The sequence below is a fragment of the Thauera linaloolentis 47Lol = DSM 12138 genome (genome assembly GCF_000310205.1).
Classification (GTDB): Bacteria; Pseudomonadota; Gammaproteobacteria; order Burkholderiales; family Rhodocyclaceae; genus Thauera; species Thauera linaloolentis.
In genome coordinates this window covers 56,671-102,518 of record NZ_AMXE01000005.1, presented here as the reverse complement: position 1 = coordinate 102,518, position 45,848 = coordinate 56,671, and the positions used below count along the sequence as shown (strand labels likewise).

Below are 45,848 nucleotides of genomic sequence, written 5' to 3'. Positions count from 1 at the left end.
CAATCGGGCATCGGCCGCGAGATGGGGCGCGCGGTGTTCGACCAGTACACCGAGATCAAGTCGGTGCTGATGGCGCTGTGATCCACCGCCGGCCCGCAGCCCGGGCCGGCGGCGGGCAGTTCAGTGCGCGTGGGCCGGGAAGAACAGCGCCAGCCAGGCGGCGAGGTTGAGTTCGGCCTCTTCGCGGATCGGGGCGATTTCGTCGGGCGTGATGTCGAGCAGCTTCCAGACGCAGGGATCGACACACGCGCCGGTGTGCGCGCTCGAAGCGTCGAGCGCGTCGGCCTCGACGATGCAGCGTGCGAGATTGAGCGTGGCCGCGTCGCCGGCATGCTCCCCGCCCAGCCGCGGCAGGGTCTGGGTGCCGATCGCGCCGGCGAAGGTGGCGGGCACCCGCCACTGATCCATCAGCGCGGCGCCCACTTCGGCGAAGTCGCAGCCGATGATGCGCCGTTCGGCCAGATGCAGGGCCTCGCCCGTCTGCGCCGTGCTCTGGCGGGCCGTGTCCGCCAGTACGGGCGTGGTCTGGAACATGACCAGGTGGCCGATGTCGGCCAGCAGGCCGATGACGAACATCCGTTCCGCCCCCGGGCGCCCGGTGTGCTGCGTGATGGCGCGGGAGGCTAGGGCGCACAGCACGCTGTCGCGCCAGAAGCGCTTCATGTCCAGCTGCGCCGGGCGGATGCCGGTGAACACCGCGTGCAACGACATTGCCAGCACCAGATCGTGTACCTGCTGCAGGCCCAGGATCTGCACGGCGTGCACGATGTTGTCGATCTCGCCGCGGTGACCATACATCGCGCTGTTGACCAGCCGCAGCACGCGCGCGGTGAGCGCGGGGTCGGCCGAGACCAGGCGCGCGACCTCGAACGCGGAGCCGGTGGGCGATTCCAGCTGCTCGCGGATGCGGTCGTAGACGGTCGGCAGCGACGCGAGGACTTCGATCTGGCTGGCCAGTTCCTGTGCTGAATGCATGGGATGCTCCGTGAGGCGAACTGCGATTATCGGCGATTGCAGCGGATGCCGGAACGCCCGCGGCGCGAATGCGGATGGCCTGCCGCGGCCGCTTGCCCGACGATGCCGCCATCCGCCGCGCATGGAAGAGGCAGGCCGGCGCTCGCGGCAAGCCGTGCATGGGTGCAAAATTCCGTTTTCTGCGCCGTGGCCATCGCGGCGCGGCATGGCGGCATGGGCCGGATCTGCCGCTGTTTCCGAAGAGGGCTCGCCGATGAGAATCCTGAGCTGGAACATTCAATGGGGGCGCGGGGCCGATGGCCGCGTGGACCTGGCGCGCACGATCGCGGCGATCCGCGCGGCGGGTGGCTTCGACCTGATCTGCCTGCAGGAAGTAGCGTGCAATTTCGAGGGGCTGCCGGGCGGCGCGGTCGGCGACGAAGTGATGGCGCTGGCGGCGGCCTTCCCCGACCATGCGGCGGTGTTCGGCGCGGCGCTGGACGTCCCCGGCGGCCGGGGCGGGCGGGCGCTGTTCGGCAATCTGCTGCTGTCGCGCCTGCCGGTGGGCCAGGTGTTCCGCCACATGCTGCCTGCGCCGGCGGACGCCAGCGCGCCGTCGATGCAGCGGGTGTGCGTGGAGGCGGTGGTGATGGCGGCGGGCGGGCCGATCCGCGTGCTGACGACGCACCTGGAGTATTACTCGCAGCGTCAGCGCCGGGCGCAGATAGCGGCCTTGCGGGGCTTGCAGGCGGAGGCCGCGGGGCAGGCCGCGGCGCCGGCGCCGGCCAAGGGCTCGAACTCCAGCTTTGCCGCCTGGCCGCGTCCGGCCTCGGCCATCGTGTGCGGCGATTTCAACTGCGAGCCAGGCTCGGACGAGCATGCCTCGATGCAGGCGCCGATCGGCGCGGAGGTGCCGGCGTGGCGCGATGCGTGGATGGTCTGCAGGCCAGGGGTGCCCCATCCGCCGAGCGTGGGCCTGCATGGCGCGGATTGGCCCGAGCGCGCGTTCTGCTGCGATTTCTTCTTCGTCAGCGCCGACCTGGCGCCGCGCGTGCGTGCGGTCGAGGTCCTGGCCGACACCCCGGCCTCCGACCACCAGCCGGTGGTGCTGGAGCTGCTGGACTAGCGCCGCCGTCCCGCTGGCATTGGCGCGGTGCGGGCCTAACCCGGCGGCCCCTGCGGCTCGACCAGGTCGCGGTAGGCATGCCAGGTGGCGTGGCCGATGATGGGCATCATGACCACCAGGCCGACGTGGAAGGTGAGAAAGCCGAGCAGCGTCAGCGACACGATCAGCACCGCCCACACCAGCATCGTCCCGGGGTTGCGCAGCAGCGCGGAAAAGCTGGCCAGCATCGAGCTGATGGCGTCCTGGTTGCGGTCGAGCATCAGCGGGACGGCGACCACGCTGGCGGCGAAGGCGATGAAGGCGAAGACCAGGCCGACCCCGAAGTAGGCCGCGAGGAATTCCAGGTTCTCGAGGCTCAGCACCTGGCCGATGAAGTCCGACAGGTCGGGCATCTCGCCGGTATAGAACAGGGCGAACACGATCAGCGAGGCACGCGCCCACACGAGGAAGACGATGCCGAGCACGACCGCGAACACGCCAATGTTGCCGGCGTTGCGCCGCCATACCGTGAGTGTCGGCAGCAACTCGCAGGCCTCGCCGCGCTGCCTGCGGCGGCTGATCTCGTACAGGCCCATCGCGAGGAAGGGGCCGAGGATAAGAAAGCCGGAGGTCAGCGCGAAGACGTACTCGTAGGCGTGGCGAAAGGCGACCGTGAGCAGCAGGCCCATGCCGGTGAAGCAGAAGCCGTAGAACAGGCTCGGGATCGCGCAGGCTTTCAGGTCGCCCGCGCCGAGCGCGATCCAGCGCAGCGGTGCGCCGAGGGGGACGTCGCGTACGCCCGGGAAGGGCGGGGCAGGGTCGGGTTGGCCCGGCCCGCTTACGGGTGGTGGGTCGTTCTGCTGCGCCATGTTTCTCTCCTGTCGGGGCTCATCGTGGCAGCGGAACGGGGGCGCATGTGTTTGTTGTCTGTTTACAGCCCCCGCAGCAAAGCGTCGACCAGGGCTTCCGGTGCTTCCTGCATCATCGCGTGGCCGGCGCCGGCAAGCACGATCATACGCGCGCTGCAGCCTTCTTTTTCAAGCGAATCGAATAGGGGTTTTACCGAATCGGCCGGCGTCATGCGGTCGGCCCCGCCGCTGATGACGAGAGTCGGGCAGCGCACCCGGGCCGCCGCCGCCAGCCCGTCCTGCCACGCATTACAGGCGCTCAGGTCGCTGGCGAGCACGCGCGCGCCCTGCTGCTGCATGCGGCGCAGGTTGGTGGCTTCGAATTCGGCGCGGCGCGCGTCGCCCAGGATTTCCGCCGGGGCGAACGAGAACTTGTTGATGAGCGCGAATGCTTGTTCGGGGTCGTCGCGGGCCGCGTCGAGCAGGAAAGGGGAGACCGGCATCGGCACGCTGGCGCCGATCAGGGCGAGGCGGTCGATACGCGCTGGCGCCTTGCCCGCGGCGGCGAGGGCGACCAGGGAGCCCATGCTGTGGCCGCACAGCCTGATGCGCTCGTGGCCCAGCGCGTCGGCGAGGGCGAGGATCCAGCCTGCCATGGCGTCGACGTCGGGCAGCGGGCCGCCGCCGGAGCCGCCGTGTCCGGGCAGGTCGGGCATCAGGACGCGTTCGCCGCGCGTGGCGAGCCCGGCCGCGATTTCATCCCATACGGCGTGGTCGTGGCCGGCGCCATGGACGAGCAGCCAGGGGGGCGCGTCCGTGTGCTGGGGCGGGGTGTTGTCGAAGAGGGCGACAGGCTGGCCGCGGAGTTCGATTTCTTTCATCGGCGGTATCGGAAGGCGGGGTGGTCGGGGCTGCCGGGGGCGGGCGCGGCTTCAGGCGCGCTCGTCCGGTTCCAGCAGGTGTTCGATAGCGGTGATGCGGTCCTTGAGGGCGAGCTTGCGCTTCTTGAGCCGGCGCAGCATCAGTTCGTCGCCCAGCGGGAGCTGGGCCAGGCGGGTGATGGCATCGTCCAGGTCCTGGTGTTCGGTACGCAATTCATCGAGCCTGCGGTTCAGGCTGGTGACATCTTCGAAGGTTTCGTCGCTCATGATCGGTCCGCGGAGAGGGCACCCGTGGAAAGCGGGAGCGTGGTGGAAGGCTTGGCTGCGAGTGTGCCGATGGTATGCGCGGGGCCCGGTGCTGACAACCGCGGCGGACGGGTGCGCCGCCATCGGAGGGTGCGATTCCTTATCATTCGCCTGTCACGAACGGAATGGGAGCGAAGCGCAGTGAACAAGGCATTTGTAAAGGAAAGCGATGGCGATGACGACGACGAGGATGTCGCGCCCTCGCTGCGCCTGCCGGCGGGCAGCAAGAACTACATGACGCGGCGCGGCTACGACGGACTGCGCGCCGAACTGGACCAGCTCGTGCGCATCGAGCGGCCGAAGCTGGTGGAGACCGTGGCCTGGGCGGCGGGCAATGGCGACCGTTCGGAGAACGGCGACTACATTTATGGAAAGAAGCGGCTGCGCGAGATCGATCGCCGCATCCGCTTCCTGATCAAGCGCATCGAGAGTGCCGAGGTGGTCGATCCCGAGCGGCAGCAGGACCTGGAGCAGGTATTTTTCGGCGCCACGGTGAGCTTTTGCGATCTGGATACCGAGGACGAGCAGACCTGGCAGATCGTCGGCGTGGATGAAGCCGACGCGGCGCAGGGCCGCATCAGCTGGATTTCGCCGCTGGCGCGCGCGGTGCTGAAGGCACGCGTGGGGGACGTGGTGCGTTTCCAGAGCCCGGCCGGCATGCGCGAGATCGAAGTGGTGGAAATCCGCTACATCTGAGCCTCGCGTTTGATGCGGCAGTGCAATATTTCTCGATAAACAGGCTAAAGATCTGCGGCGCCGTACCGAAAACTGCTACACACGTTGTCCGTGTGTCGCCGCGTTCGGCCGGGTGTGCCTGCGCAGCGGCTTGGTTTCAAGGAAGTCCAGCGAGGAAGTGCAGATGTCGCTCAAGAATCTTTCGGTATCCCAACGATTCACCCTGATCATCGTCGCCGCCCTGTGCGGCCTGCTGTTGCTTGCGGCGCTGGGGCTGAGCGCGGTGCGCAGTGCGATGGAAGATGGCAACCGGAAATCCGTGCGCAACCTGGTCGAAAGCGTGTATGGCGTCGTCGCCCACTACGAGGGGCTCGAACGCGCGGGCCGGATGAGCCGGGCGGAAGCGCAGGCGGCCGCGGTGGAAGCCTTGCAGTCGGTACGCTACAACGGCAGCGATTATTACTATGTCTGGGGGCTGGACGGCGTTGCGGTGATGCTCCCGCCGCGCCCCGAACTGCAGGGCCAGAACCTGCTGGGCAAGATGCAGTACGGCGATGGCCGCGATCTGATCGGCGATCTCGTCGGCGTGCTCCGCTCCGCGCAGGAAGGCTATCTGATGACGGAGTTTCCGCATCCCGGATCGACCAAGCCGGTGCCCAAGCTGCAGTTCGTGAAGAAGCTCGATAACTGGGGCTGGATGGTCGGTTCGGGCATCTATGTGGACGATGTCGACAAGCAGTTCATGTCGGGCGCGCTGCGCTTCGGCGCCGTCGTCGCCGGGTTGCTGGCGGTGCTGGTGGTGTTCGCCTGGCGTGTGGCGTACAGCGTCACCAGCCAGTTGGGCGGCGAGCCGGCGTACGCGGCGCAGATCATGCAGCAGGTGGCCGATGGCGATCTGAGCGTGGACGTCAAGGTCAAGGGCGGGGCGGGCAGCCTGCTCTCCGCCCTTGCCAGCATGGTCGATCGGCTGCGCGACGTGATGCGCGGCATTGGACGGGATGCGGAAGAAGTGGCGGGCAGTTCGCGCGAGATCTCGAACGTGTCGCGTTCGGTGTTCCAGGCGACCGAGAACCAGACCAGCGCCACCGCCGCGATTGCCGCGGCAATCGAGGAAATGACCGTGAGCATCGGCCAGATCAGCGAAAACGCGCTCGGCGCGGAGCGCAACTCGGCGCGTTCGAGCGAACTGGCCGGGCAGGGCATGGCCAAGGCCGAGCATGCAGCCGGCGAGATGCATGCGATCGCCGGCACGGTCGGCGAGGCCGCGGGCAAGATCCAGCATCTGGTGAGCCGGGCCAACGAGGTCGGCACGATCGCCAGCGTGATCAAGGAGATTGCGTCGCAGACCAACCTGCTGGCGCTGAACGCGGCGATCGAAGCCGCGCGGGCCGGCGAGCAGGGGCGGGGCTTCGCCGTGGTGGCCGACGAAGTGCGCAAGCTGGCCGAGCGCACCAGCACGGCCACGGTGCAGATCGAGGAAGTCATCGCCGGCATCCAGGCCGAGACCGAAGGGACGGTCGATGCCATGGCACGCGTGTCCACGCAGGTGGAGAGCGGCGTGGGCCTGGTGATGGATGCGAGCACATCCCTGCGCACGATCAGCGAAGGAACGGTCGAGGCCCTGGCGCAGATCCACAGCGTGGCCGAAGCCACCAGCGAACAGAGTGCGGCGGCGACGGCGATCGCACAGGAGGTCGAGCAGATTGCGCAGATGGTCGAGGGGACGAGCGAATCGATGCGTTCGGCCCTGACGGCCGTGGAACAGCTCGAAAAACTGTCGGGAGTCCTGCACCAGGTGGTGGCGCGTTTCCGCGTCTGATGCGCGCCACGAGGCTGATCCCCGGCCGGCATTGTTTTCAGGGGAAAAATTTGATTTTCTGAGTAAGAAGGCAGACCGGCATACGCCCACAATGCAGCAGCGGGTATGGCGGCACGATGGCGTGCCATGTGCGTCGAACCTTTAGAGAGAGAGTAAGGACATGTCACTCAAGTCGATGCCGGTTGCGCACCGGTTGGTGCTGGTGCTGGCGATTGCGCTCGTAGGCCTGATCGTGCTTGCGGCGGATTCGCTTTACGAGGGGCGCGCCACGATGGAGGCGGGCTATGATCGCGCGGTCCGGGGGCATGTCGAGGTGGCGCACGGCATCGTCGCGCATTTCCACGGCCTCGAACAGTCGGGGGCGATGAGCCGCGACCGGGCCCAGGCCGCGGCAGTGGCAGCACTCAGGGGGCTGCGCTACGAGGGCAGCGAGTACTTCTGGATCAACGACAGCGCCACGCGCATCGTCCTGCACCCGATCCGGCCCGAGCTGGAGGGCCGGAACATGGGCGAGGAGCGGGACGCCGACGGCAAGTACCTGTTCCGTGAGTTCTCGCGCGTGGCGAACGAGTCTGGCGAAGGCGGCGTCGATTACATGTGGCCGCGTCCGGGGTCGGATGCGCCGCAGCCGAAGATGTCCTACGTGAAGATGTTCAAGCCGTGGGACTGGATCGTGGGCACCGGGGTCTATGTCGACGACATCGACCGCGAGTTCTACGCTTCGGCGCTGCGCTTCGGCGGCATCGTCGGGGGCGTGCTGGTGCTGCTGACCGTCGTCGCCTGGCGCGTGGTGCGCAGTGTGACGACCCAGCTCGGCGGCGAGCCCGCCTATGCGGCCGGGATCATGCACCGGGTGGCCGACGGCGACCTGCGCGTCGAGGTGAAGGTGGCGGGCGAGGCCGACAGCCTGCTGGGCACCTTGTCGGCGATGCTGGACAAGCTGCGCAACATGATGGGCGAGATTTCGCAGAGCGCGCGGCAGGTGGCCGGCAATTCGCACGAAATCCTCGAAGTGACGCGCTCGGTGTCGAAGTCGTCCGAGAGCCAGACCGATGCGACGGCGGCCATTGCCGCGGCGGTCGAGGAAATGACCGTGAGCATCGGCCAGATCACCGAGAGCGCGATGGGCGCCGAGCGCAATTCGTCCCATTCGGCCGAGCTGGCGGACCAGGGGGCGGTGAAGGCGGAGCATGCCGCGGGCGAGATGCGGGCGATTGCCGATACCGTGGATGAGGCCACCGGAAGGATCCAGCACCTGGTCAAGCGCGCGGACGAGGTCGGCGCGATCGCCGGCGTGATCAAGGAGATCGCGGCGCAGACCAACCTGCTGGCGCTCAATGCCGCCATCGAGGCCGCACGCGCCGGCGAGCAGGGCCGCGGCTTTGCCGTGGTGGCTGACGAGGTGCGCAAGCTGGCGGAGCGCACCAGCACCGCGACGGTGCAGATCGAGCAGGACATCGCCGGCATCCAGACCGAGACGCAGGGTACGGTGGATGCCATGTCGCGCGTATCGACGCAGGTGGGAAGCGGCATGACGCTGGTGCTCGACGTCACGACCTCGCTGCGCGAGATCGCCAGCGGGGCGGCAGAGGCCCTGCAGCAGACCCGCAGCGTGGCCGAGGCGACGGCCGAGCAGCGCGCGGCGGCAACTTCGGTTGCGCAGGAGGTCGAGCAGATCGCGCAGATGGTCGAGGGCACCAACGTTTCGATGCATTCGGCGGTGTCGGCCGTGGAGCAGCTCGAAAAGCTGTCGCTCGACCTGAGCGAGATGGTGGCGCGGTTCCGGGTCTGAGGTGTCGCACGCGCCGGGCGGGCAGGCTTGAAATCCGGCCTGTCCGCCCCCAACTGGGGCTGCGTTCGAACAACCCAGACGGAGCCTTAGAACATGTCCGAAGCTCAAACCGCCGCCTCCCAGACGCTGAACTTCCAGGCCGAGGTGAAGCAACTGCTTCATCTGATGATCCACTCGCTGTATTCCAACCGCGAGATCTTCCTGCGCGAGCTGGTCTCGAACGCGTCGGACGCATGCGACAAGCTGCGCTTCGAGGCGCTCGACGATGGCGCGCTGTACGAAGCCGATTCCGAACTGAAGATCCGCATCGGCTTCGACGCCGAGGCCAAGACCATCACCATCGCCGACAACGGCATCGGCATGAGCCGCGACGAGGCCGTTGCCCATCTCGGCACCATCGCCAAGTCGGGCACGCGCGAATTCTTCGGCCAGCTCACCGGCGACCAGAAGAAGGATGCCAACCTGATCGGCCAGTTCGGCGTCGGCTTCTATTCCGCTTTCCTCGTCGCCGATCGCGTGACCGTCCTGACCCGCCGCGCCGGCCTGCCCGCGGGTGAAGGGGTGAGGTGGGAATGCTCGATGGCCGGCGACGAAGCCGGCGCCTACACGGTCGGGCAGGTCGACAAGCCCGGCCGCGGCACCGAGATCACGCTGCACCTGCGCGAGGGCCAGGAAGACCTGCTGTCGTCGTGGAAGCTGAAGAGCCTGGTGCGCAAGTATTCCGATCACATCGTGCAGCCGATCGTGATGAAGAAGGAGGAATGGAACGAGGAGCAGAGCAAGCAGGTCCTGACCGACGAGGACGAGACCGTCAACCAGGCCAATGCGCTGTGGACGCGCCCGAAGAGCGACATCACCGACGACGAGTACACGGCTTTCTACAAGCACGTCGCGCACGACTTCGACGAGCCGCTGGCGTGGACCCACTCGCGCGTCGAGGGCCGCCACGAGTACACCAATCTGCTGTACGTGCCGAAGAACGCGCCCTTCGACCTGTGGGACCGCAATGCCCGCCACGGCATCAAGCTGTATGTGAAGCGCGTGTTCATCATGGACGATGCCGAGAAGCTGATGCCGACCTACCTGCGTTTCGTGCGCGGCGTGGTCGATTCGGCGGATCTGCCGCTCAACGTGTCGCGCGAGATCCTGCAGGAGTCGAAGGACATCGACACCATCCGCTCGGGCTGCACGAAGAAGGTGCTGTCCATGCTCGAAGGCCTCGCCAACAGCGACGAGGCAGCGGATAGGGAAAAGTACGCCACGTTCTGGAAAGCCTTCGGCAAGGTGCTGAAGGAGGGCGTGGGCGAGGATTTCGCCAACAAGGAGAAGGTCGCCGGCCTGCTGCGCTTCGCCTCGACCCAGCTCGATACCGCCGACGAGGTGGTGTCGCTCGCCGATTACATCGGCCGCATGAAGGAAGGCCAGGACAAGATCTACTACGTCACCGCCGAATCCTTCAACGCCGCGAAGAACAGCCCGCATCTCGAAGTGTTCCGCAAGAAGGGCATCGAAGTGCTGCTGCTGTCGGACCGCGTCGATGAGTGGGTGACGGGCAACCTGACCGAGTTCGACGGCAAGCCGCTGGTGTCGGTCGCCAAGGGCGGCCTCGACCTGGGGGCGCTTGAAGACGAGGCCGAGAAGAAGGAGGCCGAGAAGGCCGCCGACGAGTACAAGGAGCTGCTCGACAAGATGAAGGCGAGCTTGGGCGAGCGCGTCAAGGATGTGAAGGTGACGCTGCGCCTGACCGATTCGCCGGCCTGCCTGGTCGCCGACGAGCACGATCTGGGCATGAATCTGGCCCGCATCCTGAAGGCGGCGGGGCAGGACGCGCCGGTGTCGAAGCCGATCCTCGAGATCAACCCCGGCCATCCGGCGGTGCTGCGCCTGAAGTACGAAGACAAGAACTTCGACGACTGGGCCGCGGTGCTGTTCGATCAGGCGCTGCTGGCCGAGGGTGGCACGCTCGACGATCCGGCAACCTTCGTCAAGCGCATCAACCAGTTGATGATGGCGATGAGCGGGAACTGATGCACCGGTCGGCCACCGTGCCGGCCTGGTGTTCGTGGCAGTGAAAGGAAAGCGGCGGGGCGGATGCCCCGCCGCTTTTTTGCGTCGACCGGCGGGCGTTGCGGGGAGTTGCCGCGTATCAGGCCGGCTCCATGCCGTTGCGGCGCTTGGCTTCGTCGGCTGCGGGCGAAGTGAGGAAGGCGAGCAGCTCGCGCACGGCATCCGGCTGGGTGCAGGCGAGGGGCACGCCGGCGGAAAAAGTGGTCAGGATCTGGATTTCGGGCGGCAGCGGGCCGAGTACGTCGATGCCTGCCAGGTGCATCAGCTCGCTCAACTGCTGGAAGCCGAGTTCCACCTCGCCCTTGGCGACCAGCGAGCCGACCGGCACGCCCGGCGGGGCCTGCACGATGCGCCCGGCGATATCTCCGGCGATGCCCCAATCCTGGAACAGCCTGGCCAGCGCCACGCCGCTGGGGCCGGTCGAATAGCTGAGCGTGCGCGCGGCCAGCACGGCATCGCGCAATGCCGTTTCCGAGCCGATGTCGGGGTGGGCTGCGCCCGCGCGGACGGCGACGGCGATGCCGGATTCGGCCAGGTCGGCGCGGCTGCCGGCACGCACATGGCCCGATGCGATCAGCTTGTCGATCGCGTTCGAGGCCAGCACCACGAGGTCGAAGGCTTCTCCGGATTCGACCCGCTTCGCGGCATCGACGCCGCCGATCGATTCGACGTCTACACGGTGGGGGGAAACCTGGTGAAAGGCGTCCGCCAGGTCGGAGAGGATCTGGCGGGTGGCCATGGAAGAGATGACTTTGATCTGGGCTGCCATGCAGCGATCTCCGGAAAGTACGGTGTTCTGGAATGCCCGCCGGGCGGGCGGTCGGGATTAGACCACAACTCGCGCGCCTGCCCGGCGACGGGGGGCTGCTGCAATCCGGGTAAACGATGCTTGCCCGGGCCAGCGCGGAGCGGAAAACTGACGACAAATAAAAAAAAGATATAGAGTGATACATAAGATTCATTTCCGCCCCGGTGATGACGCCGGAGCGGCCTCCCGGAACGGAACATGAGCGAGTTCATTCTCGAAACGAACGGCCTGACGAAGGAGTTCAAGGGCTTCGTGGCCGTCTCGAATGTCGACCTGAAAGTGCAGCGGGGGCACATTCATGCCTTGATCGGCCCCAATGGCGCAGGCAAGACCACGGTCTTCAATCTGCTGACCAAGTTCCTGCCGCCAACGTCGGGGAGCATCCTGTTCGAGGGCCAGGACATCACCCGCGAGGCACCGGTCGTCACCGCGCGGCGCGGCATGGTCCGCTCCTTCCAGATTTCGGCGACCTTTCCCAACCTGACGGTGCTCGAGAACGTGCGCATCGGCCTGCAGCGCACGCTGGGCACCGAATTCCATTTCTGGCGCTCGAAGAAGTCGCTGGACGTGCTCAACGGGCGCGCGATGGAACTGCTCGAATCGGTGGATCTGGCCGGCTTCGCCGACACGGTCACGGTCGAGATGCCCTACGGCCGCAAGCGTGCGCTGGAGATCGCCACCACGCTGGCGCTCGATCCGAAGATGATGCTGCTCGACGAGCCCACGCAGGGCATGGGCAGCGAGGACATCGCGCGCGTGGTGGAGCTGATCCGCAAGGTGTCGGCGAACCGGACCATCCTGATGGTCGAGCACAACCTGTCGGTGGTCGCCAACCTGTGCGACCGCATCACCGTGCTGACGCGTGGCAGCATCCTCGCCGAAGGTCCGTATGCCGAGGTGTCGAAAAATCCCAAGGTGCTCGAGGCCTATGTCGGTTCCGACGACATCAACGACGCCCACCACTGATCCGTTGCGAACGCAGACATGACCAGCGCTTTCCATCCTCATCCCGAAATGCTGCGGATCCACGATCTGCATGCCTTCTATGGCGAATCGCACATCCTTCACGGCATCGACCTGCAGGTGGCGCGCGGCGAATGCGTGACCCTGCTCGGGCGCAACGGCTCCGGCCGGTCGACGACGCTGAAATCCATCCTCGGCCTGGTCGGGCGGCGCAGTGGCTCGATCATGGTCAATGGCAAGGAGGCCATCGCCGAGCCGACGCACCGCATGGCGCGCTACGGCGTGGGCTACGTGCCGGAGGAGCGGGCCATCTTCGCTTCGCTGTCGTGCGAGGAAAACCTGCTGCTGCCGCCGCAGGTGGCCAGTGGCGGCATGTCCCTGGACGAGATCTACCGCATGTTTCCGAACCTGCTCGAACGGCGCCACAGCCCGGGCACCAAGCTGTCGGGCGGCGAGCAGCAGATGCTGGCGATGGCACGCGTGCTGCGCACCGGCGCCAAGCTGCTGCTGCTCGACGAAATCACCGAGGGCCTGGCGCCGGTCATCGTCAAGAAGCTGGGCGAGATCATCGTCGAACTCAAGTCCCGCGGTTTCACCATCGTGCTGGTCGAGCAGAATTTCCGCTTCGCCGCGCCGCTGGCCGATCGCCACTACGTGCTGGAGCACGGGGAAATCATCGCCACCATCTCCGCCGACGAATTGCCCGGACGCATGGACTGGCTGCACCAGACGCTGGGGGTTTGAGCGGCGTTCCGCCGCCCGGCTCCGCGTATCACCACTCGAGAAAGAAGAGGACGGGAGACTACGATGCACATGAAGAAGCTGACGACGCTGGCCTGCACGGCCGCCCTTGCGACGCTGTCGGGGGCGGCAAGCGCGCAGATTTCCGGCAACACGGTGAAGATCGGCGTGCTGACCGACATGTCCGGTACCTATTCGGACGTGGCGGGGCCGGGAACGGTGATCGCCACGCAGATGGCGATCGACGATTTCATCGCCGAGGCCAAGCCGGCATTCAAGGTCGAGATGGTTTCCGCCGACCACCAGAACAAGGCCGACATCGCATCGAACAAGGCGCGCGAGTGGTTCGAGCGCGAAGGCGTCGATACCGCCACCGAACTGGTGACGACGTCCACCGCGCTGGCGGTGATGAAGATCGGCAAGGAGATGAACAAGGTGGTGCTGATGAACGGCCCCGCGTCGACGCCGATCACCAACGAGCAGTGCAACGACGTCAGCGTGCACTACACCTACGATACCTATGCGCTGGCCAACGGCACCGCCAAGGCGGTGACGCAGCAGGGCGGCAAGACCTGGTTCTTCCTGACCGCCGACTATGCCTTCGGCCAGGCGCTGGAGAAGGACTCCTCCGCGGTCGTCGTCGCCAACGGCGGCAAGGTGCTGGGCTCGGTGCGCCATCCGTTCCCGGCGTCCGACTTCTCGTCCTTCCTGCTGCAGGCGCAGGCGTCGGGTGCGCAGATCATCGGTCTGGCCAACGCCGGTGCCGACACCACCAACGCGATCAAGCAGGCGGCCGAATTCGGCGTCACGCCCAAGCAGCAGCTCGCCGGCCTGCTGATGTTCATCTCGGACGTGCATTCGCTGGGGCTGAAGAACGCGCAGACGATGTACCTGACCACCGGCTTCTACTGGGATCTCGACGACGAGACGCGTGCGTGGTCGAAGCGCTTCTTCGACAAGCACAAGCGCATGCCGACGATGGTCCAGGCAGGCCAGTATTCGTCGATCCTGCACTATCTGCGCGCGATCAACGCGATTGGCACGGATGACACGGCCAAAGTCATGGCGCAGATGAAAAAGACGCCGATCAAGGATTTCTTCGCCAAGAATGGCCGCATCCGCGAGGACGGCCGCATGGTGCACGACATGTATCTGGCGCAGGTGAAGACGCCGGAAGAATCGAAGGGGCCGTGGGACTACTACCACATCCGCGCCACGATCCCGGCGGAAGAGGCCTTCCAGCCCTTGTCCGAATCGCGCTGCCCGCTGGTGAAGAAGTGACCTGATCGCGGCACGGACCGCACTTCACTGCGCACCGGGGCGGGCAGGCCCGTCCCGGTGCGGGAGTCTCGTATGGAAATATTCGGTGTCCCCAGCGCGCTGCTCGGCAGCCAGTTGCTGGTCGGGCTGATCAACGGCTCGTTCTACGCCGTCCTCAGCCTCGGCCTGGCGATCATCTTCGGGCTGCTCAACATCATCAACTTCGCCCACGGGGCGCAGTACATGATGGGGGCTTTCGTCGCCTGGATCGCGCTGACCAAGTTCGGCGTCAATTACTGGGTGGCGCTGTTGCTGTCGCCGCTCATCATCGGCGCCGTGGGCGTGGTGCTCGAACGCACGATGCTGCGCAAGCTGTACAAGCTGGACCATCTCTACGGGCTGCTGCTCACCTTCGGCCTGGCGCTGATCTTCGAAGGGCTGTTCCGCGACCAGTACGGCATTTCCGGCCAGTCCTATCCCGTGCCCGACTTGCTGCAAGGCGGCGTCAACCTGGGCTTCATGTTCCTGCCCATCTATCGCGGCTGGGTCGTGGTGGCGGCGCTGACGGTGTGCTTCGGCACCTGGTTCATCATCGAAAAGACCAAGCTCGGCGCTTATCTGCGCGCCGGCACCGAGAATCCGCAGATCGTCCAGGCGCTCGGCATCAACGTGCCCTTGCTGATCACCTTCACCTACGGTTTCGGCGTCGCGCTCGCCGCCTTCGCCGGTGTGCTGGCGGCGCCGATCTACCAGGTGAGCCCGCTGATGGGGTCGAACCTGATCATCGTGGTGTTCGCCGTGGTGGTGATCGGCGGCATGGGGTCGATCATGGGATCCATCCTGACCGGCCTCGGGCTGGGCCTGATCGAGGGCCTGACGCGGGTGTTCTACCCCGAGGCGTCGGCGGTGGTGGTGTTCGTGATCATGGTGCTCGTGCTGCTGGTGCGGCCGGCCGGCCTGTTCGGCAAGGCCTGAGCGAATCGATGGGGAAAGACGCATGAACAACACGAATTCGATGTTTGCCCGGGCCATGCCGCTGTTGCTCGGCGCGCTGTTCGTGATCGGGCTGGTGGCGCCGTTCGCGGTGTATCCCACCTTTCTGATGAAGATCCTGTGCTTCGGGCTGTTCGCCTGCGCGTTCAATCTGCTGCTGGGCTTCGTCGGGCTGTTGTCCTTCGGCCACGCGGCCTTTCTCGGCACCGCCGGGTACATCTGCGGCATGCTGGTGCGCGACGCAGGCGTCACGCCCGAGGTCGGCATCGTCGGCGGCACGCTGGCCGCGGGGGCGCTGGGCTGGGTGTTCGGTGTGCTGGCCATCCGGCGTACCGGCATCTACTTCGCGATGATCACGCTCGCGCTGTCGCAGATGGTGTATTTCATCGTGCTGCAGTGGAAGGCGACCGGCGGCGAGGACGGCCTGCAGGGGGTGCCGCGCGGCCACCTGTTCGGTGTCATCGACCTGTCGAACAACCTCGCGATGTACTACCTGGTGTTCGCGGTGTTCTGCATCGGCTTCGCGATCATCTACCGCACCATCCATTCGCCTTTCGGCCAGATCCTGAAGGCGATCCGCGAGAACGAGCCGCGCGCGATCTCGCTGGGCTACGACGTGGCGAAGTTCAAGCTGCTGGCCTTCGTGCTGTCGGCCTCGCTCGCCGGTCTGGCGGGGGCGACCAAGACGCTGGTGTTCCAGCTCGCATCGCTGACCGACGTGCATTGGCACATGTCGGGCGAGGTCGTGCTGATGACGCTGCTCGGCGGCCTGGGCACCATCCTCGGCCCGCTCGTCGGCGCCGCCACCATCGTGTCGCTGCAAAGCGAGCTGGCCGACACGGTGGGGTCCTGGGTCACCGTCATCATGGGCGTGATCTTCGTCATCTGCGTGCTGCTGTTCCGCCGCGGCATCGTCGGCGAGCTGCAGGCGCTCATCCAGAGGGCGGGCATCCGTTGAGCGCTTTTTCCGCCGGGGTCCATTCCGTCAAGTAGTAGCACGAACAGCGGGGCGGCTGCATCAGGCAGCCGCCCCGCTGTTCGTCGGGATCCAGGACGCTGGAGGTTGGAGCACGATCCGGGGAATGGGCTGGTTGCGTGCGTGCAGCATGATGCGGCGATGCGACATCTGCATCATGCGCGAGGGGGGCGATACCGCTACCATTCGGGCATGGGCTGTCATGAAGTAATTTTGACAATATTGATTCAGGCAAATATAGTTGGAGCAAGATTCAAATGGCGGAAACGCAGCAGCAGAAGACAAAAAAACCCGCATCTCCGGCGACCCCGCTGTCTGTCCTTCAGCGCTTCAGGGTCCTGATCCGTACGGCCCAGCGGCATTCCCAGTGGATCGAACGCCAGAGCGGCGTAACGGGGGCGCAGTTGTGGGTTTTGCAGGAACTGGTCGAAGTGCCGGGGCTGCGTGTCGGAGAGTTGGCCAACCGGATGGCGCTGCATCAGTCGACGGCTTCCAACATGGTCGATCGCCTCGAGACGAGCGGTCTGATCCGCAAGGAACGCACCAGTGCCGATCAGCGCGTAGTCCGTCTGTACCTGACCGAGGAAGGCATGGCCTTGCTGGGGCGTGCGCCGTCACCGGCGAGAGGCGTCCTGGTCGAGGGGCTTCGCCTTCTCGATCCGGACGAGTTGAAGTGCCTGCAGGGCGAACTGGACCGCTTGTTGTTGCAGATTCGCGACCTGGATGAAGGCTTCGGCATGCAGCCGCTGCCTTTTACGGAATGAGTTTCACTGTGTCGGGGGGTTGGTGCCCGGATGCAGACAGCAGCTTGAGCGGCCCGAGGGCCGCTCTTTTTTTGGCACTGCCAAAAAATGCCCCCCGATGATGTGCCCGCATTGCAGCAAGCGAGGGGGGCCGTTGGCTTACTTGCTTACCACAGCTGCCACCAGGGCTTGTCGCTCTCCGGGCCGCCGGAGAAATAGACGCTGTCCGGGAAGTTCGTGCGCATTACCCGGTCTGCGTCGTCGCGCAGTTGGGCCATGCCGAGCGCGTCATAGCTCTTCACCAGCAGGAACAGGGCTTCTTCGTTGGCCGGCGCCTGCGGGAAATTGGTGACCGCGGTCTGGGCGCGGTTGATTGCGGCGACATAGGCGCCACGGTTGTAGTAATAGCGTGCAACGTGAACCTCATGCGCGGCCAGCGAGTTCACCAGGTATTGCATGCGGGCGCGGGAGTCGTCCGCGTAGCGGCTTTCCGGGAAGCGCGCGACGAGATCGCGGAAGCTGTCGAAGGCCTCGTGCGCCCCCTTGGGGTCGCGTTCGGACAGATCCTGGCGCGAGAGGCCGGCGAGCAGGCCGAGGTCTTCGTTGAAGTTCACCAGCCCCTTCAGGTAGTAGACGTAGTCGACGTTGGGGTGGTTGGGGTGCAGCTTGATGAAACGGTCCGCCGCGGCCAGCGCAAGCGCTTGTTCGTCCTGCTTGTAGTAGGCGTAGGCGACCTCGATCTGCGCCTGCTGCGCGTAGCGGCCGTAGGGGTAGCGCGCCTCGAGCTTTTCGAACATCTGGATCGCGCGGTCGTAGGCGCCTTCGGACATCGAGGTCTTGGCCTCGGAGTAGAGCCGCTGAGCGTTCCAGCCGGTCGTCTCGTCGATCTGTTCGGGCAGCAGACCGCAGCCGCCGAGCACCAGCGCGCCGATCAGCGCTGCTTTTCCCGCTACACTTCCAAGGGTGAACCTGGCCATCGAAAAAACTCGCGTGAATGAACGCGTAGATTATATAGCAGCGGACGAGCCGAACTCGCCCGTCGTGCTGACGATTCCTGCGGACTTGGCCGGCTTGCGTCTCGATCAGGCGCTTGCCCGGCTTTTTCCTGAGCATTCCCGCAGTCGTTTGCAGACCTGGTTGAGGGATGGGCGCATCCGGGTCGATGGCGTGTCTCCCGATGCGCGCTGCAAGGTGTGCGGCGGCGAACGCGTCGAGCTCGATTCGGCGCCCGTTCCCGCTCCCGGCACGGAACTGCCCGAGGATATCCCGCTGCAGGTGGTGTTCGAGGATGCGCATCTGCTGGTGATCGACAAGCCGGCCGGGTTGGTCGTACATCCGGGCAGCGGCAACTGGAGCGGGACCCTGCTCAATGCGCTGCTGCATCATGCGCCGGGGGTGGCGGAGGTGCCGCGGGCGGGCATCGTGCACAGGCTGGACAAGGATACCAGCGGCCTGTTGGTGGTCGCGAAGACCTTGCAAGCGCAGACCGATCTGGTGCGTCAATTGCAGGCACGTACCGTCAAGCGCCATTACTGGGCGCTGGTGCAGGGGGTGCTGCATGCGGGGGGCACCGTCGATGCGCCGATCGGGCGGCATCCGACCCAGCGCGTACGCATGGCAGTGGTCGGCAACGGACGTCCGGCAGTCACCCATTACTCGGTGGCCGAGCGTTTTGCCAAGACGACGCTGGTCGAGTGCAGGCTCGAAACGGGGCGCACGCATCAGATCCGGGTGCACATGGCGCATATCGGCCATGCGCTGGTGGGCGATCCGGTCTATGGCGGACGGCGTCCGCCCGCGCCTGCGTGCGAAGGCTTTGCGCGTCAGGCATTGCATGCGTTCCGGCTCGGGCTGGTGCATCCGGCCAGCGGGCAGTTCATGCAATGGGAAGCGCCGATGGCCGCAGATCTTGCAGCCTTGCTGCAGCGTGTCAGGGAGAGCGCATGAGAGCCGTTCCCGGTGTGGACCTTTGCGGCGTGCTTCGGCCCGACTGGACGACGCCCGCCAACGTCCGGGCCTTGCTGACCACGCGCGCCGGCGGCTGCAGCCTTGCCCCGTATGACGGATTCAACCTGGCGAAGCATGTCGGCGACGTGCCTGCAGCGGTTGCGCGCAATCGCGCCATGCTGCGCGAGCTGCTGCCGGCCGAGCCGGTGTGGCTGTCGCAGGTGCATGGCTGCGCAGTTGCCGATGCCGCAGTGGCGGATGGTGTGCTGGTCGCCGATGCGGTGGTGGCGCGCGAGCCGGGGCGCGTCTGCGTCGTCATGACGGCCGACTGCCTGCCCGTGCTGCTGTGTGATGACGATGGCTCGGTGGTCGCGGCGGCGCATGCGGGGTGGCGGGGGCTGGCCGGCGGCGTGCTCGAAGCAACGATCGAGCGCATGGCGGTTGCGCCGGGCAGGCTTCGGGCTTGGCTGGGGCCGGCGATCGGGCCGGACTGCTTCGAGGTCGGAGACGAGGTGCGCGAGGTCTTCGTATCCCGCGATCCGGAGGCAGCAGACGCATTCGTCGCTGCGCCGGCACAGGGGAAATGGATGGCGGATCTGTTCGCGCTGGCGCGCCGCCGCCTGAAAGCCGCGGGTGTGGGCCATGTCGAGGGCGGCGGTGTGTGCACCGTGCGGGATCCGGAGCGCTTCTATTCCTATCGGCGCGACGGGCGTACGGGGCGCTTTGCGTCCATCGTCTGGCTTGAGCCGGCGCCGGACTCCGCTTGCCGCGGGCTTCGGGGGATGGTTTGAGTGCAGAAAGCGCGGTCGCTATTGATCGGCGTCGGATTCGGCTCTATCGTTGAGTCCACTCGCTTCCCGCTCGCGCTGACGCCGTCGCCGAGTCGGTGTTCCGAACAACCAGAAGAACAGCGCCATGGGGGCAAGGCCATAAAAAATGAAGGTCAGCACGCCGCCCACGGCCGTGTTTTCGGTAATGGCCGCAAGCAGTGCGACATAGAGCCAGGCGATTGCGATCAGGTACATGGGGGCCATTCTACCGTTCCGATCGTTCCGGGCTGGCAAACACTAACGAACAAGATGAACCCGGGTGCAGGTGGTTCTGCGGCCTGCGGATAGAGGAGGTAGGGATGTCGGATTCCGAGGGAAACCAGTCGGCGGCGGGCATGCAGGCGATGTTGGCAGCAGGTCAGGCCATGGCGCAGAATTTCTTCGATGCACTGGCCAAGCAGCATGTGGCGATGCAGGATTCCTCGGGCGTCGCCGTGCCCAAGCTGCCGATGCCGGAGTCCGCCGAAATGGCGCGCATGCAGCAGATCTTCGCCGAAAAGCACGTGGCGCTGTGGTCTTCGATGCTCGGGCGCAAGCAGGGTGTAGCGGCCGAGCCGGTGGTCCAGGTCGAGCCGGGCGATCGCCGCTTCACCGCCCCTGAATGGTCCGAGAGCCCGGTGTTCGACTATGTCCGCCAGGCCTACTTGCTGAACGCCGGCTTTCTCAAGGAAATGGCCGAGGCGCTGCCGATCGCGGACGGGCGCGCGAAGTCGCGAATCCAGTTCCTGACCCGTCAGTACATCGAGGCGTTGGCGCCGACCAATTTTGCCGCGACCAATCCCGAGTTCATCAAGACCGCAATCGAGACCAAGGGCGAGAGCATTTCGCGTGGTGTGCGCAACATGCTCGGCGATCTCGAAAAGGGACGCATCTCGATGACCGACGATGCCGCTTTCGAGGTCGGGCGCAACCTGGCGCTCACGCCGGGTGCGGTGATCTTCGAGAATGAGCTGATGCAGTTGATCCAGTACGCGCCGCTGACCGACAAGGTCGCCCAGACGCCGTTGCTGATCGTTCCTCCGTGCATCAACAAGTTCTACATCATGGATCTCCAGCCGGAGAACTCCCTGGTGCGCTTCATCGTCGAGCAGGGCTTCACCGTCTTTCTCGTGTCGTGGAAGAATCCGCGGCCGGAGACTGATGGCCATTACGCTTGGGACGACTATCTCGACAAAGGGCCGCTCAAGGCGCTCGAGGTGGTGCGTTCCGTGACGCGGGTCAAGAAACCGAATGTGCTCGGCTTCTGCGTCGGCGGCACTCTGCTCACGTCGGCGCTGGCGGTTGCGCGCGCGCGCGGCGAGGAGCCGGTCGCCAGCCTTACGCTGATGACGACCCTGCTCGATTTTGCCGATGCCGGCGAACTCGGTTGCCTCGTCGACGAGGCGAGCGTCACGGCCCGCGAGGCGGCGATCGGCAAGGGCGGGGTGCTGCGCGGGCAGGAGCTGGCAAACGTGTTTTCGTCGCTGCGTGCGAACGATCTGGTCTGGCAGTACGTCGTCGGCAATTACCTGAAGGGCAATACGCCCCAGGCTTTCGACCTGCTGTACTGGAATTCCGACTCCACCAACCTGCCAGGTCCTTTCCTGACGTGGTATCTGCGCAACATGTACCTGGAGAACAATCTGCGCGTGCCGGGCAAGCTCAAGATGCTGGGCGAGAAGATCGATCTGGGCAAGGTGGACATGCCGGCCTATCTGCTGGCTGCGCGCGAGGACCACATCGTGCCGTGGAAGAGCGCTTATCTGGCGCGAAATCTGTTGGGCGGCGAGACGAACTTCGTGCTCGGCGCCAGCGGCCACATCGCGGGCGCGATCAATCCGGCCTCCAAGAATCGTCGCAGCTACTGGACGTCGAGCGCCGGGCCGGCCGATCCGGACGAATGGCTGGAGCAGGCGGGCGAGCAGAAGGGCAGTTGGTGGCTGCACTGGATCGAGTGGCTGGGCCAGTATGGTGGCAAGCAGGTGGCCGCGCGCGGCCGTCTGGGCAGCACCAAGTACGAACCGATCGAGCCTGCGCCGGGGCGCTACGTCAAGGAGCGTGCCTGAGCGGCAGGTTTCGCCGATCAACGGGACCGCAGTGAGTGGGGAGGGCGCTGCCCGGTCCATGTTCCACCCGCCCCCATAAGAACCCATTAGGGAGAGGAGAGATTTATGTCTAGAGTTGCACTGGTCACCGGTGGCATGGGCGGTCTGGGCGAGGCGATCTGCATCAAGCTCGCGGCGCTGGGCTACAGGGTCGTCACCACGCATTCGCCCGGCAACACCAAGGCGGCCGAATGGCTGCAAACGATGAACAACATGGGCTACGGGTTCAAGGCTTATCCGTGTGACGTGGCGGATTTCGATTCGGCGAAGGCCTGCGTCGCGCAGGTGACGGCGGAGGTCGGCCCGGTGGATGTGCTGGTCAACAACGCCGGCATCACCCGTGACATGACCTTCAAGAAGATGACCAAGGCCGACTGGGATGCGGTCATCGGCACGAACCTTGACTCGGTGTTCAACATGACCAAGCAGGTCATGGATGGCATGATCGAACGCAAATGGGGGCGTGTCATCAACGTGTCGTCGGTGAACGGTCAGAAGGGCGCCTTCGGCCAGACCAACTATTCTGCCGCCAAGGCCGGCATGCACGGCTTCACCAAGGCGCTGGCACTGGAAGTGGCGCGCAATGGGGTGACGGTCAACACCATCTCGCCGGGTTACATCGGTACCAAGATGGTGATGGCGATTCCGCAGGAGATTCTCGACTCCAAGATACTGCCGCAGATTCCCGTGTCCCGCTTGGGCAAGCCGGAAGAGATCGCGGGCCTGGTCGCCTATCTGTCTTCGGAAGAGGCCGCGTTCGTGACCGGCGCCAACATTTCCATCAACGGCGGCCAGCACATGTTCTGATCGTCTGCATTGCAGAGCGGGAAGGCGGCACGTCCTTCGGAGGGCGTGCCGTTTTTTTCGCCGCCGGGCCGCCCCAAGATGAAAGGCACCCCCTTGGGGAAGCGAGTTCGCGCAGCGGATGAGCGTGGGGGCATTTTTTGCGATGCACTATTCCGGGGCGTATTGCGATGCAGCAAGATTTGTCGGCAGTAGCTATAATGCAAAGGCCAAGCAGCTGACGCGCTGCCGCAAAACGCCGAGGATCCCATCCGGATCGTGGTTTCGCGATGGTTTTCTCGGTCTCGAAAATAGATCCAGAAGGATTTCAAGATGTCGCAGAAAATCGCTCTCGTCACCGGCGCCATGGGTGGTCTCGGCACCGCGATTTGTCAATCGCTGGCCAAGGACGGACTGAAGGTCGTTGCGAACTGCCTGCCCAACTTCGAGCAGAAGGACGCTTGGCTTGCCGCTCAACGCGACTTGGGGTTCGATTTCGTTGCCGCCGAAGGTGACGTCTCCAACTACGAATCCTGCGCCGCAATGGTCGCCAAGATCGAGGCTGAAGTCGGCCCGATCGACGTACTGGTCAACAACGCCGGCATCACTCGCGACAAGTTCTTCCCGAAGATGGAGAAGGGCCAGTGGGATGCCGTGATCAACACCAACCTCAACAGCCTGTTCAATGTCACCCACCACGTGTCCGCCAAGATGGCCGAGCGCGGCTGGGGCCGCATCGTGAACATCTCTTCGGTCAATGGCGTCAAGGGCCAGGCTGGTCAGACCAACTATTCCACCGCCAAGGCCGGCGTGCTGGGCTTCACGAAGGCGCTGGCTGCCGAGCTCGCCACCAAGGGCGTGACGGTCAATGCGATCGCCCCGGGCTATATCGGTACCGACATGGTCATGGCCATTCGTGACGACATCCGCCAGGGCATCATCGACACCGTGCCGATGAAGCGCCTCGGACGTCCGGACGAGATCGGCGACCTGTGTGCCTACCTGGCCTCCGACAAGGCCGCCTACATCACCGGCGCCACCATCAACATCAACGGTGGCCTGCACATGTGCTGATGTTGCACCGTGCCATGCGTGAAATCACGAAACCCCGTCGAATGGCGGGGTTTCGTTTTCGCAGCGCGATATAATCATATTTGACATTCAAGAGCGGAGAGCGGATTGGCCACCGCCGAGGAGATGGGGAAATGCCCGAGCAGTCGCGCCTGATCAAGAAGTATCCGAACCGCCGTCTGTATGACACGCGGACCAGTTCGTACATCACGCTTGCGGACGTCAAGGAGCTCGTCCTCAATCACGAGGAGTTCCAGGTCGTCGATGCCAAGACCGGCGAGGATCTGACCCGAAGCATCCTGCTGCAGATCATTCTCGAGGAAGAGGCGGGCGGGGCGCCGATGTTCACCAGCGATCTGCTGGCCCACATGATCCGCTTCTATGGCAATGCCATGCAGGGCATGATGGGCAAGTATCTTGAGAGCAACATCAAGGCTTTCACCGAGATGCAGGGCAAGCTGCAGGACCAGGCGCGCTCGATCTACGGTGAGAACAGCCCGGTCGGACAGGATTTGTGGGCGCAGTTCCTCAATTTCCAGGGGCCCGCGCTGCAGAGCATGATGGGTGCCTACGTCGATCAGTCGAAAAAGATGTTCGAGCAGATGCAGGAGCAGCTCGAAAGTCAGACGCGCAACATGTTCACCGGTTTCAAGTTTCCGACTTACGGCGTGCAGGGTGAAGAAGTTTCTCCTTCCGCCAAATCTTCTTCCGACAAGAGCGGCTCGCACAAGTAAGCTCGTGTAGGATTGCCGCCCCTGGCAAGCACGCCGACCCCGACAGGCCATTCAGCGCATGACCATTTTCAAGACCCCGGACCTGCCGCGTGTCGGCTTCGTATCGCTGGGCTGTCCGAAGGCGACAGTCGATTCCGAGCACATCCTGACGCGCCTGCGTGCCGAAGGCTATGCCATCACGGGTTCGTATGACGATGCCGATCTCGTCGTCGTCAATACCTGTGGCTTCATCGATGCTGCGGTCGAGGAGTCGCTCGACGCCATCGGCGAAGCATTGAGCGAGAACGGCAAGGTCATCGTGACCGGCTGTCTGGGGGCGAAGGACGACGTCGTGCTGGCTGCCCATCCGCAGGTTCTGGCCGTCACCGGCCCGCATGCCGCGGAAGAGGTCATGCATGCGGTGCATAAGCACTTGCCCAAGCCGCACGATCCCTTCTCCGACCTGGTGCCGCCGCAGGGTATTCGCCTGACGCCGCAGCATTACGCTTACCTGAAGATATCCGAGGGCTGTAACCACCGCTGCACCTTCTGCATCATTCCATCGATGCGGGGCGATCTCGTCAGCCGCCCGATCCATGAGGTGATGCGTGAAGCCGAAGCCCTGGCCGCGTCCGGCGTCAAGGAGATCCTAGTGATCTCGCAGGACACCTCGGCCTATGGCGTCGACGTCAAGTACCGTACCGGTTTCTGGGGCGGCAAGCCGCTCAAGACCAGGCTCTACGATCTTGCGAAAGCGCTGGGCGAACTGGGAATCTGGATTCGCATGCACTACGTGTATCCGTACCCGAGTGTGGATGACCTGATTCCGCTGATGGCGGAAGGCAAGATCCTGCCCTACCTCGACGTGCCCTTTCAGCATGCGAGTCCGCGTGTCCTGAAGGCAATGAAGCGGCCTGCCAATGCCGAGAATGTGCTCGAGCGCGTGCGCAAGTGGCGCAGCATCTGCCCGGAGCTGACCATCCGTTCGACCTTCATTACCGGTTTTCCGGGCGAAACCGAGGAAGATTTCGAGATGTTGTTGAATTTCCTCGAAGAGGCCCAGCTCGATCGTGTCGGTGCCTTTGCCTATTCTCCGGTGGAAGGTGCGGCGGCCAACCAACTGGAAGGCGCGGTTCCTGATGAGGTGCGCGAGGAGCGCCGCGCGCGCCTGATGGATTTCCAGGAAGACATTTCCACCCAGCGCCTCGAGGCAAGGATCGGGCGCGAGATGACGGTCCTGGTCGACGACCTCGACGAGGAGGGCGCGCTCGCTCGATCGCCGGGCGATGCGCCCGAGATCGATGGTCTGGTGGTCATCCCGGATGCCGAAGGGCTTGAACCGGGTGACTTCGTCCGTGTGCGCATCACGGATTGCGATGTCCACGATCTCTACGCCGAACGGCTCGACTGACGCAGCCGCTGGTGCCGAGGCGGGGGCGTCATGAACGGCCCGGCGCTGCTGGCACCGGGCGATCGCCGCGTTTCGCCGGGCCATCGGCGCGAGCCGGTCATCGGCCTTGCGCTGGGGAGCGGTGCCGCGCGTGGATGGGCTCATCTCGGTGTGCTGCGCGCCCTGGCGGCGGAGGGGGTCGTGCCCGAAGTTATATGCGGTTGCTCGATCGGCGCTTTTGTCGGTGCCGCGGCGGCTTCGGGTGATCTCGACAAGCTGACCCAGTGGGCGGAAACGCTCAAGTGGCAGGACGTGGTTTCCCTGCTGGATGTATCGCTGCGAGGCGGCCTGATCAAGGGCGACAAGCTCATCGGTTTCTTCCAGCGCAATTTCGTCGATCGCGAGTTTTCCGAACTCGATACCCGTTTCGCCTGCGTCGCAACCGAACTGACGAGCGGACGCGAAGTCTGGCTGCAGGAGGGGAGCGTTTCGGCGGCGGTGCGTGCCTCGATCGCGCTTCCCGGGCTGATGACGCCCGTCATGCACGGCGGGCGCCTGCTGGTGGATGGCGGGCTGGTGAACCCCGTTCCGGTATCCTTGTGCCGTGCGATGGGGGCCGACATCGTGATTGCCGTCGATCTGGGGTCCGACATGGTTGGCCGGGCATTTCATCGTGCGGCGATCGAGCCGACGCCCTCGGAGGAAACCGAGGCCGGCTGGACGGAACGCCTGTTGTCGCGCTTCGGTTTCGGGGGCGGGGATGAGTCCGCCGTGCCGCGGCCAGCGTCCTCCAACGGTGAGGTGCAGCCCTCTCTGGTGTCCGTCATCAGTTCGAGCCTCAACATCATGCAGGTGCGCATCGCGCGCAGCCGCCTTGCCGGTGAGCCGGCCGACGTCATGATTTCGCCCCGTGTCGGCCAGCTCGGATTGATGGACTATCATCGTGCCGCCGAAGCACTGGCCGAAGGCGAGGCTGCGGTGATGCGCATGCGGCCCTTGCTGCGCTACGTGCTCGGGCATGATTCAGACTGAACATGGCTGGGTGGTCGGAGGCGCAGTTCGCGCAACGCGCAATGCAATACGAGGGGCTTGACCGTGGATGACTTCATTCGGGGTTTGTGCCAAGCGGTCGGTGGCAGTCATGTGCTCACCGATGCGAAGGAGATGGCCCCGTATCTGAGCGACTGGCGTGGCCGCTATCATGGTGCCGCGTGTGCCGTCGTCCGTCCGGGAACGACGCAGGAGGTGGCTGCCGTCGTCCGGCTGTGTGCCGCTGCCGGGGTGCCCATGGTGCCCCAGGGAGGCAATACCGGCCTGTGCGGCGGGGCGACGCCGGATGGCGGCGGACGTGCGGTGGTCCTGAGCCTCGGGCGGCTTGATCGCGTCCGGGCGGTGGATGCCGATAACAACACCATCATGATCGAGGCGGGGTGTACCCTGGCAGGCCTGCAACAGGCTGCGATTGCCGCCGATCGGTTTTTCCCTCTGTCGCTCGCATCCGAAGGAAGCTGCACGGTCGGCGGCAATCTATCGACGAACGCAGGCGGTGTGCAGGTCCTGCGCTACGGCAACATGCGCGAGCTGACCCTCGGGCTCGAGGCCGTTCTGCCCGATGGCCGCATCTGGAACGGCCTGCGCGGGCTGCGAAAGGACAATACCGGCTATGACCTGAAGCAGCTCTTCATCGGTGCGGAAGGGACGCTGGGCTTCATTACCGCAGCGGTGCTGAAGCTGTTTCCCGCCATCCGCCAGCGCGCTACTGCGTGGGTTGCCGTGCCGGATCCCGGTGCGGCCGTCCGGCTGCTCGGGATGATGCGCGCCGTTTGCAGTGATCGGGTGACGGCCTTCGAACTCATCGGCGGCACCGCGCTCGGCCTGGTGCTGCAGCACATCCCGGGTGCGCGCCCTCCGTTGCAGGCCGGGGGCGAATGGAGCGTGCTGGTGGAGCTGTCGGATAGTGCCTGCAATGCGGAACTCGACACCGAACTTGAACGGGCGTTGACGCTGGCGAGCGAGCAGGGGCTGGTCGGCGACGCCGTGGTCGCAGGCAATCTCGCCCAGGCGGAAGCCCTGTGGGCGCTACGCGAGAACATCTCCGAGGCGCAGCGGATCGAAGGCATCAGCATCAAGCACGACATCGCCATTCCGGTGAGCCGTATTCCCGCGTTCCTGGAGCGCGCGCGTGCGGCCTTGCAGCACGCCTGGCCGGATGTTCGCATCGTCGCGTTCGGCCATATCGGGGATGGCAACCTGCATTACAACCTGTCGAAGCCGGCGGCGGCGGACAATCGGAAGTTCATTTCTCGCACGCCCGAGGTCAATCGCATCGTGCATGATCTCGTGGCCGGGTTCGACGGCTCGATTTCCGCCGAGCACGGACTGGGGCAGTTGAAGCGTGATGAACTCCTGCGCTACAAATCGGTTGTGGAGATGGATATGATGAGGGCGGTCAAGCAGGCGCTGGACCCGCATGGCCTGATGAATCCCGGGAAGGTGCTGGCTCCGGTCCGGCCGGAGAGCAGGGGTGATGCAGAAACTTGAAAACAGGTGTTTACAGGCCGGGACATGGGTCCTATAATGCGCGCTCTTCGGTGATGGGGGTATAGCTCAGCTGGGAGAGCGCTTGCATGGCATGCAAGAGGTCAGCGGTTCGATCCCGCTTACCTCCACCAAATCGAAGTAAAAGAGTTGTTGCAGTACCGCAGTCCCCATCGTCTAGAGGCCTAGGACACCGCCCTTTCACGGCGATAACCGGGGTTCGAATCCCCGTGGGGACGCCAATTCGATGCGTTCCAGCCCGATGGGCTGGGTCGCGGAGCCGGCAGATTGCCGGTGCAGTTCAGCGCGGAGTGGTAGTTCAGTCGGTTAGAATACCGGCCTGTCACGCCGGGGGTCGCGGGTTCGAGTCCCGTCCACTCCGCCAGGAAAAAGCCCTTGTTCAGTGATGAACAAGGGCTTTTATACGTTCACGCCCCGGCAAGGCATCTCGTGCATGTGCGCTTCGTCCGTGTGGCACGCAGGCGAGTTTTTTCTCCGCGATGCGCAGGCAAGGTTTCCATCCTGATTTCCATGCTGGCACCGCCACGATTTATCCGCTAGAGTCGCACACCATACGCAGCGGTATGGTGCCTGTCGTCCGATGGGTGTTGCGTCATCCGAAATTCTGATTGGAGAGCGAAGGCGATGAGTATCGGCAAGATTGGTGTGGTGGGTGCGGGGACGATGGGCAACGGCATTGCCCAGGCCTGCTCGGTTTCAGGCTTGGATGTGGTGATGATGGATGTCGGCGAGGCGCAGGTACAGCGCGGCTTGGCGACGATCGGCGCGAGCCTCGACCGCTTGATCAAGAAGGAAAAGCTGAGCGTAGAGCAAAAGGACGCCGCATTGGCGCGGATCACGGCGGCTACGACGATGTCGGCGCTCGGTGATTGCGACCTGGTCATCGAGGCGGCGACCGAGAATCTGCAGTTGAAGCTCGAGATATTTGCCAAGCTCGACGCAGCGATGAGGCCTGACGCCATCCTTGCAAGCAACACCTCTTCGATCTCGATCACCAAGCTAGCCGCTGCGACGGGGCGAGCGAGCCAGGTCATCGGCATGCACTTTTTCAACCCGGTGCCGATGATGGCGCTGGTGGAGCTCATCAGCGGCCTGCAGACGAGCGCGGAGACCTATGCCAAGGTCGAGGCCGTCGCCCGCGCTCTGGGCAAGACACCGGTCAAGGTGCGCAACAGCCCGGGTTTCGTCGTCAATCGCATGCTGTGTCCGATGATCAACGAGGCGATCTTCGCTCTTGGCGAAGGCTTGGCTACGGCAGCGGAAATCGACGAGGCGATGAAGCTGGGCTGCAATCACCCGATCGGCCCGTTGGCCTTGTGCGACCTGATTGGGCTCGACGTGGAACTGGCCGTGATGCAGGTGCTGTTCGAGGGCTTCAAGGACCCGAAGTACCGTCCCGCGCCGCTGCTGGTGGAAATGGTCGAGGCCGGCTACCTGGGACGCAAGACGGGCAAGGGCTTCTTCGACTATTCCTGACCGAGTTTGCGCGCAGGGCCGCTGGAAACGCGAACGCCACCCGAGGGTGGCGTTCGTATTGATGGAGCAGATGCTTGATCAGCCGCGGCCGGAGCGCATGGCGTCGAAGAATTCGGCGTTGCCCTTGGTGGCCTTGATCTTGTCGAGCAGGAATTCCATCGCATCGATGTCGTCCATGCCGTACAGCAGCTTGCGCAGAATCCAGACCTTCTGCAGCACGTCGGGCTTTAGTAGCAGCTCTTCGCGGCGGGTGCCCGAGCGGTTGACGTTGATCGCCGGGTACACGCGCTTTTCCGCCATGCGCCGGTCGAGGTGGAGCTCCATGTTGCCGGTGCCCTTGAATTCCTCGTAGATCACGTCGTCCATGCGGCTGCCGGTGTCGATCAGCGCACTGGCGATGATGGTCAGCGAACCGCCTTCCTCGATGTTGCGCGCTGCGCCGAAGAAGCGCTTGGGCTTCTGCAGGGCGTTGGCATCCACGCCGCCGGTCAGCACCTTGCCGGAAGCTGGCACCACGGTGTTGTAGGCGCGCGCGAGGCGGGTCAGCGAGTCGAGCAGGATCACCACGTCGTACTTGTGCTCGGTCAGGCGCTTGGCCTTCTCGATCACCATCTCGGCGACCTGGACGTGGCGGGTGGCGGGTTCGTCGAAGGTGGAGGCCACGACCTCGCCCTTTACCGAACGCTGCATTTCCGTCACTTCTTCCGGGCGCTCGTCGATCAGCAGCACGATCAGCTTGACGTCCGGATGGTTGGACGTGATCGCATGGGCGATGTGCTGCAGCATCACCGTTTTGCCGCTCTTGGGCGGGGCGACGAGCAGGCCGCGCTGGCCTTTGCCGATCGGCGCGATCATGTCGATCACGCGGCTGGTGATGTTCTCCTCGCCGCGGACGTCGCGTTCGAGCTTCAGGCATTCCTGCGGGTGCAGGGGCGTGAGGTTCTCGAACAGGATCTTGCTCTTGCACTCTTCCGGCGGGCGGCCGTTGATGCGGTCGAGTTTGGTGAGCGCGAAGTAGCGCTCGCCGTCCTTCGGCGTGCGGATCTCGCCTTCGATCGTGTCGCCGGTGCGCAGGTTGAAGCGCCGGATCTGCGATGGCGAGACGTAGATGTCGTCGGTGCCGGCGAGATACGAGGTGTCGGGAGAGCGCAGGAAGCCGAAACCGTCAGGCAGCACTTCGAGTGCGCCATCGCCACAGATCGGTTCGCCCTTGCGTGCACGATTCTTCAGCAGGGCGAAGACGAGTTCCTGCTTGCGCAGCCTGTTCGCGCCTTCGACGCCGCTCTCCATGGCCATCTGCAGCAGTTCGCTGACGTGCAGGGCCTTGAGTTCGGACAGGTGAAGCGCGGGGACGCTGGAGTCGCGCGGCGTGGAGTTTTCCTCGCCGGCGTTCTCGACGTCGAACAGGTCGTCTTCGATCTGCGGATTCTGGGGGGAATTACCGTCGCGGTTGCGCGCGCCGCGGCGACGAGCGCGCGAAGCCCCGCGAGAACGGGCCGGAGCTTGGTCCGGCTTAGATGTTGCTGTCAATGAAGGCGGTCAGTTGAGATTTGGAAAGGGCGCCCACTTTGGTCGCTTCGATATTGCCACCCTTGAACAGCATCAGCGTCGGGATGCCGCGGATGCCATACTTGGCAGGCGTGTCCTGGTTTTCGTCGATATTGAGCTTGGCGACCTTGAGCTTGCCGGCGTAGTCCTTGGCGACGTCGTCGAGGATGGGTGCGATCATCTTGCACGGACCGCACCATTCGGCCCAGTAATCGACCAGAACAGGAGTCTGGGACTGCAGCACTTCGGCGTCGAAGTTGCCGTCGGTCACATAGTGAATATGCTCGCTCATGATTCCTCACATCAGGGGTGGCGGGTATTGACGAGGCAGACACACCTCGCTGGGTACTACGGATATGGGGGCAAGGTGGACGGAACCGCGCACCTTGAAGAGAAGCAGAGAGCCTTCTCTGAAGAATTCGACGGAAACTTATGCCATGCCGGGGCGGACGTCAAGAGAATCGATGCTGCGAAAACGCACTTCGTTCGCAGAGCGTGGCGAAAACGCAAATGCCTGCACTATATTGTCGTCTGTGTGCGCCTGTCTCGTGGCTGGCCAAATCGGGTTGGAGAAAAAAATGGCTTATGTGGTGACCGAGTCCTGTATCCGCTGCAAATACACCGACTGCGTCGATGTCTGTCCGGTGGATTGCTTCCGCGAAGGGCCGAACTTCCTGGTGATCGATCCGGAAGAGTGCATCGACTGCACCTTGTGCGTGGCCGAATGTCCGGTCGAGGCGATCTATGCGGAGGACGACGTGCCCTCCGACCAGCAGGGGTTCATCGCGCTCAACGCCGAGCTTTCGAAGCAGTGGAAGCCGATCGTCGAGCGCAAGGATGCCCTGCCCGATGCCGAGGACTGGGCGAAGGTGAAGGGCAAGCTAGGGGAACTGCTGCGCTGAGCCGTCAGGGCGCCGGCCTGGCGCCTTTCCGGCCGTCTGCCGATACACTAAGATGGTGCATCGATAACGCGAAGGATCCGATCGGATCGAGGCAGGGAGATCAACATGCTGGTTAGCGAAATTCTCGCGATCAAAGGCAAGGTGCTGTTCACCATTGCGCCGAACAAGAGTGTCGCTGAAGCGATCGAGATCATGAACGAGCAGGACGTGGGTTCGCTCGTGGTGTTTTCGCGCGGCCAGATGGTCGGCATGCTGACCTTCCGCGAGGTGCTGCAAGGTGTCCGGCGCGGCGCGGCGGACTGGCAGTCGCTCGCCGTCGAGGATGTGATGATCGGCGACCCGCAGTCGGCCTCGCCGAACATGGAAATGGACGAGTTGCGACGCATGATGGTGGAGCACCATCAGCGCTATCTGCCTGTCATGGATGGACAGACGCTGCTCGGCGTCGTCAGCTTCCACGACGTTGCCAAGGCGGTGCTCGAGGAGCAGAGCTTCGAGAACCGAATGCTGAAGAATTACATCCGGAACTGGCCGGCACAGGAGGAGGAAGGCTGAAGCAGATGAGGGGCTGAGAAGCCTCAGGGCGGTGGCGGCCATCGTGCCGCTGCCCCTCCAGAGCATGTTTTCGGGCATGCGGCATCCACGCACCGTACATATAAAACAGGGGCGGGGTGGCAGTTGGAATGAAGTGGCGGACCCATCGGGTGTCCGCCCGACGCCTCGGGAGGGCGGGGCTGGCCGAGCCGGGCTCGGTCAGCGTTTTTTCCAACAAAAGGAGGAGACACCGTGGACAAAATCTGGCTGCAAAGCTATCCCGCCGGCGTGCCCGCCGAGATCGACGTCGACGAATTCCGTTCGATAGCCGATCTTTTCGAGCAGGGGGTACGCCGTTTCGCCTCGCGCACCGCCTACATCTGCATGGGCAAGGGCATCACCTATGGCGAACTCGACCGCTTGTCGGCGCAGTTTGCCGGCTATCTGCAGGGGGAACTGAAGCTGCCGGCGCGCGCGCGCGTCGCCTTGATGATGCCCAACCTGTTGCAGTATCCCGTCGCCTTGTTCGGCACGCTGCGTGCGGGCTACACCGTCGTCAATGTCAATCCGCTGTACACGGCGCGCGAGTTGGAACACCAGCTGCGCGATGCGGGTGCCGATGTTGTCGTCATCGTAGAGAACTTCGCCCATACGCTCGAGCAGGTACGCAGGCGGCTCCCGGTGAAGCATGTGGTGGTCACCAGCCTGGGTGAGATGCTGGGCTTTCCGAAGTCGATGCTGGTGAATTTCATCGTTCGCCGGGTGAAGAAGATGGTCCCCGCTTGGCGTCTCGACGGCGCGGTGCATTTCGGCGACGCGCTGGCCCGCGGGGCGTCCCACCGCCTGCAGCCGGTGGAACTCGGGCATGACGACATCGCCTTCCTCCAATACACGGGAGGTACGACGGGACTGGCGAAGGGGGCGGTCCTGACCCATCGCAACATCATCGCCAACCTGCAGCAGGCGCATGCCTGGATTCGCCCATTCCTGCACGAGGGCGAGGAGGTGATCATCACCGCGCTGCCGCTCTATCACATCTTTTCGCTGACGGCGAACTGCCTGACCTTCTTCAAGATCGGCGCGACCAACGTGCTGATCACCAATCCGCGGGACATCCCGGGTTTCGTCAAGGAGTTGCGCAAGCACAAGTTCACGGCCATCACGGGCGTCAACACCTTGTTCAACGCCCTGCTGAACAATCCGGATTTCGCCAGTCTCGATTTCTCCAACCTGCGTGTTTCCCTGGGGGGAGGCATGGCCGTGCAGAAGGCGGTTGCCGAGAAATGGCGCAAGGTGACCGGCATTGCCCTGGTCGAAGCCTATGGCCTGACCGAGACCTCGCCCGCCGTCACGATCAATCCGCTCGATCTGCCCGAGTTCAACCACTCCATCGGCTTGCCGGTGCCTTCGACGGAGATCAGCATCCGTGATGATGCCGACGTCGAGCAGCCGGTCGGCCAGCGTGGCGAACTTTGCGTGCGCGGGCCGCAGGTCATGCAGGCCTACTGGAACCGTCCCGACGATACGGCGCGGGTCTTCACGCCGGACGGATTCCTGCGCACGGGCGACATCGCCGTCGTCGACGACAAGGGCTTCGTGACCCTCGTCGATCGCAAGAAGGACATGATTCTGGTGTCGGGCTTCAATGTCTATCCGAACGAGGTCGAGGACGTCGTCGCCAGCCATCCGGGCGTGATCGAGGTCGCGGCGGTGGGGGTGCCGGATGAGCGCAGCGGCGAGGCGGTCAAGGTGTTCGTGGTGCGTAAGGATCCGAGTCTGACCGAGGCGGAATTGATCGCCTACTGCCACGAGAACCTGACCGGGTACAAGGTTCCCCATCGGGTCGAGTTCCGCGATGAACTGCCGAAGAGCAACGTCGGCAAGATCCTGCGTCGCGAGCTTCGCGAAGGGAGCGTGCGCGGCAATGCGTAGGATTCCCGGCGGGGCTTTTCTCGACGAAGCGCTTGTGTTCACGGCGCGTTCGTGGTCTGATCACGCCTGCAATCCATTTCGAGTCGCCATGCACTCTGCCGCCCGTTTCTTCGCTGTCGTATTCGTAGCCGTACGCGTAGTAAGCGTAGGCACGCACGCGTCGTAACGGGACAGAACACTCGAACTGCAGGATTCCAAACCCCCGTCGGCGCGCAAGCCCGGCGGGGGTTTTTGCATTCTGGAGCCGCGCCGGTGATGTCGCTGAAATTGAAAACAAGGAGAGCATCATGACCCAACTCACCGGCGCGCAACTGATCGTGCGCCTTCTCGAACGCCAGGGCGTGCGTACCATCGCCGGTCTTCCTGGCGGCGCCATCCTGCCGTTCTACGATGCCTTGTCGGCCAGTACGCAGATCCGCCACGTGCTGGCGCGTCACGAGCAAGGCGCCGGTTTCATGGCCCAGGGCATGGCGCGCGTGTCCGGCGTGCCGCAAGTGTGCATTGCGTCGAGCGGCCCCGGCGCGACCAACCTCGTCACCGCGATTGCCGATGCCTGTCTGGATTCCATTCCGATGGTCATCATCACCGGCCAGGTGCCGCAATCGATGATCGGCACCGACGCCTTCCAGGAAGTCGACATCTACGGCATCACGGTGCCGATCACCAAGCACAATTTCCTGGTCCGCTCCGCCGCCGAACTGCTCGACGTCGTGCCCGACGCGTTCCGCATCGCCATGTCCGGCCGTCCCGGTCCGGTGCTGATCGACGTGCCCAAGGACGTGCAGAACCAGCTCGTCGAAGTGGGCGAGTTTCCGCCGCCGGCCGTTGCCGACATGGCGCCACAGCTCGACATGGCGGCCATCGAAAGCGCTGCGCGGATGATCAACGAAGCTGCGCGGCCAGTGCTCTATCTGGGCGGCGGCGTGGTCCATTCCGGCGCCGCGCCGCTCGCGGTGCAACTGGCGGAGCAGGGCGGGCTGCCGGCGACGATGACCTTGATGGCGCTTGGCGCGATGCCGATGGATCACCCGCTGTCGGTCGGCATGCTCGGCATGCATGGTGCGCGCTACACCAACTTCGTTCTCGAGGAGGCCGACCTGCTGATCTGCGTCGGCGCCCGTTTCGACGACCGCGCGATCGGCCGTGCGGCGCAGTTCTGCCCGAATGCGAAGATCGTGCATATCGATGTCGACCGTTCCGAACTGCACAAGATCAAGAACGCCCATGTCGCGATCCATGCCGATGTGACCGAGGCGCTCGAAGCCCTGCTGCCGCGCGTCAAGGTGACGCTGCGCCAGGACTGGCTGGCCCGGGTTGCGGATCTCAAGCAGCGCTTCCCGATGCAGTTTCCCGCCATCGACGATCCGCGCAGCCATTACGGCCTGGTCAAGGCCGTGGCCGATGCCCTCGATGACGAAGCCGTGATCGCCACCGATGTCGGCCAGCACCAGATGTGGGTCGCCCAGGCCTATCCCTTCCGCCGCCCGCGCCAGTGGCTGACCTCGGGCGGCCTGGGAACGATGGGCTTCGGCCTGCCGACCGCGATGGGGGCGGCACTGGCCGAACCGGAGCGCACCGTGGTGTGCTTCTCGGGCGATGGCAGTTTCAAGATGAACATCCAGGAGCTTGCGACGCTGGCCGAGGAAGGGCTCAACGTCAAGATCGTGCTGATGAACAACAATGCGCTCGGCCTGGTGTACCAGCAGCAGGCCCTGTTCTACGGCAAGCGCCAGTTCGCCTCCAGGTACCGCACCGAGCCCGATTTCGTGAAGATCGCCGAGGGTTTCGGCGTGCCGGCGCTGGATCTCGACCTGGCCGATGATCCGCGCGCCGCGCTGGCCAAGGCGCTCAACGAGCCCGGGCCGTGTCTGATCCACGCGACGATCGATCGCGAGCAATTCGTCTATCCCATGGTGCCGCCGGGTGCCGCCAACACCGAAATGATCGGAGGCTGATGATGATCGAACAGGTTGCCGACCCGCTGCCGCAAGCCAGCTTTGCCAAGGTCGTCCTCGAACTGGATGTGAACAACCACCCCGGGGTGATGAGCCACATCTGCAATCTCTTCGCGCGCCGCGCCTTCAACGTCGAGGGCATCCTGTGCATGCCGGTGTCCGACGGCAAGCGCTCGCGGATCTGGCTGCTGGTGTTCGACGACCACCGGCTGGAGCAGATGGTGCGCCAGGTCGAAAAGCTGGAGGACGTGCTCAACGTGCGCCACCATGGCGCCGGGCACGAGGTCTTCGAGCGCCTGGAGGGTTTCTTCCTCTGAGCCCCCGGTGGCGCGCGGGCGCCACGGCCGAAGGGGATGGGGTGCGTGCTAGACTCGCGTCCCATCCCCTTCTCTCTTTTTGCGCCGACCAGGCAGGAGAACCATGTCCGGAAACACCCTCGGTACCCTCTTCACCGTCACGTCCTTCGGCGAGTCGCACGGTCCGGCCATCGGCTGTGTCGTCGATGGCTGCCCGCCGGGTCTGGCGCTGAGCGTGGCCGACATTCAGGCCGAGCTCGACCGCCGCAAGCCGGGTACTTCGCGGCATGTCACCCAGCGCCGCGAGCCGGACGAGGTCGAAATCCTGTCCGGGGTGTTCGAGGGGCTCACCACCGGAACGCCGATCGGCCTGCTGATCCGCAACCAGGACCAGCGCAGCAAGGATTACGGCAATATCGCCGACACTTTCCGCCCGGGGCATGCCGACTATCCGTACTGGCAGAAGTACGGCATCCGCGACTACCGCGGCGGCGGCCGTTCGTCTGCGCGCGAGACCGCGGTGCGCGTCGCTGCCGGCGCGATCGCCAGGAAGTGGCTGAAGGAACGCCACGGCATCGTGATCCGCGCCTGCATGACGGCGCTCGGCCCGATCGACATTCCGTTCGAGAGCTGGGACGCGGTCGAGCGCAATCCCTTCTTCGCGCCGAATGCCGGCATCGTGCCGCGGCTCGAGGCTTACATGGACGAACTGCGCAAGTCGGGTGACTCCATCGGGGCGCGCATCGACGTGGTCGCCAGCGGCGTGCCGGTGGGTTGGGGCGAGCCGGTCTATGACCGCCTGGACGCGGACATCGCCTACGCGATGATGAGCATCAATGCGGTAAAGGGGGTGGAGATCGGCGCGGGATTCGCCTCGATCGCCCAGCGTGGCACCGAGCACGGCGACGAAATGACGCCGGAGGGCTTCCTGTCGAACAACGCCGGCGGCGTGCTGGGGGGCATCTCCACCGGGCAGGACATCATCGCCAGCATCGCGATCAAGCCGACTTCCAGCATCCGCCTCGATCGCCGCTCCATCGACCGCCAGGGCGCACCGGCGATCGTCAATACGCATGGCCGGCACGACCCCTGCGTCGGCATCCGCGCGACGCCGATTGCCGAGTCCATGCTGGCGCTCGTGCTGATCGACCACGCGCTGCGCCACCGCGCACAATGCGGCGATGTGCGCACCGACACGCCCCAGGTTCCGGCGCTCGCCCCCGCAGGTGGACAGCGCCTGCCTTCACCGCGCTGAATCAGGCGCGCAGCCGTGGGAAAGCCGGCCACCCCCCCCGTGCTTCCGCGGCTCGCCGCGTGCGGAGGCCGGCGCTCCCGCGGTTCGATTCCGGCATTGCCTGAGCAGTCTGTCGTAGAGCCATTTCGATGCTTCCATACTGGCGTCTGTCGGCGTACTACTTTTTCTACTTCGGCTTCGTCGGCGCGTTCTCGCCTTATTTCGCGTTGTACCTGCAGGCTGCGTCGCTGACGGCGACCGAAATCGCGTTGCTGATGTCGCTGATGCAACTGATGCGGGTGCTGGCGCCGAACATGTGGAGCTGGCTCGCCGAACGCCTCGCCATGCGGGTGGCGATCGTGCGCCTGTCCGCGCTGATGAGCCTGGTCGGCTTCTCGGGTTTCTTCATGACCACCGAGTTCGCCGGCCTGTTCGCCGCGATGGCGCTGATGGCCTTCTTCTGGAGTGCGGCGCTGCCCTTGATCGAAGGGCTGGCCTTCTCGCACCTGGGCGCAGAGGGGCACCGCTACGGCAGCATACGGGCATGGGGGTCGGTCGGCTTCATCGTGGCGGTGCTGGCGTTGGGGCAGGCGCTGGATCATGTCGCCATCGAGTCGGTGCTATGGGTCACGGCCGCCATCCTGGCAGGCGTCTTGGCGTGCTCCTTCGCCATTCCGGAATCGGTGCCGTCGCAGATTGCGCGTGCAGCGCCCAGCCTGCGTGACACCCTGCGCCGGCCCGAGGTCAGGGCGCTATTCGGCGCCTGCTTCCTGATGTCGGCGGCACACGGGGCGTTCTACGTGTTCTACTCGATCTACCTCGTGGATGAAGGTTACGGCAAGGCGCTGGTCGGCTGGATGTGGACGCTGGGCGTGGTGGCGGAGATCATCGTCTTCATGCTGATGCCGCGCATCACGCGGCGTTTCAGCCTGCGCGGGATACTGCTCTTCTCCTTCGCATGCGCGGTGCTCCGTTTCGCGCTGATCGGCTGGGGGGCAGGCAGCCTGCCCGTGCTGCTGTTCGCCCAGGTGCTGCACGGCGCCACGTTCGGCGCCTATCATGCGGCGGCGATCGCGGTGGTGAACCTTTGGTTTTGCGGACGGCTCCAATCACGTGGGCAGGCGTTGTACGGCAGCATCTCCTTCGGTGCGGGCGGCATGTTGGGCGGCTTGCTCAGCGGCTACACCTGGGACGCCGTGGGGCCTGAATGGACCTTCACGCTCGGGTCGGTGTTCGCGCTGGCGGGGCTCGTCTGGCTGGTGCGCGGCTGGCCGGCGCCGAGGGCGGGCGAGGCCACGAGTTCTTGAGTGCGCGGTTCTTGAGGAGGATGTGAATGAAATCCATGTACGCAAGCCTGCTGCCCGCGGTGCTGGCAGCCACGATCACGGTCGCCTGCCAGACCGTGCAGACGACGCAGGCGGGCGCGGTCGGCGTGCAGCGTTCGCAGATGATGATGGTGTCGGCGCAGGAAGTGGAGCAGGCGTCGGGCAAGCAGTACCAGGAAATGCTCAACGAGGCGCGCAAGAAGAATGCGCTGAACCGTGATGCGGCCACCGTGCAGCGCGTGCGCCGCATCGTGGCGCGGCTCACGCCGCATACCGGCGTGTTCCGTTCGGATGCGCCCGCCTGGAAGTGGGAGGTCAACGTCTTCAGCTCGGACGAGCTCAATGCCTGGTGCATGGCCGGTGGCAAGATGGCGATCTACACCGGGCTGATCGATCGCCTCAAGCTCAGTGACGACGAGATCGCGGCGGTCATGGGGCACGAGATCGCGCATGCCTTGCGTGAGCATGCGCGGGAGCGCATATCGAAGTCGATGGCCACCGGCATCGGCCTGTCGGTGGCGGGCGCCGTACTCGGCGTCGGGCAGGTGGGCCAGGACCTCATGGGCAAGGTGGCCCAGGTCACTTTCGAGCTGCCCAATTCGCGCGAACATGAAACAGAGGCCGACCGCATGGGCGTGGAGCTGGCGGCGCGTGCGGGCTACGATCCGCGTGCCGCGGTGACCCTGTGGGACAAGATGGCCACCCAGTCCTCCGGTGCGCCGCCGCAGTGGCTGTCCACCCACCCTTCGCATGCTAGCCGCCAGCGCGACCTCGCCGACTACGCGTCAAAGGTCATGCCGCTGTATCAGGCCGCGCGACGCTGAGCACCCAGGGTGGAAAGGCTTGCGGCAAGGGGGGATGTGGCCTGTCTTGACCGCTTTGTGAAATAATCGGTTTCTTTTTTTGCGCGGAATACACGGGATGGCAGCTCAAACCCTGTACGAAAAGCTCTGGTCCAGTCACGTCGTCCATGAAGAGGCCGACGGTACCGCACTGATCTACATCGATCGCCATCTGGTGCACGAAGTTACCAGCCCGCAGGCCTTCGAAGGGCTGAAGCTGGCCGGGCGCAAGCCGTGGCGCATCAGCTCGATCGTTGCGACCGCCGACCATAACACCCCGACCGACCACTGGGAGCGCGGCATCCTGGATCCCGTTTCGCGCCAGCAGGTCGAAACCCTGGACGCCAACATCCGCGAAGTGGGTTCGCTCGCCTATTTCCCGTTCAGGGACGAACGGCAGGGCATCGTACACGTCATCGGTCCGGAGAACGGCGCCACGCTGCCGGGCATGACCGTCGTCTGTGGTGACTCGCACACGTCCACGCATGGCGCCTTCGGCTGTCTGGCGCACGGCATCGGCACGTCCGAGGTCGAGCACGTGATGGCGACGCAGTGCCTGCTGCAGAAGAAATCGAAGACCCTGCTCATCCGCGTCGATGGCCAGCTCGGGAAGGGTGTCACCGCCAAGGACGTCGTGCTCGCGATCATCGGCAGGATCGGCACCGCCGGCGGCACCGGCTACGCGATGGAGTTCGGTGGCAGCGCCATCCGTGCGTTGTCGATGGAAGGCCGCATGACGATCTGCAACATGGCGATCGAGGCAGGTGCGCGCGCCGGCATGGTCGGCGTGGATGAAACCACCATCGACTATCTCAAGGATCGCCCGTTCTCGCCTACGGGCGAGGCGTGGGGACAGGCCGTGGCCTACTGGCGCACGCTGAAGAGCGACGAGGGCGCGCAGTTCGACAAGCTCATCGAACTGAAGGCCGAGGACATCCTGCCGCAGGTCACCTGGGGCACTTCGCCCGAGATGGTCACGACGGTCGAAGGCCGCGTGCCCGATCCCGCCGCAGTGGCCGACCCGGTACGCCGGGAAGGCGTCGAGCGCGCGCTGAAGTACATGGGGCTGGAGCCGAACACGCCGATCACCGACATCGAGGTCGATCAGGTCTTCATCGGTTCGTGTACCAATTCGCGCATCGAAGACCTGCGCGAAGCCGCCGCGGTGGCGAAAGGGCGCCAGAAGGCCGCCAACGTCCGCCGTGTGCTGGTGGTGCCGGGTTCCGGGCTGGTCAAGCGCCAGGCCGAAGAGGAGGGGCTGCACGAGATCTTCGTCGCCGCCGGCTTCGAATGGCGCGAGCCGGGCTGTTCGATGTGTCTGGCGATGAACGCCGACCGCCTCGAACCGGGCGAGCGCTGCGCCTCGACCTCGAACCGCAATTTCGAGGGCCGGCAGGGCGCAGGCGGCCGCACGCACCTCGTCAGCCCGGCGATGGCCGCGGCTGCCGCGGTGACCGGCCACTTCACCGACGTGCGCCAGCTCGCCTGAAACGTGCGGGTCCGCAAGGAGTCGTGCCGATGAAAAAAGCCGCAATGGTTCTCGCCGCCGTGCTTGCCGGGCTGTCGCTCGGCGCCTGCAACACCGTGCATGGCATTGGCAAGGATATCGAAAAGGGTGGCGAGGCCATCCAGAGGGCAGTGAAATAATGAAGCCGTTTACCAAGCTCGACGGCCTGGTCGCGCCGCTCGACCGGGCCAACGTCGATACCGACGCCATCATCCCGAAGCAGTTCCTGAAGTCGATCAAGCGCAGCGGCTTCGGCCCCAACGCCTTCGACGAATGGCGCTATCTCGACGTTGGCCAGCCGGGCCAGGACAACAGCAAGCGTCCGCTCAACCCGGATTTCGTGCTCAATCAGCAACGCTACCAGGGGGCGCAAGTCCTGCTGACGCGTGACAACTTCGGCTGTGGAAGCTCGCGCGAGCACGCGCCCTGGGCACTGGAGGACTACGGCTTCCGTGTGCTGATCGGGCCGAGCTTCGCCGACATCTTCTTCAACAACAGCTTCAAGAACGGCCTGTTGCCGATCAGGCTCGATGTCGCCGAGGTCGATGAACTCTTTCGCCAGTGCGAGGCGACCGAGGGCTACCGCCTGATCGTCGATCTTGCCGCGCAGACCATTACCCGTCCGGACGGCAAAGCGATCGGATTCGACATCGATCCGTTCCGCAAGGAGTGCCTGCTCAACGGTTGGGACGACATTGGCCTGACGCTGCGCCACGCCGACAAGATTCGCGATTTCGAGCAGAAGCGCCGCGCGCAGCATCCCTACTATTACGCTTGAGCCCGGAGAGGGCTCGACGAACACGAGGAACAGATTCGATGAAGATTTGCGTGCTGCCGGGTGACGGCATCGGTCCGGAGATCATGGCGGAGGCCGTGCGCGTGCTGCGTGCGCTCGATCTCAAGGCGGAGATGGAAGAGGGGCTGCTCGGCGGCTGCGCCGTGGATGCGACCGGCACGCCGTATCCTGAAGCCACGCAGAAGCTCGCGCGCGAAGCCGACGCAGTGCTGCTCGGCGCCGTCGGCGGCCCGAAGTGGGACGGCCTGCCGCGCGAGCAGCGTCCGGAGCGTGGCCTGCTCGGCATCCGCAAGGATCTGAACCTGTTCGCCAACCTGCGTCCCGCGATCCTGTACCCGGAACTGGCCAATGCGTCCTCGCTCAAGCCCGAAGTCGTCGCCGGCCTCGACATCCTGATCGTGCGCGAACTCACCGGCGACATCTACTTCGGCCAGCCGCGCGGCATCGAGACCCGCGAGGTCGACGGCACGCAGCAGCGTGTGGGCTGGAACACCATGATCTACGCCGAGTACGAAATCCGCCGCATCCTCAAGGTGGCCTTCGAAGCGGCGCAGAAGCGCGGCAAGAAGCTGTGCTCGGTCGACAAGATGAACGTGCTCGAATGCACCCAGCTGTGGCGCGACATTGCCGAGGAAGTCGCCAAGGACTATCCGGACGTCGAACTGAGCCACATGCTGGTCGACAATGCCGCGATGCAACTGGTGCGCGCGCCCAAGCAGTTCGACGTGATGGTCACCGGCAACATGTTCGGCGACATCCTGTCGGATGAGGCTTCGATGCTGACCGGCTCCATCGGCATGCTGCCGTCGGCCTCGCTCGACGCCAACAACAAGGGTCTGTACGAGCCTTCGCACGGCTCGGCGCCGGACATCGCCGGCAAGGGCGTCGCCAACCCGCTCGCCACCATCCTGTCGGCAGCGATGATGCTGCGCTATACCTTCAATCAGGAGGAAGCCGCGCTGCGCATCGAGAATGCGGTCAAGAAGGTGCTGGCGCAGGGCCTGCGCACCGGTGACATCCACGAACCGGGAACGAAGAAGGTCGGCACCCGCGAGATGGGCGACGCGGTGATCGCGGCGCTGTAAGCTGTTGCATCTGCAAGAGTCTTTCGAGAAACGTTTTTGCTGAGAGTGATGAACATGAATCGAGTCGGTCTGGTTGGCTGGCGTGGCATGGTCGGTTCCGTGCTGATGCAGCGCATGGTCGAGGAAGGCGACTTCGCCTTCATCGAGCCGGTGTATTTCTCCACGTCGAATGCCGGCGGCAAGGCGCCGTCCTTCGGCGGCAAGGAAGCCGCCGAACCGCTGCAGGATGCGACGGACATCGATGCGCTGAAGGCCTGCGACATGGTCGTGACCTGCCAGGGCGGCGATTACACCAAGGACGTCTTCCCCAGGCTGCGCGCCACCGGCTGGAACGGCCACTGGATCGACGCCGCGTCCGCGCTGCGCATGAACGACGACGCGGTGATCGTCCTCGACCCGGTCAACCGCGACGTCATCGATGCGGCGCTGGCCAAGGGCGGCCGCAACTGGATCGGCGGCAACTGCACCGTGTCGCTGATGCTGATGGGCCTCGGCGGTCTGTTCCGGCACGGCCTGGTCGAGTGGATCTCGGCGATGACCTACCAGGCAGCCTCGGGCGCCGGCGCGCAGAACATGCGCGAACTCATCAGCCAGATGGGCAGCATCCACGATTCGGTCAAGGATCTGCTGGCCGATCCAGCGTCGGCCATCCTCGAGATCGACCGCAAGGTCGCCGAGACCATGCGTTCGGACGGCTTCCCGAAGAAGAACTTCCGCAATACGCCGCTCGCCGGCAGCCTGATCCCGTGGATCGACGTGCCGGTCGAGCACGGCCAGAGCAAGGAAGAATGGAAGGGCGGCGCCGAATGCAACAAGATCCTCGGCAATCCGGCCTTCCGTACTCCGGGCTCGATTCCGATCGACGGCCTGTGCGTGCGCATCGGCGCGATGCGCTGCCATTCGCAGGCGCTGACGATCAAGCTGAAGAAGGACGTGCCGCTTGACGAGATCAGCGACATCATCGCCGGCGCCAACCAGTGGGTGAAGGTGGTGCCCAACGACCGCGAGATCACCGAGCGCGAACTGACGCCGACCGCCGTCACCGGCACGCTGTCGGTGCCGGTCGGCCGCCTGCACAAGATGGCGATGGGGCCTGATTACCTCGGTGCATTCACGGTCGGCGACCAGTTGCTGTGGGGGGCCGCCGAGCCGCTGCGCCGCATGCTGCGCATCCTGATCGAGCGTTGAGAATCGGCATTCCATGCCGTGACCAAAGGGGGCTGCGGCCCCCTTCTTTTTTCCGGAAGGGCGTGCGGCCGGGGAACTAATTCACGCCGCAAGCCCGCGAATTGGCGCGGATTGCTGCGGCTTGTCCGGGAAAATGCTAGATTCCTAGCCCAAACCATGACGCTTTTCGACAGGAAAGCTCGGCTTTCGGGGGAAACGCAGTTTGAAGACCATGATGAACACCTCGCTCAAGGCATCCCTGATCGCGCTTGCCATTGCGTCGATACCGCTGGGCTCGCAGGCAGCGGGCCTTGGACAGATCAATGTCTTCAGCGGGCTCGGCCAGCCGCTGCGTGCGGAAATCCAGGTCAGCGCAACCGCGCAGGAACTGCAGTCGCTGGCGGCGAGCATTGCTTCGCCCGACGCATTCCAGCGCGCGAACATCGCGTATTCGGCCGCCGCCGCGGCCATCCGGGTCAGTGTGGATACGCGCGCATCGCGTCCCGTCATCCGCCTGTCCAGCGATAGGCCGATCAATGACCCCTTCGTCGACCTTCTCGTGGAGCTTGATTGGGCCAACGGGCGCGTGGCGCGGGAATACACCTTCCTGCTCGATCCGGTTGATGTCGCCTCGCCCCAGCCGCTTGCGGCTGCCGTCGATGCGCCGGCCGTGCGTCCCATGCCAGCGGCCTCCGTGCAGCCGAGGCCCGCTTCGCCGGCGCGGCGTGCCGCTCCCGAATCCTATACCGTACGCCGCGGCGATACCCTGAACAGGATCGCAAACGAAAATACCCAGCCGGGCGTGACGCTCGACCAGATGCTGGTCGCCCTGTATCGCGCGAACCGCGATGCCTTCGACGGCGGAAACATCAATCGCCTGCGTGCGGGCGAGGTGCTCACCGTTCCCGATGCCGAAGCTGCGCGCAGCATTGCGCCCGCGG

Annotated in this window: 44 protein-coding genes and 3 tRNA genes (1 of these 47 running past the window's edge); 38 read left to right on the top strand and 9 right to left on the bottom strand. The window is 64.8% G+C overall.

Annotated features, from left to right (window positions below):
* Window positions 1-120 precede the first annotated feature (120 nt).
* Window positions 121-975, bottom strand: a complete 855-nt coding sequence (locus C666_RS03070; protein WP_004333605.1) for an HDOD domain-containing protein — start codon at window positions 973-975, stop codon at window positions 121-123.
* 253 nt (window positions 976-1,228) lie between these two features.
* Here C666_RS03070 and C666_RS03065 point away from each other — a divergent pair, with 253 nt between their 5' ends.
* Entirely contained in the window at window positions 1,229-2,080 is an 852-nt protein-coding gene (locus C666_RS03065; RefSeq protein ID WP_004333601.1) for an endonuclease/exonuclease/phosphatase family protein, read from the top strand.
* Between the two features lie 35 nt (window positions 2,081-2,115).
* Here C666_RS03065 and C666_RS03060 read toward each other — a convergent pair whose 3' ends face one another.
* From C666_RS03060 to C666_RS03050, 3 genes are all read right to left on the bottom strand, one after another.
* The gene (locus C666_RS03060; RefSeq protein ID WP_004333600.1) at window positions 2,116-2,928 is read right to left on the bottom strand and encodes a DUF2189 domain-containing protein; all 813 of its coding nucleotides are present in this window, start codon (window positions 2,926-2,928) and stop codon (window positions 2,116-2,118) included.
* A gap of 62 nt (window positions 2,929-2,990) precedes the next feature.
* Window positions 2,991-3,788, bottom strand: a complete 798-nt coding sequence (locus C666_RS03055; protein ID WP_004333598.1) for an alpha/beta fold hydrolase — start codon at window positions 3,786-3,788, stop codon at window positions 2,991-2,993.
* Between the two features lie 51 nt (window positions 3,789-3,839).
* Window positions 3,840-4,055 (bottom strand): YdcH family protein, encoded by a 216-nt coding sequence (locus tag C666_RS03050; RefSeq protein WP_004333596.1) that lies wholly within the window; start codon window positions 4,053-4,055, stop codon window positions 3,840-3,842.
* Between the two features lie 180 nt (window positions 4,056-4,235).
* Here C666_RS03050 and greB point away from each other — a divergent pair, with 180 nt between their 5' ends.
* The 4 genes from greB (at window position 4,236) to htpG (ending at window position 10,408) form a co-directional block, all read left to right on the top strand.
* On the top strand, window positions 4,236-4,790 hold the full coding sequence (gene greB / locus C666_RS03045) for a transcription elongation factor GreB (protein WP_004333594.1): 555 nt from the start codon (window positions 4,236-4,238) through the stop codon (window positions 4,788-4,790).
* A gap of 163 nt (window positions 4,791-4,953) precedes the next feature.
* A complete protein-coding gene (locus tag C666_RS03040) occupies window positions 4,954-6,588 on the top strand; it encodes a methyl-accepting chemotaxis protein (protein ID WP_004333592.1) in 1,635 nt (544 codons plus the stop codon).
* A 160-nt stretch (window positions 6,589-6,748) separates the two neighbouring features.
* Window positions 6,749-8,380 carry a methyl-accepting chemotaxis protein gene (locus C666_RS03035; protein WP_028792000.1) on the top strand — a complete coding sequence of 544 codons (1,632 nt, stop codon included), beginning with the start codon at window positions 6,749-6,751 and terminating at the stop codon, window positions 8,378-8,380.
* A gap of 93 nt (window positions 8,381-8,473) precedes the next feature.
* Window positions 8,474-10,408 (top strand): molecular chaperone HtpG, encoded by a 1,935-nt coding sequence (gene htpG / locus C666_RS03030; RefSeq protein WP_004333588.1) that lies wholly within the window; start codon window positions 8,474-8,476, stop codon window positions 10,406-10,408.
* Between the two features lie 118 nt (window positions 10,409-10,526).
* Here htpG and C666_RS03025 read toward each other — a convergent pair whose 3' ends face one another.
* On the bottom strand, window positions 10,527-11,216 hold the full coding sequence (locus tag C666_RS03025) for a substrate-binding domain-containing protein (protein WP_004333586.1): 690 nt from the start codon (window positions 11,214-11,216) through the stop codon (window positions 10,527-10,529).
* 237 nt (window positions 11,217-11,453) lie between these two features.
* Here C666_RS03025 and C666_RS03020 point away from each other — a divergent pair, with 237 nt between their 5' ends.
* From C666_RS03020 to C666_RS02995, 6 genes are all read left to right on the top strand, one after another.
* On the top strand, window positions 11,454-12,221 hold the full coding sequence (locus tag C666_RS03020; protein WP_004333584.1) for an ABC transporter ATP-binding protein: 768 nt from the start codon (window positions 11,454-11,456) through the stop codon (window positions 12,219-12,221).
* An 18-nt stretch (window positions 12,222-12,239) separates the two neighbouring features.
* Window positions 12,240-12,962 (top strand): ABC transporter ATP-binding protein, encoded by a 723-nt coding sequence (locus C666_RS03015; RefSeq protein WP_004333582.1) that lies wholly within the window; start codon window positions 12,240-12,242, stop codon window positions 12,960-12,962.
* Window positions 12,963-13,025: 63 nt separating this feature from the next.
* A complete protein-coding gene (locus tag C666_RS03010; RefSeq protein ID WP_004333575.1) occupies window positions 13,026-14,240 on the top strand; it encodes an ABC transporter substrate-binding protein in 1,215 nt (404 codons plus the stop codon).
* 72 nt (window positions 14,241-14,312) lie between these two features.
* The gene (locus C666_RS03005) at window positions 14,313-15,194 is read left to right on the top strand and encodes a branched-chain amino acid ABC transporter permease (protein WP_004333573.1); all 882 of its coding nucleotides are present in this window, start codon (window positions 14,313-14,315) and stop codon (window positions 15,192-15,194) included.
* 22 nt (window positions 15,195-15,216) lie between these two features.
* Window positions 15,217-16,170: a branched-chain amino acid ABC transporter permease gene (locus tag C666_RS03000; RefSeq protein ID WP_004333570.1), complete on the top strand. Its 954-nt coding sequence runs from the start codon at window positions 15,217-15,219 to the stop codon at window positions 16,168-16,170.
* Window positions 16,171-16,445: 275 nt separating this feature from the next.
* On the top strand, window positions 16,446-16,952 hold the full coding sequence (locus tag C666_RS02995) for a MarR family winged helix-turn-helix transcriptional regulator (protein WP_004333568.1): 507 nt from the start codon (window positions 16,446-16,448) through the stop codon (window positions 16,950-16,952).
* A 146-nt stretch (window positions 16,953-17,098) separates the two neighbouring features.
* Here C666_RS02995 and C666_RS02990 read toward each other — a convergent pair whose 3' ends face one another.
* A complete protein-coding gene (locus tag C666_RS02990) occupies window positions 17,099-17,908 on the bottom strand; it encodes an outer membrane protein assembly factor BamD (protein WP_004333566.1) in 810 nt (269 codons plus the stop codon).
* Between the two features lie 13 nt (window positions 17,909-17,921).
* Between C666_RS02990 and rluD the strand changes: the two genes are divergently transcribed.
* Complete coding sequence (rluD, locus tag C666_RS02985; protein ID WP_245603888.1) at window positions 17,922-18,878, top strand: 23S rRNA pseudouridine(1911/1915/1917) synthase RluD; 957 nt, start codon at window positions 17,922-17,924, stop codon at window positions 18,876-18,878.
* Window positions 18,875-19,669: a peptidoglycan editing factor PgeF gene (gene pgeF, locus C666_RS02980; protein ID WP_051019863.1), complete on the top strand. Its 795-nt coding sequence runs from the start codon at window positions 18,875-18,877 to the stop codon at window positions 19,667-19,669. The genes rluD and pgeF overlap by 4 nt, the downstream gene beginning before the upstream one ends.
* A gap of 18 nt (window positions 19,670-19,687) precedes the next feature.
* Here pgeF and C666_RS02975 read toward each other — a convergent pair whose 3' ends face one another.
* On the bottom strand, window positions 19,688-19,903 hold the full coding sequence (locus C666_RS02975; protein WP_028791998.1) for a hypothetical protein: 216 nt from the start codon (window positions 19,901-19,903) through the stop codon (window positions 19,688-19,690).
* Window positions 19,904-20,007: 104 nt separating this feature from the next.
* Here C666_RS02975 and C666_RS02970 point away from each other — a divergent pair, with 104 nt between their 5' ends.
* The 11 genes from C666_RS02970 (at window position 20,008) to C666_RS02920 (ending at window position 29,784) form a co-directional block, all read left to right on the top strand.
* Window positions 20,008-21,753 carry a PHA/PHB synthase family protein gene (locus tag C666_RS02970; protein ID WP_004333538.1) on the top strand — a complete coding sequence of 582 codons (1,746 nt, stop codon included), beginning with the start codon at window positions 20,008-20,010 and terminating at the stop codon, window positions 21,751-21,753.
* A gap of 105 nt (window positions 21,754-21,858) precedes the next feature.
* Window positions 21,859-22,599 carry an acetoacetyl-CoA reductase gene (gene phbB, locus C666_RS02965; protein WP_004333536.1) on the top strand — a complete coding sequence of 247 codons (741 nt, stop codon included), beginning with the start codon at window positions 21,859-21,861 and terminating at the stop codon, window positions 22,597-22,599.
* Between the two features lie 309 nt (window positions 22,600-22,908).
* Window positions 22,909-23,649, top strand: coding sequence for a beta-ketoacyl-ACP reductase (locus C666_RS02960; RefSeq protein WP_004333534.1), 741 nt, complete (start codon window positions 22,909-22,911; stop codon window positions 23,647-23,649).
* A 131-nt stretch (window positions 23,650-23,780) separates the two neighbouring features.
* A complete protein-coding gene (phaR, locus tag C666_RS02955) occupies window positions 23,781-24,380 on the top strand; it encodes a polyhydroxyalkanoate synthesis repressor PhaR (protein ID WP_004333532.1) in 600 nt (199 codons plus the stop codon).
* A gap of 58 nt (window positions 24,381-24,438) precedes the next feature.
* The gene (gene rimO, locus C666_RS02950; RefSeq protein WP_004333530.1) at window positions 24,439-25,770 is read left to right on the top strand and encodes a 30S ribosomal protein S12 methylthiotransferase RimO; all 1,332 of its coding nucleotides are present in this window, start codon (window positions 24,439-24,441) and stop codon (window positions 25,768-25,770) included.
* 30 nt (window positions 25,771-25,800) lie between these two features.
* Window positions 25,801-26,781: a patatin-like phospholipase RssA gene (gene rssA / locus C666_RS02945; RefSeq protein WP_004333528.1), complete on the top strand. Its 981-nt coding sequence runs from the start codon at window positions 25,801-25,803 to the stop codon at window positions 26,779-26,781.
* 63 nt (window positions 26,782-26,844) lie between these two features.
* Window positions 26,845-28,290, top strand: a complete 1,446-nt coding sequence (locus C666_RS02940; protein WP_038000181.1) for an FAD-binding oxidoreductase — start codon at window positions 26,845-26,847, stop codon at window positions 28,288-28,290.
* A 55-nt stretch (window positions 28,291-28,345) separates the two neighbouring features.
* A tRNA-Ala gene (locus C666_RS02935) sits at window positions 28,346-28,421 on the top strand.
* A 32-nt stretch (window positions 28,422-28,453) separates the two neighbouring features.
* Window positions 28,454-28,529 (top strand) — tRNA-Glu (locus tag C666_RS02930).
* A gap of 66 nt (window positions 28,530-28,595) precedes the next feature.
* Window positions 28,596-28,672, top strand: a tRNA-Asp gene (locus C666_RS02925).
* 260 nt (window positions 28,673-28,932) lie between these two features.
* A complete protein-coding gene (locus C666_RS02920) occupies window positions 28,933-29,784 on the top strand; it encodes a 3-hydroxybutyryl-CoA dehydrogenase (protein WP_004333524.1) in 852 nt (283 codons plus the stop codon).
* Window positions 29,785-29,862: 78 nt separating this feature from the next.
* On the opposite strand, the gene rho is transcribed toward C666_RS02920, so the two are convergent.
* Window positions 29,863-31,122, bottom strand: a complete 1,260-nt coding sequence (rho, locus tag C666_RS02915; RefSeq protein WP_038000180.1) for a transcription termination factor Rho — start codon at window positions 31,120-31,122, stop codon at window positions 29,863-29,865.
* Between the two features lie 175 nt (window positions 31,123-31,297).
* Window positions 31,298-31,624 (bottom strand): thioredoxin TrxA, encoded by a 327-nt coding sequence (gene trxA, locus C666_RS02910; protein WP_004333520.1) that lies wholly within the window; start codon window positions 31,622-31,624, stop codon window positions 31,298-31,300.
* 286 nt (window positions 31,625-31,910) lie between these two features.
* Here trxA and fdxA point away from each other — a divergent pair, with 286 nt between their 5' ends.
* The 14 genes from fdxA to C666_RS02840 form a co-directional block, all read left to right on the top strand.
* On the top strand, window positions 31,911-32,234 hold the full coding sequence (gene fdxA / locus C666_RS02905) for a ferredoxin FdxA (RefSeq protein WP_004333518.1): 324 nt from the start codon (window positions 31,911-31,913) through the stop codon (window positions 32,232-32,234).
* Between the two features lie 105 nt (window positions 32,235-32,339).
* Window positions 32,340-32,789 (top strand): CBS domain-containing protein, encoded by a 450-nt coding sequence (locus tag C666_RS02900; protein ID WP_004333516.1) that lies wholly within the window; start codon window positions 32,340-32,342, stop codon window positions 32,787-32,789.
* A 231-nt stretch (window positions 32,790-33,020) separates the two neighbouring features.
* Window positions 33,021-34,700, top strand: a complete 1,680-nt coding sequence (locus tag C666_RS02895) for a long-chain-fatty-acid--CoA ligase (protein WP_004333514.1) — start codon at window positions 33,021-33,023, stop codon at window positions 34,698-34,700.
* A 287-nt stretch (window positions 34,701-34,987) separates the two neighbouring features.
* Complete coding sequence (gene ilvB / locus C666_RS02890) at window positions 34,988-36,655, top strand: acetolactate synthase large subunit (RefSeq protein ID WP_004333511.1); 1,668 nt, start codon at window positions 34,988-34,990, stop codon at window positions 36,653-36,655.
* Window positions 36,655-36,972, top strand: a complete 318-nt coding sequence (gene ilvN / locus C666_RS02885; protein WP_004333509.1) for an acetolactate synthase small subunit — start codon at window positions 36,655-36,657, stop codon at window positions 36,970-36,972. Before ilvB ends, ilvN begins: the two co-directional genes overlap by 1 nt.
* Window positions 36,973-37,075: 103 nt before the next feature.
* Window positions 37,076-38,206 carry a chorismate synthase gene (gene aroC, locus C666_RS02880; protein ID WP_004333507.1) on the top strand — a complete coding sequence of 377 codons (1,131 nt, stop codon included), beginning with the start codon at window positions 37,076-37,078 and terminating at the stop codon, window positions 38,204-38,206.
* A 128-nt stretch (window positions 38,207-38,334) separates the two neighbouring features.
* Window positions 38,335-39,492 carry an MFS transporter gene (locus C666_RS02875; RefSeq protein ID WP_004333505.1) on the top strand — a complete coding sequence of 386 codons (1,158 nt, stop codon included), beginning with the start codon at window positions 38,335-38,337 and terminating at the stop codon, window positions 39,490-39,492.
* A 26-nt stretch (window positions 39,493-39,518) separates the two neighbouring features.
* Window positions 39,519-40,334 carry a M48 family metallopeptidase gene (locus C666_RS02870; protein WP_004333503.1) on the top strand — a complete coding sequence of 272 codons (816 nt, stop codon included), beginning with the start codon at window positions 39,519-39,521 and terminating at the stop codon, window positions 40,332-40,334.
* 97 nt (window positions 40,335-40,431) lie between these two features.
* Window positions 40,432-41,841: a 3-isopropylmalate dehydratase large subunit gene (gene leuC / locus C666_RS02865; RefSeq protein ID WP_004333494.1), complete on the top strand. Its 1,410-nt coding sequence runs from the start codon at window positions 40,432-40,434 to the stop codon at window positions 41,839-41,841.
* 29 nt (window positions 41,842-41,870) lie between these two features.
* Window positions 41,871-41,999 (top strand): entericidin A/B family lipoprotein, encoded by a 129-nt coding sequence (locus tag C666_RS02860; RefSeq protein WP_004333493.1) that lies wholly within the window; start codon window positions 41,871-41,873, stop codon window positions 41,997-41,999.
* Window positions 41,999-42,637: a 3-isopropylmalate dehydratase small subunit gene (leuD, locus tag C666_RS02855; RefSeq protein ID WP_004333492.1), complete on the top strand. Its 639-nt coding sequence runs from the start codon at window positions 41,999-42,001 to the stop codon at window positions 42,635-42,637. The genes C666_RS02860 and leuD overlap by 1 nt, the downstream gene beginning before the upstream one ends.
* Window positions 42,638-42,675: 38 nt before the next feature.
* Complete coding sequence (gene leuB, locus C666_RS02850; RefSeq protein ID WP_004333491.1) at window positions 42,676-43,740, top strand: 3-isopropylmalate dehydrogenase; 1,065 nt, start codon at window positions 42,676-42,678, stop codon at window positions 43,738-43,740.
* Window positions 43,741-43,794: 54 nt separating this feature from the next.
* Complete coding sequence (gene asd / locus C666_RS02845) at window positions 43,795-44,928, top strand: aspartate-semialdehyde dehydrogenase (protein ID WP_004333490.1); 1,134 nt, start codon at window positions 43,795-43,797, stop codon at window positions 44,926-44,928.
* A gap of 211 nt (window positions 44,929-45,139) precedes the next feature.
* Window positions 45,140-45,848, top strand: partial view of a FimV/HubP family polar landmark protein gene (locus C666_RS02840; protein WP_038000122.1) — the beginning only. It continues 2,318 nt past the right edge of the window; the window shows 709 of its 3,027 coding nt (coding positions 1-709); the start codon lies at window positions 45,140-45,142; its stop codon lies beyond the right edge, outside the window.

Coding starts and splice junctions, on each gene's coding strand:
- C666_RS02975 (WP_028791998.1), bottom strand. CDS start 19,903: ATGTACCTGATCGCAATCGCCTGGCTCTATGTCGCACTGCTTGCGGCC.
- rimO (WP_004333530.1), top strand. CDS start 24,439: ATGACCATTTTCAAGACCCCGGACCTGCCGCGTGTCGGCTTCGTATCG.
- C666_RS03070 (WP_004333605.1), bottom strand. CDS start 975: ATGCATTCAGCACAGGAACTGGCCAGCCAGATCGAAGTCCTCGCGTCG.
- C666_RS02990 (WP_004333566.1), bottom strand. CDS start 17,908: ATGGCCAGGTTCACCCTTGGAAGTGTAGCGGGAAAAGCAGCGCTGATC.
- C666_RS02920 (WP_004333524.1), top strand. CDS start 28,933: ATGAGTATCGGCAAGATTGGTGTGGTGGGTGCGGGGACGATGGGCAAC.
- C666_RS03020 (WP_004333584.1), top strand. CDS start 11,454: ATGAGCGAGTTCATTCTCGAAACGAACGGCCTGACGAAGGAGTTCAAG.
- trxA (WP_004333520.1), bottom strand. CDS start 31,624: ATGAGCGAGCATATTCACTATGTGACCGACGGCAACTTCGACGCCGAA.
- C666_RS02960 (WP_004333534.1), top strand. CDS start 22,909: ATGTCGCAGAAAATCGCTCTCGTCACCGGCGCCATGGGTGGTCTCGGC.
- C666_RS02870 (WP_004333503.1), top strand. CDS start 39,519: ATGAAATCCATGTACGCAAGCCTGCTGCCCGCGGTGCTGGCAGCCACG.
- C666_RS03025 (WP_004333586.1), bottom strand. CDS start 11,216: ATGGCAGCCCAGATCAAAGTCATCTCTTCCATGGCCACCCGCCAGATC.
- C666_RS02875 (WP_004333505.1), top strand. CDS start 38,335: ATGCTTCCATACTGGCGTCTGTCGGCGTACTACTTTTTCTACTTCGGC.
- C666_RS02970 (WP_004333538.1), top strand. CDS start 20,008: ATGTCGGATTCCGAGGGAAACCAGTCGGCGGCGGGCATGCAGGCGATG.
- htpG (WP_004333588.1), top strand. CDS start 8,474: ATGTCCGAAGCTCAAACCGCCGCCTCCCAGACGCTGAACTTCCAGGCC.
- C666_RS02900 (WP_004333516.1), top strand. CDS start 32,340: ATGCTGGTTAGCGAAATTCTCGCGATCAAAGGCAAGGTGCTGTTCACC.
- C666_RS03065 (WP_004333601.1), top strand. CDS start 1,229: ATGAGAATCCTGAGCTGGAACATTCAATGGGGGCGCGGGGCCGATGGC.
- C666_RS03000 (WP_004333570.1), top strand. CDS start 15,217: ATGAACAACACGAATTCGATGTTTGCCCGGGCCATGCCGCTGTTGCTC.
- C666_RS03005 (WP_004333573.1), top strand. CDS start 14,313: ATGGAAATATTCGGTGTCCCCAGCGCGCTGCTCGGCAGCCAGTTGCTG.
- leuB (WP_004333491.1), top strand. CDS start 42,676: ATGAAGATTTGCGTGCTGCCGGGTGACGGCATCGGTCCGGAGATCATG.
- C666_RS03050 (WP_004333596.1), bottom strand. CDS start 4,055: ATGAGCGACGAAACCTTCGAAGATGTCACCAGCCTGAACCGCAGGCTC.
- C666_RS03010 (WP_004333575.1), top strand. CDS start 13,026: ATGCACATGAAGAAGCTGACGACGCTGGCCTGCACGGCCGCCCTTGCG.
- ilvB (WP_004333511.1), top strand. CDS start 34,988: ATGACCCAACTCACCGGCGCGCAACTGATCGTGCGCCTTCTCGAACGC.
- C666_RS02860 (WP_004333493.1), top strand. CDS start 41,871: ATGAAAAAAGCCGCAATGGTTCTCGCCGCCGTGCTTGCCGGGCTGTCG.
- phbB (WP_004333536.1), top strand. CDS start 21,859: ATGTCTAGAGTTGCACTGGTCACCGGTGGCATGGGCGGTCTGGGCGAG.
- pgeF (WP_051019863.1), top strand. CDS start 18,875: ATGAGAGCCGTTCCCGGTGTGGACCTTTGCGGCGTGCTTCGGCCCGAC.
- C666_RS03040 (WP_004333592.1), top strand. CDS start 4,954: ATGTCGCTCAAGAATCTTTCGGTATCCCAACGATTCACCCTGATCATC.
- leuC (WP_004333494.1), top strand. CDS start 40,432: ATGGCAGCTCAAACCCTGTACGAAAAGCTCTGGTCCAGTCACGTCGTC.
- aroC (WP_004333507.1), top strand. CDS start 37,076: ATGTCCGGAAACACCCTCGGTACCCTCTTCACCGTCACGTCCTTCGGC.
- fdxA (WP_004333518.1), top strand. CDS start 31,911: ATGGCTTATGTGGTGACCGAGTCCTGTATCCGCTGCAAATACACCGAC.
- C666_RS03035 (WP_028792000.1), top strand. CDS start 6,749: ATGTCACTCAAGTCGATGCCGGTTGCGCACCGGTTGGTGCTGGTGCTG.
- C666_RS02995 (WP_004333568.1), top strand. CDS start 16,446: ATGGCGGAAACGCAGCAGCAGAAGACAAAAAAACCCGCATCTCCGGCG.
- C666_RS03060 (WP_004333600.1), bottom strand. CDS start 2,928: ATGGCGCAGCAGAACGACCCACCACCCGTAAGCGGGCCGGGCCAACCC.
- ilvN (WP_004333509.1), top strand. CDS start 36,655: ATGATGATCGAACAGGTTGCCGACCCGCTGCCGCAAGCCAGCTTTGCC.
- phaR (WP_004333532.1), top strand. CDS start 23,781: ATGCCCGAGCAGTCGCGCCTGATCAAGAAGTATCCGAACCGCCGTCTG.
- rssA (WP_004333528.1), top strand. CDS start 25,801: ATGAACGGCCCGGCGCTGCTGGCACCGGGCGATCGCCGCGTTTCGCCG.
- leuD (WP_004333492.1), top strand. CDS start 41,999: ATGAAGCCGTTTACCAAGCTCGACGGCCTGGTCGCGCCGCTCGACCGG.
- C666_RS03055 (WP_004333598.1), bottom strand. CDS start 3,788: ATGAAAGAAATCGAACTCCGCGGCCAGCCTGTCGCCCTCTTCGACAAC.
- asd (WP_004333490.1), top strand. CDS start 43,795: ATGAATCGAGTCGGTCTGGTTGGCTGGCGTGGCATGGTCGGTTCCGTG.
- C666_RS03015 (WP_004333582.1), top strand. CDS start 12,240: ATGACCAGCGCTTTCCATCCTCATCCCGAAATGCTGCGGATCCACGAT.